The 56,103-nt window shown below is 64.7% G+C and carries 54 protein-coding genes, 1 tRNA gene, 1 other RNA gene and 2 pseudogenes (2 of these 58 only partly in view); 29 read left to right on the top strand and 29 right to left on the bottom strand.

The features are described 5' to 3' along the window. The 4 genes from P6U28_RS34480 to P6U28_RS34495 form a co-directional block, all read left to right on the top strand. Positions 1-454, top strand: the 3' end of a protein-coding gene (locus P6U28_RS34480; RefSeq protein ID WP_407120646.1) for a UDP-glucose dehydrogenase family protein. It extends 863 nt beyond the left edge of the window; 454 of the gene's 1,317 nt are visible here — the last part of the coding sequence; its start codon lies beyond the left edge, outside the window; it ends in the stop codon at positions 452-454. 129 nt (positions 455-583) lie between these two features. Continuing rightward, positions 584-3,058 carry an ATP-dependent helicase HrpB gene (hrpB, locus tag P6U28_RS34485; RefSeq protein ID WP_407120647.1) on the top strand — a complete coding sequence of 825 codons (2,475 nt, stop codon included), beginning with the start codon at positions 584-586 and terminating at the stop codon, positions 3,056-3,058. Between the two features lie 119 nt (positions 3,059-3,177). Then, a complete protein-coding gene (locus P6U28_RS34490) occupies positions 3,178-3,690 on the top strand; it encodes a TIGR02281 family clan AA aspartic protease (protein ID WP_164937256.1) in 513 nt (170 codons plus the stop codon). 190 nt (positions 3,691-3,880) lie between these two features. Further along, positions 3,881-5,380 carry a phosphomannomutase/phosphoglucomutase gene (locus P6U28_RS34495; protein ID WP_122406026.1) on the top strand — a complete coding sequence of 500 codons (1,500 nt, stop codon included), beginning with the start codon at positions 3,881-3,883 and terminating at the stop codon, positions 5,378-5,380. Between the two features lie 163 nt (positions 5,381-5,543). On the opposite strand, the gene P6U28_RS34500 is transcribed toward P6U28_RS34495, so the two are convergent. The 9 genes from P6U28_RS34500 to P6U28_RS34540 all read right to left on the bottom strand — a co-directional run bounded on the left by P6U28_RS34500 (position 5,544) and on the right by P6U28_RS34540 (position 13,112). After that, positions 5,544-6,053 (bottom strand): Lrp/AsnC family transcriptional regulator, encoded by a 510-nt coding sequence (locus P6U28_RS34500; RefSeq protein WP_122406025.1) that lies wholly within the window; start codon positions 6,051-6,053, stop codon positions 5,544-5,546. A gap of 67 nt (positions 6,054-6,120) precedes the next feature. Beyond that, positions 6,121-7,074 (bottom strand): sugar kinase, encoded by a 954-nt coding sequence (locus P6U28_RS34505; protein ID WP_407120648.1) that lies wholly within the window; start codon positions 7,072-7,074, stop codon positions 6,121-6,123. A 6-nt stretch (positions 7,075-7,080) separates the two neighbouring features. Further along, the gene (nudC, locus tag P6U28_RS34510) at positions 7,081-8,019 is read right to left on the bottom strand and encodes an NAD(+) diphosphatase (protein WP_129146176.1); all 939 of its coding nucleotides are present in this window, start codon (positions 8,017-8,019) and stop codon (positions 7,081-7,083) included. An 11-nt stretch (positions 8,020-8,030) separates the two neighbouring features. After that, complete coding sequence (locus P6U28_RS34515; RefSeq protein WP_162500491.1) at positions 8,031-8,450, bottom strand: HIT domain-containing protein; 420 nt, start codon at positions 8,448-8,450, stop codon at positions 8,031-8,033. Between the two features lie 288 nt (positions 8,451-8,738). Then, complete coding sequence (locus P6U28_RS34520) at positions 8,739-9,866, bottom strand: muconate cycloisomerase family protein (protein WP_122406021.1); 1,128 nt, start codon at positions 9,864-9,866, stop codon at positions 8,739-8,741. Then, positions 9,863-10,618, bottom strand: coding sequence for an SDR family NAD(P)-dependent oxidoreductase (locus P6U28_RS34525; protein ID WP_129146175.1), 756 nt, complete (start codon positions 10,616-10,618; stop codon positions 9,863-9,865). The genes P6U28_RS34520 and P6U28_RS34525 overlap by 4 nt, the downstream gene beginning before the upstream one ends. Then, a complete protein-coding gene (locus P6U28_RS34530) occupies positions 10,618-11,412 on the bottom strand; it encodes an amino acid ABC transporter ATP-binding protein (RefSeq protein WP_407120649.1) in 795 nt (264 codons plus the stop codon). Before P6U28_RS34530 ends, P6U28_RS34525 begins: the two co-directional genes overlap by 1 nt. After that, positions 11,409-12,071 (bottom strand): amino acid ABC transporter permease, encoded by a 663-nt coding sequence (locus P6U28_RS34535; RefSeq protein WP_122406018.1) that lies wholly within the window; start codon positions 12,069-12,071, stop codon positions 11,409-11,411. Before P6U28_RS34535 ends, P6U28_RS34530 begins: the two co-directional genes overlap by 4 nt. Before the next feature lie 195 nt (positions 12,072-12,266). Then, the gene (locus tag P6U28_RS34540) at positions 12,267-13,112 is read right to left on the bottom strand and encodes a transporter substrate-binding domain-containing protein (RefSeq protein WP_407120650.1); all 846 of its coding nucleotides are present in this window, start codon (positions 13,110-13,112) and stop codon (positions 12,267-12,269) included. 183 nt (positions 13,113-13,295) lie between these two features. Here P6U28_RS34540 and ffs point away from each other — a divergent pair. From ffs to P6U28_RS34565, 5 genes are all read left to right on the top strand, one after another. Continuing rightward, an RNA gene (gene ffs / locus P6U28_RS34545) (signal recognition particle sRNA small type) lies at positions 13,296-13,392 on the top strand. 92 nt (positions 13,393-13,484) lie between these two features. Next, positions 13,485-15,305, top strand: a complete 1,821-nt coding sequence (locus P6U28_RS34550) for a DNA polymerase III subunit gamma/tau (protein ID WP_129146172.1) — start codon at positions 13,485-13,487, stop codon at positions 15,303-15,305. Between the two features lie 25 nt (positions 15,306-15,330). Further along, positions 15,331-15,651, top strand: coding sequence for a YbaB/EbfC family nucleoid-associated protein (locus tag P6U28_RS34555; RefSeq protein WP_122406015.1), 321 nt, complete (start codon positions 15,331-15,333; stop codon positions 15,649-15,651). Position 15,652: 1 nt separating this feature from the next. Then, positions 15,653-16,255, top strand: a complete 603-nt coding sequence (gene recR, locus P6U28_RS34560) for a recombination mediator RecR (protein WP_129146171.1) — start codon at positions 15,653-15,655, stop codon at positions 16,253-16,255. Positions 16,256-16,343: 88 nt separating this feature from the next. Beyond that, positions 16,344-16,778: a hypothetical protein gene (locus tag P6U28_RS34565; protein WP_122406013.1), complete on the top strand. Its 435-nt coding sequence runs from the start codon at positions 16,344-16,346 to the stop codon at positions 16,776-16,778. Positions 16,779-16,908: 130 nt separating this feature from the next. On the opposite strand, the gene P6U28_RS34570 is transcribed toward P6U28_RS34565, so the two are convergent. Together P6U28_RS34570 and P6U28_RS34575 are read right to left on the bottom strand one after the other, a co-directional pair. Next, positions 16,909-18,273, bottom strand: a complete 1,365-nt coding sequence (locus P6U28_RS34570) for an AmpG family muropeptide MFS transporter (protein ID WP_129144546.1) — start codon at positions 18,271-18,273, stop codon at positions 16,909-16,911. Positions 18,274-18,461: 188 nt separating this feature from the next. Further along, positions 18,462-19,664: a DNA recombination protein RmuC gene (locus P6U28_RS34575; protein ID WP_122406010.1), complete on the bottom strand. Its 1,203-nt coding sequence runs from the start codon at positions 19,662-19,664 to the stop codon at positions 18,462-18,464. A gap of 170 nt (positions 19,665-19,834) precedes the next feature. Between P6U28_RS34575 and def the strand changes: the two genes are divergently transcribed. From def to P6U28_RS34595, 4 genes and pseudogenes are all read left to right on the top strand, one after another. Next, on the top strand, positions 19,835-20,362 hold the full coding sequence (gene def, locus P6U28_RS34580) for a peptide deformylase (RefSeq protein ID WP_122406009.1): 528 nt from the start codon (positions 19,835-19,837) through the stop codon (positions 20,360-20,362). Between the two features lie 132 nt (positions 20,363-20,494). Continuing rightward, positions 20,495-21,418, top strand: coding sequence for a methionyl-tRNA formyltransferase (gene fmt / locus P6U28_RS34585; protein WP_407120651.1), 924 nt, complete (start codon positions 20,495-20,497; stop codon positions 21,416-21,418). After that, the gene (gene truA / locus P6U28_RS34590; RefSeq protein WP_407120652.1) at positions 21,418-22,155 is read left to right on the top strand and encodes a tRNA pseudouridine(38-40) synthase TruA; all 738 of its coding nucleotides are present in this window, start codon (positions 21,418-21,420) and stop codon (positions 22,153-22,155) included. The genes fmt and truA overlap by 1 nt, the downstream gene beginning before the upstream one ends. A 221-nt stretch (positions 22,156-22,376) precedes the next feature. After that, positions 22,377-23,545, top strand: a pseudogene (locus tag P6U28_RS34595) (IS481 family transposase). A 46-nt stretch (positions 23,546-23,591) separates the two neighbouring features. On the opposite strand, the gene dapE reads toward P6U28_RS34595, so the two are convergent. The 11 genes and pseudogenes from dapE to rpmH form a co-directional block, all read right to left on the bottom strand. Beyond that, a complete protein-coding gene (gene dapE, locus P6U28_RS34600; RefSeq protein ID WP_129144549.1) occupies positions 23,592-24,758 on the bottom strand; it encodes a succinyl-diaminopimelate desuccinylase in 1,167 nt (388 codons plus the stop codon). Continuing rightward, positions 24,755-24,844 (bottom strand): annotated as a pseudogene (locus P6U28_RS34605) (DUF805 domain-containing protein); the annotation flags it as partial. The pseudogene P6U28_RS34605 and the gene dapE, both read right to left, overlap by 4 nt. Next, positions 24,845-25,690, bottom strand: a complete 846-nt coding sequence (gene dapD, locus P6U28_RS34610; RefSeq protein WP_129144550.1) for a 2,3,4,5-tetrahydropyridine-2,6-dicarboxylate N-succinyltransferase — start codon at positions 25,688-25,690, stop codon at positions 24,845-24,847. Between the two features lie 237 nt (positions 25,691-25,927). Beyond that, entirely contained in the window at positions 25,928-26,620 is a 693-nt protein-coding gene (locus P6U28_RS34615) for a pyrimidine 5'-nucleotidase (protein WP_129144551.1), read from the bottom strand. A 14-nt stretch (positions 26,621-26,634) separates the two neighbouring features. Further along, positions 26,635-27,621, bottom strand: coding sequence for a DUF1036 domain-containing protein (locus tag P6U28_RS34620; RefSeq protein ID WP_122406975.1), 987 nt, complete (start codon positions 27,619-27,621; stop codon positions 26,635-26,637). Positions 27,622-27,779: 158 nt separating this feature from the next. Continuing rightward, entirely contained in the window at positions 27,780-28,667 is an 888-nt protein-coding gene (gene argB / locus P6U28_RS34625; protein ID WP_122406003.1) for an acetylglutamate kinase, read from the bottom strand. A gap of 226 nt (positions 28,668-28,893) precedes the next feature. Continuing rightward, the gene (locus tag P6U28_RS34630; RefSeq protein WP_162500660.1) at positions 28,894-29,259 is read right to left on the bottom strand and encodes a DUF423 domain-containing protein; all 366 of its coding nucleotides are present in this window, start codon (positions 29,257-29,259) and stop codon (positions 28,894-28,896) included. Continuing rightward, on the bottom strand, positions 29,259-29,912 hold the full coding sequence (gene yihA, locus P6U28_RS34635) for a ribosome biogenesis GTP-binding protein YihA/YsxC (protein ID WP_122406001.1): 654 nt from the start codon (positions 29,910-29,912) through the stop codon (positions 29,259-29,261). The genes P6U28_RS34630 and yihA overlap by 1 nt, the downstream gene beginning before the upstream one ends. 166 nt (positions 29,913-30,078) lie before the next feature. Next, a complete protein-coding gene (yidC, locus tag P6U28_RS34640) occupies positions 30,079-31,935 on the bottom strand; it encodes a membrane protein insertase YidC (RefSeq protein ID WP_129144553.1) in 1,857 nt (618 codons plus the stop codon). A 16-nt stretch (positions 31,936-31,951) separates the two neighbouring features. Continuing rightward, a complete protein-coding gene (gene rnpA / locus P6U28_RS34645; RefSeq protein WP_407120653.1) occupies positions 31,952-32,368 on the bottom strand; it encodes a ribonuclease P protein component in 417 nt (138 codons plus the stop codon). A gap of 26 nt (positions 32,369-32,394) precedes the next feature. Further along, positions 32,395-32,529, bottom strand: a complete 135-nt coding sequence (gene rpmH, locus P6U28_RS34650; RefSeq protein WP_008542748.1) for a 50S ribosomal protein L34 — start codon at positions 32,527-32,529, stop codon at positions 32,395-32,397. A gap of 349 nt (positions 32,530-32,878) precedes the next feature. Here rpmH and P6U28_RS34655 point away from each other — a divergent pair, with 349 nt between their 5' ends. The 3 genes from P6U28_RS34655 (at position 32,879) to queD (ending at position 35,258) form a co-directional block, all read left to right on the top strand. Further along, entirely contained in the window at positions 32,879-34,378 is a 1,500-nt protein-coding gene (locus P6U28_RS34655) for a HAMP domain-containing sensor histidine kinase (RefSeq protein WP_122405998.1), read from the top strand. A gap of 362 nt (positions 34,379-34,740) precedes the next feature. Further along, positions 34,741-34,817 (top strand) — tRNA-Arg (locus P6U28_RS34660). An 84-nt stretch (positions 34,818-34,901) separates the two neighbouring features. Beyond that, positions 34,902-35,258, top strand: a complete 357-nt coding sequence (gene queD, locus P6U28_RS34665; RefSeq protein ID WP_407120654.1) for a 6-carboxytetrahydropterin synthase QueD — start codon at positions 34,902-34,904, stop codon at positions 35,256-35,258. A gap of 224 nt (positions 35,259-35,482) precedes the next feature. Here the strand turns inward: queD and rnk are convergent, their stop codons facing one another. The 3 genes from rnk to P6U28_RS34680 form a co-directional block, all read right to left on the bottom strand. Next, positions 35,483-35,896, bottom strand: coding sequence for a nucleoside diphosphate kinase regulator (rnk, locus tag P6U28_RS34670; RefSeq protein WP_122405996.1), 414 nt, complete (start codon positions 35,894-35,896; stop codon positions 35,483-35,485). 9 nt (positions 35,897-35,905) lie between these two features. Continuing rightward, positions 35,906-36,391: a GreA/GreB family elongation factor gene (locus tag P6U28_RS34675; protein ID WP_209295464.1), complete on the bottom strand. Its 486-nt coding sequence runs from the start codon at positions 36,389-36,391 to the stop codon at positions 35,906-35,908. A 254-nt stretch (positions 36,392-36,645) separates the two neighbouring features. Then, positions 36,646-37,422, bottom strand: coding sequence for an IclR family transcriptional regulator (locus P6U28_RS34680; RefSeq protein ID WP_129144556.1), 777 nt, complete (start codon positions 37,420-37,422; stop codon positions 36,646-36,648). 101 nt (positions 37,423-37,523) lie between these two features. Here P6U28_RS34680 and P6U28_RS34685 point away from each other — a divergent pair, with 101 nt between their 5' ends. Next, positions 37,524-38,057 (top strand): tripartite tricarboxylate transporter substrate-binding protein, encoded by a 534-nt coding sequence (locus P6U28_RS34685; protein WP_407120655.1) that lies wholly within the window; start codon positions 37,524-37,526, stop codon positions 38,055-38,057. Positions 38,058-38,320: 263 nt separating this feature from the next. On the opposite strand, the gene P6U28_RS34690 is transcribed toward P6U28_RS34685, so the two are convergent. Next, a complete protein-coding gene (locus tag P6U28_RS34690) occupies positions 38,321-38,863 on the bottom strand; it encodes a VOC family protein (RefSeq protein WP_407123138.1) in 543 nt (180 codons plus the stop codon). Positions 38,864-39,066: 203 nt separating this feature from the next. Between P6U28_RS34690 and P6U28_RS34695 the strand changes: the two genes are divergently transcribed. Beyond that, positions 39,067-39,948 (top strand): LysR family transcriptional regulator, encoded by an 882-nt coding sequence (locus P6U28_RS34695; RefSeq protein ID WP_129144558.1) that lies wholly within the window; start codon positions 39,067-39,069, stop codon positions 39,946-39,948. Positions 39,949-40,022: 74 nt separating this feature from the next. On the opposite strand, the gene P6U28_RS34700 is transcribed toward P6U28_RS34695, so the two are convergent. Then, entirely contained in the window at positions 40,023-40,349 is a 327-nt protein-coding gene (locus P6U28_RS34700) for a hypothetical protein (protein WP_122406974.1), read from the bottom strand. A gap of 129 nt (positions 40,350-40,478) precedes the next feature. Here P6U28_RS34700 and P6U28_RS34705 point away from each other — a divergent pair, with 129 nt between their 5' ends. The 7 genes from P6U28_RS34705 to P6U28_RS34735 all read left to right on the top strand — a co-directional run bounded on the left by P6U28_RS34705 (position 40,479) and on the right by P6U28_RS34735 (position 49,004). After that, on the top strand, positions 40,479-40,799 hold the full coding sequence (locus P6U28_RS34705; RefSeq protein ID WP_244607835.1) for a hypothetical protein: 321 nt from the start codon (positions 40,479-40,481) through the stop codon (positions 40,797-40,799). A gap of 35 nt (positions 40,800-40,834) precedes the next feature. Further along, positions 40,835-42,976 (top strand): GumC family protein, encoded by a 2,142-nt coding sequence (locus P6U28_RS34710; RefSeq protein ID WP_407120656.1) that lies wholly within the window; start codon positions 40,835-40,837, stop codon positions 42,974-42,976. After that, a complete protein-coding gene (locus P6U28_RS34715; RefSeq protein ID WP_244607834.1) occupies positions 42,973-44,127 on the top strand; it encodes a glycoside hydrolase family 5 protein in 1,155 nt (384 codons plus the stop codon). The genes P6U28_RS34710 and P6U28_RS34715 overlap by 4 nt, the downstream gene beginning before the upstream one ends. A gap of 57 nt (positions 44,128-44,184) precedes the next feature. Continuing rightward, positions 44,185-45,744, top strand: a complete 1,560-nt coding sequence (locus tag P6U28_RS34720; protein WP_209295466.1) for a hypothetical protein — start codon at positions 44,185-44,187, stop codon at positions 45,742-45,744. Positions 45,745-46,067: 323 nt separating this feature from the next. Continuing rightward, on the top strand, positions 46,068-46,745 hold the full coding sequence (locus tag P6U28_RS34725; RefSeq protein ID WP_407120657.1) for an aminotransferase class V-fold PLP-dependent enzyme: 678 nt from the start codon (positions 46,068-46,070) through the stop codon (positions 46,743-46,745). A gap of 32 nt (positions 46,746-46,777) precedes the next feature. Further along, positions 46,778-48,199, top strand: a complete 1,422-nt coding sequence (locus P6U28_RS34730) for an IS1182 family transposase (protein WP_122400721.1) — start codon at positions 46,778-46,780, stop codon at positions 48,197-48,199. A gap of 91 nt (positions 48,200-48,290) precedes the next feature. Beyond that, positions 48,291-49,004: an aminotransferase class V-fold PLP-dependent enzyme gene (locus P6U28_RS34735; RefSeq protein WP_407120658.1), complete on the top strand. Its 714-nt coding sequence runs from the start codon at positions 48,291-48,293 to the stop codon at positions 49,002-49,004. Positions 49,005-49,033: 29 nt separating this feature from the next. On the opposite strand, the gene P6U28_RS34740 is transcribed toward P6U28_RS34735, so the two are convergent. Both P6U28_RS34740 and P6U28_RS34745 read right to left on the bottom strand, forming a co-directional pair. Then, positions 49,034-50,056, bottom strand: coding sequence for an LLM class flavin-dependent oxidoreductase (locus P6U28_RS34740; protein WP_122405989.1), 1,023 nt, complete (start codon positions 50,054-50,056; stop codon positions 49,034-49,036). A 341-nt stretch (positions 50,057-50,397) separates the two neighbouring features. Then, positions 50,398-51,915, bottom strand: coding sequence for a PAS domain S-box protein (locus tag P6U28_RS34745; RefSeq protein WP_407120659.1), 1,518 nt, complete (start codon positions 51,913-51,915; stop codon positions 50,398-50,400). 403 nt (positions 51,916-52,318) lie between these two features. On the opposite strand from P6U28_RS34745, the gene P6U28_RS34750 reads away from it, so the two are divergent. The 4 genes from P6U28_RS34750 to P6U28_RS34765 all read left to right on the top strand — a co-directional run. After that, positions 52,319-53,593 (top strand): SDR family oxidoreductase, encoded by a 1,275-nt coding sequence (locus tag P6U28_RS34750; RefSeq protein WP_407120660.1) that lies wholly within the window; start codon positions 52,319-52,321, stop codon positions 53,591-53,593. Then, positions 53,593-54,072 carry a DUF2269 domain-containing protein gene (locus tag P6U28_RS34755; protein WP_122405987.1) on the top strand — a complete coding sequence of 160 codons (480 nt, stop codon included), beginning with the start codon at positions 53,593-53,595 and terminating at the stop codon, positions 54,070-54,072. The genes P6U28_RS34750 and P6U28_RS34755 overlap by 1 nt, the downstream gene beginning before the upstream one ends. Before the next feature lie 277 nt (positions 54,073-54,349). After that, positions 54,350-55,663 (top strand): adenylate/guanylate cyclase domain-containing protein, encoded by a 1,314-nt coding sequence (locus P6U28_RS34760; RefSeq protein WP_407120661.1) that lies wholly within the window; start codon positions 54,350-54,352, stop codon positions 55,661-55,663. A 365-nt stretch (positions 55,664-56,028) separates the two neighbouring features. Then, positions 56,029-56,103, top strand: partial view of a dodecin family protein gene (locus P6U28_RS34765; protein ID WP_122405984.1) — the 5' end (the start) only. 141 nt of this gene lie beyond the right edge of the window; 75 of the gene's 216 nt are visible here — the first part of the coding sequence; the start codon lies at positions 56,029-56,031; its stop codon lies beyond the right edge, outside the window.

Here is a 56,103-nt window from a genome sequence, read left to right on the forward strand (position 1 = left end):
GCTGGCCGTGAACGAGAACCGCAAGCGCGCGATGGCGCGGAAAGTGAGCCAAGCGCTCGGCGGAGGCTTGCGCGGCAAGACCATCGCCGTGCTGGGCCTCACCTTCAAGCCCGATACCGACGACATGCGTGACGCGCCGTCGATCCCGCTGGTAACGGGCTTGATCGACATGGGTGCGAAGGTGAAGGCGTTCGATCCCGTCGGCATGGAGCAGGCCAAGGGCGAACTGCCCGATATCACCTATTGCGAGGACGCTTATTCCTGCGCGCAAGGCGCCGACGCGCTCGTCATCGTGACCGAATGGGTGCAGTTCCGCGCGCTCGATCTCGACCGGTTGAAAGCAACCATGGCGCAGCCGGTCGTCGTCGACCTCCGCAACATCTACCGCCCCGAAGACATGCAGGCCGCCGGCTTCACCTATGAGAGCGTCGGCCGGCCGTCGGTACAGGGCTGATCGCTGCACATTCTTGTTGAACGAAACCGTCATGGCCGGGCTTGTCCCGGCCATCCACGTCTTGTTCACTCTCGCCTGAAAGAACGTGGATGCCCGGCACAAGGCCGGGCATGACGACCGGATGCTTCCTTGCCCCGCAGCTTCGACACGCCCCTCCCGATCGATGCCGTGCTCGACGATTTGTCGTGCACGCTGGAGGCCAATAACGCCGCCGTGCTGGTGGCGCCGCCTGGCGCCGGCAAGACCACACGCGTGCCGCTAGCCTTGCTCGATGCGCCCTGGGCCAAGGACAAGAAGATCATCGTGCTGGAGCCGCGCCGCATCGCCGCGCGCGCCAGCGCCGATCGCATGGCCAAATCGCTCGGCGAGCGCGCTGGCGAGACCGTCGGCTATCGCGTCCGCTTCGGCTCGAAGATCTCGCGCGCCACGCGCATCGAGGTGGTGACCGAGGGCATCTTCACGCGCCAGATCCTCGACGACCCCGAACTCTCCGGCGTCGCCGCCATCCTGTTCGACGAATTCCACGAGCGCTCGCTCGATGCCGATCTTGGCCTCGCACTGGCGCGTGATGCGCAAACCGGCCTGCGCGAAGACTTGCGCATCCTGGTGATGTCGGCAACGCTCGACGGTGCGCGGGTCGCCAAGCTGCTGGGAGATGCCCCCGTCGTCGAGAGCGAGGGACGCGCCTTTCCGGTCGAGACGCGCTATCTCGGCCGCAAGGCGGACGCGCCGATCGAGCGCCAGATGGCGGATGCGATCGCCTCCGCGCTCCGGGCCGATAGCGGCTCGGTGCTGGCGTTCCTGCCGGGTGCCGCCGAGATCCGCCGCACCCAGACCTTTCTCGGCGAGGGCGTGCAGGATGCGAGCATCGAGATCGTGCCGCTTTTCGGCGCGCTCGATGCCGCCGTGCAGGACCGCGCCATCGCGCCGGCGCCGAAGGGCACACGCAAAGTGGTGCTGGCGACCTCGATCGCGGAGACCTCGCTCACCATCGAAGGCGTGCGCATCGTGGTCGATTGCGGTCTTGCTCGCGTGCCGCGCTATGAGCCCGATATCGGCCTGACGCGGCTCGAGACCGTGCGCGCCTCGCGCGCGGCGGTGGACCAGCGCCGCGGCCGCGCCGGCCGCACCGAACCCGGTGTCTGCTACCGGCTCTGGGACGAGCCGCAGACCGCCTCGCTGGCGCCTTACACGCAGCCGGAAATCCTCAGCGCGGACCTGTCCTCGCTCGTGCTCGATCTCGCGCAATGGGGCGTCAGCGATCCTGCGGCCCTGGCGTTCCTCGATCCGCCGCCGCAGCCGGCCTGGAAGGAAGCAAAGAGCCTGCTGACCGAGCTCAACGCACTCGACGGCGACGGCCGCATTACCGCGGAAGGCAAGAGCCTGCGTTCGCTGGCGCTGCCGCCTCGGCTGGCGCGCATGATCGTGGATTCGCACCGTGTAGGCAGCGGCGAGGCTGCCGCCGAGATCGCCGCCATCATCACCGAGCGCGGCCTTGGCGGCGACAGCGTCGATCTCGAGCACCGCCGCGACCAGTTCCGCCGTGACCGCTCGCCGCGCGCTGCGAGCGCGCGCGATCTGGCGCGCCGCTGGGCCTCGCAGGTCGCGGCGTCGGAAAAAGTGGCGCAGCAGGAGGATCTCTCGACCGGCCTCATGCTCGCTTATGCATTCCCGGATCGCGTCGCGCGCAACCGCGGCAACGGCAGCTTCGTGCTGGCCAACGGCCGTGGCGCTGCCGTCGAGCAGACCTCCTCGCTCGCCCGCGCGCCCTACATCGCGATCGGCGAGATGACGGGGACGGCGGCGAGCGGACGCATCCTGCTCGCGGCGCAAATCACCCAGGACGAGATCGAGCGGCATTTCGCCGAGCATATCGAGACCGCCGATGAGATCTCCTTCGACCGCGGCGCAATGGCGCTACGCGCGCGGCGCAAGCGCGTGCTGCACGCGATGACGCTGTCCGAAGCCACCCTCGCACTGTCGCCTTCCGAGGAAACCGCGCGCATTCTCGCCGATGGATTGATCGCCGCCGGTCTCGACCGGCTGCCCTGGTCGGAGGCCGCCAGGCAGTGGCGTGACCGTGTGATGTTCCTGCGCAAGGCCGAGGGCGACAGCTGGCCCGATCTGTCCGACGGCGGGTTGATCGCGCGACGTGAGGATTGGCTGGTGCCGGCGCTCTACGACAAGGTCGCACTCAAGGATATCTCCGCGGGCGATCTCTCGGACGCGCTGATGGCGCTCTTGCCATGGGAGATGCGCGCGCGGCTCGACCGCGAGGCGCCGACGCATTTCGAAGCGCCGACCGGAAGCATGCTTGCGATCGACTACGAGGCCGAGCAGGGGCCGACCATCGCGGTGCGGCTCCAGGAATTGTTCGGCCTCAACACCCATCCGTCGATCGCCGCCGGCAAGGTGCCGCTGGTGCTGGAATTGCTGTCGCCGGCGCAGCGCCCGGTCCAGGTGACGCGCGATCTGCCCGGCTTCTGGCGCGGCAGCTACGCCGCCGTCCGCTCCGATCTGCGCGGCCGCTATCCGCGCCACCCCTGGCCCGACGATCCCGCGAGCGCAGTGCCGACAAGGCGGGCGAAGCCGCGCGGGACGTGAAATCGAATTAACCCTCCGCTCATCCTTTTCGTCAAAATGACAGGAGCCCCGGCGTGCCTTCGCTCGCGGGCAGACGTGCGGCGTGGTGAAATCGAGCTTTCCGGCTCGGAAGTGGTGTGATGCGTAACATTATGATCATCGCGGCCGTCATGATCGGCCTCGGCACCTTCATGGCCCAGATGGCGGACAAGATGAGCTCCGCCTCAGCAACCTCGGTGCCGCGCACCACGGTCGCGGTTGCGGCGACCGCGCCAGCTGGAGGCCGCAGCCTCGCCATTTCCCGCGACGCCCGCGGACACTTCCAGACCGAGGGCCGGATCGACGGCCAGCGCATCGGCTTCATGATCGATACCGGCGCCTCCGTGGTTGCGCTGAATGAGACTTCGGCGGCCCGCTTTGGTCTGCGTCCCTCGCGCAGCGAGTACAGCGCCACCGTCTCCACCGCCAACGGCACCATCAAGGCCGCGCGCACCCGCATTGCGATGCTCGAGGTCGGCGGCCTGATCGTGCGCGACGTCGATGCCATGGTGCTGCCGGACGAGGCGCTGTCGGAGAACCTGCTCGGCCTCTCCTTCCTGTCTCGCCTCAAGCGCTTCGAATACGCCAACGGCCAGATGGTGCTGGAGCAATAGGCAGAGCCTGTTGCGATCAGGGCGGCTCATTTCAGAAAGATTTCCTGCTCTGCCTGCCCTCGCGGTAACGTTGCTTCGTTACCAAACTGCCGCAATTATCGGCCATAAGCCTTCATTCCCGTCTTTCGTTGCGGCCTTGCATTCGCTAAGGCTGCAGCAAATCCTGCCCCCTTCTTACGAGACCGTCTCAATGTTCCCGAAGCCGAAATCCGTATTGTTGCCCAACACCTACGCCTTCGAATCCGAGCCGATGGTGAAGCCGACGGGCTTTCGCGAATACGACGCGCGCTGGTTGTTCCAGAAGGAAATCAACCTGATGGGTGTGCAGGCGCTCGGCATGGGCTTGGGCGCGCTGATCGCCGAGCTCGGCGTCAGGCAGGAGATCGTCACCGGCCATGATTTTCGCGGCTATTCGGCCTCGATCAAATATGCACTGATCACCGGCCTGATGGCGGCGGGATGCAAGGTGCACGACATCGGCCTTGCGGTGACGCCGATGGCCTATTTCGCGCAGTTCGATCTCGACGTGCCCTGCGTCGCCATGGTGACCGCCTCGCACAACGACAATGGCTGGACCGGCGTGAAGATGGGCGCCAATCGCCCGCTGACCTTCGGTCCCGACGAGATGACGCGGCTGAAGGAGATCGTGCTCAACGCCGAGTTCAAGAACAAGGCGGGCGGGTCCTATCAATTCCACGAGAACTATCCGGCGCGCTACATCGCCGACCTCACCAATCGCCCGAAGCTTAAGCGCAAGCTCAAGGTCGTCGCCGCCTGCGGCAACGGCACCGCCGGCGCCTTCGCGCCGCAGGTGCTGGAGGCGATCGGCTGCGAGGTGATTCCGCTCGACACCGAGCTCGACCACACCTTCCCGAAATACAATCCGAATCCGGAAGACATGGAGATGCTGCACGCGATCCGCGATGCGGTGCTGCATCACCAGGCCGATGTCGGCCTCGGCTTCGACGGTGACGGCGACCGCTGCGGTGTCGTCGACAATACCGGCGAGGAGATCTTTGCCGACAAGGTCGGCGTGATGCTGGCGCGCGACATGTCGGCGATCCACAAGGAGGCCCAGTTCGTCGTCGACGTGAAGTCGACCGGCCTGTTCGTCACCGATCCCGTGCTGCAGAAGCAGGGCGCCAGGACCGCCTATTGGAAGACCGGCCACTCCTACATGAAGCGCCGCACCAACGAGATGGGCGCGCTCGCGGGCTTCGAGAAGTCCGGCCACTTCTTCTTCAACAAGCCGTTCGGCCGCGGCTATGACGACGGCCTCGTGTCGGCGATCGCGATCTGCGACATGCTCGACCGCGCGCCCGGCAAGTCGATGGCCGACCTGAAGAACGCGCTGCCGAAGACCTGGTCGTCGCCGACCATGTCGCCGCACTGCGCCGACGAGGTCAAATACGGCGTCATCGACAAGGTGGTGAAGCACTTCGAGGGCTTGCAGGCCGAGGGTGCGAAGATCGGCGGCCAGGCGATCCGCGATCTCGTCACCGTCAATGGCGTGCGTGTCACCGTCGAGGACGGCAGCTGGGGCCTGGTGCGCGCCTCCTCCAACAAGCCCGAGCTCGTCGTCGTGGTCGAGAGCCCGGTCTCGGAGCAGCGCATGCACGACATGTTCGAGATGGTGAACAGCGTGCTGCGCACGCATCCGGAAGTCGGCGAGTACAATCAGAAGATCTGAGGTGGGCTTGAGGGGAGCGATCCACGCTTCTCTCTCCGCTGTCATGCCCCGGCTTGATCGGGGCATCGAGTACGCCGCGGCCTCTCGCTTCAACAACGACCGTCTCTGGGATAGTGGATCGCCCGGTCTTCGCCGGGCGATGACAGCGTCTGTGTGGTGCGACCTACGCCGCCACCACTGCCGGGATCGGCAGCGCGGTGACCGACTTGATCTTCTCCATCGCGAAGCGCGAGGTGACGTTCTTCAGCGGCACGGCGCTGATCAGCTTCTTGTAGAACACGTCATAGGCCTGCATGTCCGCGACCACGACGCGCAGCATGTAATCGACGTCGCCGGCCATGCGGTAGAACTCCATCACCTCGGGCATGGCGCTGACGGCTTCGGCGAACCGCTTCAGCCACGCGTCGGAATGGTCGGAGCTTTCGACCGACACGAACACGGAGATGCCGAGCCCGATCTTGTTCTGATCGACGAGGGCGACCCGCTTCAGGATGACCCCGTCGGCTTCCAGCCGCTGGATTCGCTTCCAGCAGGGGGTCGAGGACAGGCCAACGCGGTCGCCGATCTCGGCGACGGAGAGGGACGCATCTTCCTGGAGGACCATCAGAATCTTGCGGTCGATGGCATCGAGGCGGCGGCTGGTCTCGGGGATCTGGACGGCGACATCAGTCATTTGAAGAACTTTGTTCCATTTCAGGGGCAGATTCCCGTGATATAGAGAAAATCCTTCCACGGCAAGCCTATAATCTGCGCGTGGCAGTGGAATTGCTCCAGGGGTGCTCACGTAAAAACTCTTCAACTTCAAGGCGTTGTGGGGCGGCGAGGCCGCCGCCATGGCGGGTGCATTTCAGCGCTGCGGCGGCCGCGGCGAATCGCAGCGCTTCCCGCACTCCCTTACCCTCGGCGAGGCAAAGCGCGAATGCGCCATGGAAGACGTCGCCGGCGCCCAGCGTATCGACGGCCTGGACCGGGAAGGCCGGAGTCTCCTCAAGGGCGCCCGCCTCGTCCAGCCAGATCGTGCCATGTGGGCCGCGGGTGGCGGCGAGGAAGGCCGGCGTCAGGGCGGAGAGGCGCTTCAACGCCTCGCCGTCGCCGGTGATGCCGGCCGTCTCCTGCACCTGTTCGCTGGCGAACAGCAGGTGCGATGCGGCGGCGAGCAGCTCGTCCTGCAACGACATCGCGCGGTCGACGCCAACGATGATGGGAATGCCGCGCCGCTGTGCCTCGGTGCAGAGATCGATGCTGAAGGTGCCGCAGCGACTCTCGATCAGCACCGCCTGGCAATCGCCCAGCAACTCGTCAGCGTCGGGAAGCTTCACGCGCCACAGGCCGGGATCGCGATAGATCGTGAGCGTGCGCTCCCCCGAGGGCTCGATCATGATCGCGGAGACCGGCGTCGCCAGGCCCGGCATGCGCACGATGTGCGTGGTGTCGATGCCCTCCTGCGCCATCTGCGCGAGAATGAAGTCGCTCGACGTCTCCCGCGCATCGCCCATGGGACCTGCAAAGGCGACGCGGCTGCCAAGTCGTGCCATCGCGATGGCGGCGTTGAGGGCATTGCCGCCGCAGATCTCCGCGAGATGCGTGGCGTTCGCCTTGCTGCCGCGCGCCGGCACGGCCTCGACGCGAAAGGTGAGATCGCGCACGGGAATGCCGATGCAGACGACGCGCGGCGCGCTCCCGGATAGCGCCATCGCCGGTCAGCTCTTGTCGTGTACCCAGCGGCCGAGCAAATGATGGGCGATGGCGAAGGGATGCGGACCGGCGAGCCCGTCCGGATGCGTCCGCGTCAGCATCTTCGCCGCCTCCTCGCGCGTGAACCAGCGCGCGTCCTCCAGCTCCATGCGGTCGACCACGACGTCCTCGTTCAGCGCCCGCGCGCTGCAGCCGATCATCAGCGACGACGGATACGGCCAGGGCTGCGTCATGTAATACTGCACGTCGGTGCAGCGAATGCCGGACTCTTCCAGGATCTCGCGACGTACCGCGTCCTCGATCGTCTCGGCGGCCTCGACGAAGCCGGCGAGGCAGGAATACATGCCGGGCGGAAAATGCTTCTGGCGGCCGAGCAGGCATTTGTCGCCGGAGGCGACCAGCATGATCACGACCGGGTCGGTGCGCGGAAAATGCTCGGCCTTGCAGGCCGGGCAGTCGCGTTTCCAGCCGCCTTCCTTCATCGCGGTACGCGTGCCGCAATTGGCACAATAGCCGTGGCGCTGATGCCAGCTCACCATCGATTTCGCCATCGCGATCGCCGACAGCTCCTGCGGCGGAAGCGCGCCTTGCATCGCCATGCCGCGCAGCTCGGTCACGGTGTAGTCCTCGCGGCCGATCAGCTTCTCGGCGGCGGCCTGCGACAGGCCCATGCCGAACACGGCCGCGGCGTCGCGCAGGCCCAAAAAGATCGTGCCGGGATTGGCGCCGCATTTCAGCGCCTCGTCGATCGAGAGCAGTGCGCGCACCTTGTCGCCCTCGCGCTTCACCAGCAGCGAGTCGCGATAGACCACATAGGCGCGCGAGGATGGCTTCTGTTCCAGCGCGAACAGCTTCTCGTCATCGCGGCGCAGATGCGCGGCGCGGTCGAGAATGTTGGTGACGAAGGCCGGCTGCCCCAGCGGAAACGCGTCGAATGCTGACATTTCTTGTTCTTTCAACCCAACCAGATCTTGCGGCGAAGCGCGCTGATGAAATTCTGAACCTCGGCGGCGTCGTGGGCCAGCGGCGGCATCACGCCCCATACCGGTCGCGGCCAGGCCGCGTCACTGGTCCGCCGCGCGATGATGTGGACGTGCAGCTGTGGCACGAGATTGCCGAGCGCGGCGATGTTGAGCTTGTCGCATTTGGTGATCTCCTTCAGCGCGCGCGAGACGCGGGAGATCTCCGTCATCAGCTGCGCCTGCTGCACCTCGTCGAGATCGATGATCTCGACCGCGTCGGCGCGCCGCGGCACCAGCAGCAGCCATGGATAATGCGCGTCCTTGATGACCAGCACCTTCGACAGCGGCAGATCGCCGATGTCGATGGTGTCCTCTTTCAGGCGGGAGTGCAGCGACCAGGCGGGTTCGGGCATATGCGTTTCCGGATGGCCCGATGGGATCGGGCTTATCGGGTCCGACCATACGATAGCGATTCCGATAGGGGAAGGATCCGGGCTCCGCTCTAGCCGCATACTCGGTCGTCGCCCCGGACAAGCGCGCCTCAGGCGCGCGCAGATCCGGAGCCCATAACCACAGGGAGTGGTTGTTATGCGCGCTGCCAGCTCCGAGCCTTCGCCAAATTCGATTCTGTGGCTATGGGTTCCGGGTCTGCGCTGGCGCTTGCCCGGGACGATGGCGGAGATTGTAGCGCGAGCGGCGACCTACACCTCCGCCAGCACCCGCGCATTGGCGCGAATCGAGGCTTCGCTGACGCGGATGCCGAGACCCGGTCCATCCGGCACCACGACATGGCCGTTGCGATTCGCGACGCGCTCCTCCAGCACGTCGTCGGTCAGCACGTGATGCGGCATGTAGAATTCGCAGCCGAGCGAGATGCCCGGCGTTGCCGCAATCAGCTGCGTGCCGGCGGCGAGCCCAATGCCGCCCTCCCACAGCGTGCCGCCATAGCCGGGCAGGCCCGCGATGTCGGCGATCGCCATGATCGCCTGGGCCTCGAACAGGCCGCCGGCCTTCATCAGCTTGATCGAGACCGCGTCGGCCGCCTCGCGGCGCACCACCTCCATCATGTCGCGGCGGTCGAAGCAGCTCTCGTCGGCGAGCACGGGCGTCTCCAGTGCCGCGGTGAGCTGCGCCATCACGTCGAGAAATTTGCGCGGCACCGGCTGCTCGATGAAGGTCGGCGCGAACTCCTCGACATCGCGCAGGGTCTTGATGGCGCCGAACGGCGCCAACGCCTGATTGTAGTCGACGCGCAGATCGACCTTGTCGCCGAACTCCTTCCGGATCGCTTCGAGATGCGCGAGATCCTCGCGATGCGGCTTCACGCCGGTCTTGACCTTGTAGATGACATTGCCGTCCGGAACCATCTTTCGCATGCGCTCGAGGTCGGCGACGAAATCCGGATCAGCGATCGAGAAGGAGAGGGGAATGGTGTCACGCACGCGGCCGCCGAGGAGATCGGCAACGGAGAGTCCCGACGACTTGCCGACGATGTCGAGCAGCGCCATCTCGATGCCGACTTTTGCTTCGGCATGTCCGACCAGTGCGCGGTCGAGCTCCGCCATCAGCGCGCGGATCCGGCGCACCGGCTTGCCGAGCACGATGGGGCGTAGATAGATATCGAGCGCGGAGAACGCAGCTTCCGGCGTTCCCGTGAACACCTCCCACGGCGCCGCCTCGCCCCAGCCAACCACGCCGTCGCTCGACGTCAGCTCGATCAAGACGCGCTTCACCGTGCCCTTGACGTTGCCGACGCCCTGCAGGCGCGCCATCTTGATCGGGCTCTCGATCAGGAACAGCCTGAGACGTTCGATGCTCGCTTCGGTCATGTCAGGCCTCCATTGACGTGCCAGACCTGGCCGGTGACGTAGGATGCTTTCGGGGATGCCAGGAAGGCGATGATCTCGGCGACCTCCTCTGGCCGCCCGCGCCGGCGCATCGGGATCAGCGCCTCGGTCGCCGCGATCTGCTCGGGCGACAGCCGGCTCTCGCTCGGCTTGTCCTTGACGATGAGGCCCGGCGCCACCGCATTGACGGTGATGCCGTCGCTAGCGAGCTCGACCGCGGTCAGCCGCACCAGCGCTTCCAGCGCGGAGCGGCTCGCGGCGGTCGCGGCAAAGGGCGCGAATTCGGGGCGGATCGCGTGCGCAACGAAGGAAGACACGGCGACGATCCGCGCATCGCGCCCAGCACGGAGTTGCGGAATCGCAAGCTTCACGAAACGCGTGAAGGCGAGAGCGGATTCGTCCATCGCCTGCATGAACTGATCGGCCGGCGTGCCGATCGCGCTGCCGCGGCGGGCGTGGCCTCCAATCAGGATCAATCCGTCGAGCCGGCCGAAATCGAGATGCGCAGTCGCGCATGCCCGCGTCAGGGCGACTTCATTGGCGAGATCACCGAGGCATGTTGCAACGGCCGCACCGCAGGCTTGCGCCGCCGCCGCGGTAGCCTTGAGTCCGTCCTCGTTCGATCGCGTGTGCAGCACGAGCCCGATGCCGGGCGCTGCGAGCAGCTTTGCGGTGGCGCGGCCGATGCCGCTGGCAGCGCCGGTGACGAGATAGACGCGTTCAATATCGGACATCACGATGCTGCATTTGCCGGCGGCAAGGCGCCGGTGCGGTGGAAATGGCCGAGGAAGGCGCGTGTCGCGGCCTCCTGCGGATTGTCGATCACCTGCCGCGCCGGGCCTTCCTCGATCACGATTCCGTCGCGCATGAAGATCAGGCGGTCAGCGACCTCGCGGGCAAACGCGATCTCGTGGGTCACGATGACCATCGTCATGCCCTCGGACGCCAGTCGCTGCATCACGCTCAAGACCTCGCCGACCAATTCAGGGTCGAGCGCCGAGGTGGCCTCGTCGAACAGCATCACGTCAGGCTCCATCGCGAGCGCGCGCGCGATCGCAACGCGCTGCTTCTGGCCGCCGGAGAGTGTCGCCGGATATTGGTCGGCCTTCTCGGCCAGGCCCACCTTTGCAAGCTGTGCACGCGCGAGCGTCTCCGCGTCCGCCCTGGCCATGCGTCGCACAGTGACCGGTCCCTCCATCACGTTCTGCAGCGTCGTCATGTGCGGGAACAGGTTGAAGTGCTGGAACACCATGCCGGTGGTCGCGCGGAACTTTGCGAGCGTCTTCACATCGGGGAGTTTTGTGCCATCACCGAATGAAAATCGGGTGTCGCCGACGCGGACGCTGCCGCCGTCGGGCACGACCAGGAGATTGATGCAGCGGAGCAGTGTCGACTTGCCGGAGCCCGACGGCCCGATCAGCGCGACGACACCGCACTTGGCGACATCGAGATTGATGTTCTTGAGAACCTCGTTGCTGCCGAAGCTCTTGCGCAAGGACCGGATCTCGATTTTCGGCGTCTCGCTCATTCGCTCACCGCCAGTCGCTTCTCGCCGCGCCGGACGATGATGGTCAGCGGAATCAGGATCGCCGCATAGGCGACCGCAACCGCAGTGTAGGTTTCCAGCGGCCGGTAGCTGTCATGCGCCGCGACCTGGCTCTGATAGACGAGGTCGGGCACCGCCAGCACCGACACCAGCGAAGTGTTCTTGAACTGAATGATCGACTGGTTCATCAGCGCGGGGATCATGCGCTTGATCGCCTGCGGCAGCACGATGCGCCGCATGGTCTGGCTCGGCGTCATGCCGAGCGCGGCGCCTGCCTCCGACTGGCCGCGGTCGATCGAGACGATGCCGCCGCGAATGATCTCGGAATAGAACGAGCCGCCATACAGCGACAGCGCCAGCGCCGAGGCCGTGATCGGCGTCATCTCGACGCCGGCGAGGATCGGCAGCGCGTAATAGAACCATATCAGCTGTACCAGGATCGGCGTGCAGCGGAACGCCTCGATGAAGGCGAGCGCGGCAAGGCGCAGCACCCGAAGGCGCGACAGGCTGCCGAATGCGCCGAGCAGGCCGAATAGCAGCCCGCAAACGACGATGACCACGGTAAAGCCGACGGTGACGCCGAGCCCGTTGAGAAAGAGCCAGCGATAGCTCCAGAGGATGCCGAAGTCCCACTGATACATGCGTGCTTTCTTGCTTCACCTCTCCCGCTTGCGGGAGAGGTCGTGCCGCATCGCAGATGCGGCACGGGTGAGGGTTCTTTCCTCTGGGGGAGTCTTGCCAGCTGAGCCACCCTCTCCCCAACCCTCTCCCGCAAGCGACGTAGGCGGGAGAGGGGGCGCAGCGAGATTACCGATGCAGCGGCGCCCAATCATGCGCTACAGCGACACGCCCGGCGGAATGTCCGCCTCCGTCACACCCACCAGCTCCATGTTGGTGATGATCGCGTTGCGGATGAAGCCGAGGCCCTTGTTGAAGTCGATCCAGGTGTTGACGTAGTCGCGCCAGGTCTTGTCAGTCTCGCGGCGGAAGCCGGCATTCGACGTCGTCGCGAAGATCGGCGTCGGCAGCACAAGCTGGCCGAGCGAGGGGTTCTTCTTCAGCACGGTGAGCGACAGCATGGTGATCAGGCACTGCGCGTCGACGCGGCCGATCTGCAGCGCGGCGGTGGCATCGTCCGCGGTTTTCAGCCGCGTGATCTGCGCCTTCGGCGTCAGGCGGCTGACGACCTGGTCGTGCGAGGAGCCCTGGTCGACCGCGATCCTGATGTCGGGCGAGTTCAATTCGGCCCAGCTCTTCGGCTTGAAGTCTTTCTTGCAGAGGATGGCGAAGGCGTTGTTGAACACCGGCACCGAGAAGTCGACCACGAGCGCGCGTTTCGGGGTCGGGTTGAGGCCGAAGAAGATGTCAATCTTGTTGGCCTGCAGGTCGAGCACCGAATTGCCCCAGGTGGTCTCGGTGATCTCGAGCTCGGCCTCCATATCGTCGGCGAGGCCCTTGGCGATATCGATGTAAAAGCCCTTCCACTGGCCGGACGCGAGGTCCTTCATGTAATACGGCGCGCCGCCGCCGACCGCGCCGATCCGCATCTTCTTGGTCCGGCGGATGCGGGCGAAGGTCGATTCGTTCGGATCAGCGGTCTGGGCCACGGCCGGCGCAGCCAGCGCGGCGGCGGTCACCGCACCAAGCCCGACAATCGATGCAACATCACGACGTGTAACCATTGGGATCAATCGCTCTTCTGGTTGGATGGAGTTCCGGCAGCGTTCTTAGCAAGGTGGTCCCGGCGGCGAAAGCACAGCCTATCAGCTGGGCAGGCCGGGAATTGCCCGGAGGCTGGGCAAACTCACGCCGTTCGACCGGATACCCGCTTGCTTTCCGATCCCTTTGGCCCCAAATAGGGACCGGGAGATTGGCGGTGGACGAGCCACTCGCCAACCGGGTCAGGTCCGGAAGGAAGCAGCCCTAACGAGGTCCGGATCGGGTCGCTCGTCAGTCTCCTACCTTTTTCCGAGCGAATTGCGCCGGCGGGTCCCCTGCCAGCGCGCTCCTTTCCGCAAAAGCCGGCCGAGAGAGATTTCATTGCGGATCGACCGATGACCGACGCTGGCGCCCCTCCCAATCCTGATAGCGCCGGCCCGGCTGGCAACGCGCCCTACCGGGTGCTGGCGCGCAAATACCGCCCTTCTTCATTCGACGACCTGATCGGCCAGGAGGCCGTGGTCCGCACCGTCTCCAATGCGTTCGAGACCGGCCGCATCCCGCAGGCCTGGATTCTCACCGGCGTCCGCGGCGTCGGCAAGACCACCACCGCGCGCATCCTCGCCCGCGCGCTCAACTACGAGATGTCGGATGGTTCGGTGCAGGGGCCGACCATCCACATGCCGACGCTGGGTGTGCATTGCCAGGCGATCATGGAAAGCCGGCACATGGACGTGCTGGAGATGGACGCCGCCTCGCACACCGGCGTCGACGACGTCCGCCAGATCAATGACAGCGTGCGCTATGCCCCCGCCAGCGCCCGCTACAAGGTCTACATCATCGACGAAGTCCACATGCTGTCGACGGCAGCGTTCAACGCCTTCCTGAAGACGCTGGAGGAGCCGCCGGAGCACGCCAAGTTCGTGTTCGCGACCACCGAGATCCGCAAGGTTCCGGTCACGGTGCTGTCGCGCTGCCAGCGCTTCGACCTGCGCCGCGTCGAGGCCGACGTGCTGATGAAGCACCTTGCCAACATTGCGGCCAGGGAGAGCGTCGAGATCGAGCCCGAGGCGCTCGGCATCATCGCGCGCGCCGCCGAAGGCTCGGTGCGCGATTCGCTATCGCTGCTGGATCAGGCGATCGCCCATGCGGCTGGCGCCGTGAAGGCCGATGCGGTCAGGCAGATGCTGGGCCTCGCCGACCGCACCCGTGTCATCGACCTGTTCGATTCGCTGGTGCGCGGCGACATCGCGGCCGCGTTCAGGGAGTTCCGTGACCAGTACGATGTCGGCGCCGACCCGATCGTCGTGCTCTCCGACCTCGCCGAATTCGTCAATTTCGTCACCCGTGTGAAGATCGTGCCGGCGACGGCCGACAATGTCGCCTATGGCGAGACCGAGCGGGTTCGCGCGCGGGACTTCGCATCCAAGGTTTCCATGCGCGTGCTGTCGCGGATGTGGCAGATGCTGCTCAAGGGCATCGCCGAGGTCCAGGCCGCAACGCGCCCCGCTGCGGCGGCGGAAATGGTTCTGGTGCGCATCGCCTATGTGGCCGACCTGCCGACGCCCGACGAAGCGATCAGGATGCTGGAGCAGAACGGCGGCGGCTCTCAGGTCGTGAGCGGCGGCAGTGCGGCGCGCAGCGCGCCTTCCGCGCCGGTTGCGTCCGCGGCCCCCGTGCGCATGCCGACATCCTCGCCGTCCTCGTTCGGCGGCGGCGCTGCCCGGCCGCAGATGGCGGCGCCGGCGCCGGATCCGCAAGGTGCAGCGCCGCAGCTGCGCATCACCAGCTTCACCCAGCTCGTCGCGCTGGCGGGCCAGAAGCGCGACCTCCTCACCAAGGGCGCACTCGAGGGCGACATGCGCCTCGTCCGTTTCGAGGAGGGGCGGCTGGAAGTCGCGCTCGAGCCCAACGCCTCCAAGACCATGATCTCGGAGCTCGCGAAAAAATTCGAGCTTTGGACCGGCCGGCGCTGGACCGTGATCGTTTCCAACGAGCAGGGCCAGCCGACGCTGCGCTCGGTGAACCAGGCCGCGAAGCAGGAGCATGCCCGTACCGCGGAAGCCGATCCGCGTGTGCAGGAGGTGCTGTCGCGTTTCCCCGGCGCCAAGGTCGTAGAGGTCCGGAGGCTTGCCCCCGAGACGCCGGAATCCAATATTAACGCGGACTATGGCAGTGACGATCCGCTCGACGGTTCCGACGGCGACGATCTCTGAGCCAATCTTTCAAGGACAGGCACCGATGGCTGATTTTCTCGGCATGATGAAGCAGGCGGCGCAGCTGCAATCCAAGATGCAGGAGATGCAGGACCAGCTCGCCAACGTCGAGGTCGAGGGCATCTCCGGCGGTGGCCTCGTCGCCGTGCGCATGACCGCCAAGATGGACGTGAAGGGCATCAAGATCGATCCCTCGCTGATGAAGGCGGAGGAACGCGAGGTGCTGGAAGACCTGCTCGTCACAGCCTTTGGTGATGCGCGCCGCAAGGCGGAGGCCGCCATGCAGGAGAAGATGCAGGCCCTCACCGGCGGGCTCGGCCTGCCGCCGGGGCTGTTCGGCCAGTAAGATGGGCGCCGTTGCAGGTCCTGAGATCGAGCGGCTGGTCCAGCTGCTCGCACGGCTGCCGGGCCTTGGTCCGCGCTCGGCCCGGCGCGCGGCGCTGCACCTGATCAAGAAGCGCGAAGCGCTGATGATGCCGTTGTCCTCGGCCCTTCAGGTCGCGCTCGACAAGGTCGAGGTGTGCAAGACCTGCGGCAACATCGACACGCAAAACCCCTGCACCGTCTGCACCGATCCGAAGCGCGATCCCTCCATCATCGTCGTCGTCGCCGACGTCGCCGACCTCTGGGCCCTGGAGCGGGCCAATGCGACCCAGGGACGCTATCATGTACTCGGCGCGACATTGTCGCCGCTCGACGGCGTCGGCCCGCAGGATCTCAGCATCGACGCGCTGGTGGCGCGCGCGCATGACCCGCAGGTGCACGAGATCATCCTGGCGCTGAATGCGACGGTGGACGGCCAGACCACGGCGCATTACATCACCGACCTGCTTCAGGACGCCAATGTGAAGGTGACGCGGCTTGCCCATGGCGTGCCTGTCGGTGGCGAGCTTGATTATCTCGATGAAGGTACGCTATCGGCTGCGATGCGGCAGCGTACCCTGTTCTAAAGCGTTTTCGAGCGAAGTGGATACCGGTTCGCGTGAAGAAAACGCGTCAAAACAAGAATCTCCATCCAGACTTTACGGAACGGACGACATGACGAAACTTTTCGCCACACGCTTGGCTTTGGTCGCGATGATGACGATGCTGGTGAGCCCGGCCATCTCCGCGCAGCAGGGCGACGAGGCGCCGCCGCCGTCCAAGCCCGGCAAGCCGATCAACACCGGCGACGTGCTCTCCGGCGAGCTCAACGCGATGAAGGTGCGCGACGCCAAGAACGGCAAGCGCGTTGCGACCTACCAGATCACCTCCGAGCCGCGCCGCCTGCCGCCGCCGAACGGGCTCTGCAATCTCGAGACCGGACCCGAAACCTTCCAGCTCGTCACCTCCAGCGACGCGCAGGCCGCGCAGTTGAAGTCGTTCGTCGGCAAGGAGATCTCGGTCAAGGTCGACGAGATCGCCTGCGCCAGCGATGCCGGCCAGATGAGCGAGGCCGTGATCACGAAGTGGAGCCTGATCAAGAAGCAGTAGGGGGCGGGCGACGCATACCGCTCTCTCCGCCGTCATTGTGAGGAGCCCTTGCGACGAAGCAAATCCAGACTGCTTCCGACCGCGGCAGTCTGGATTGCTTCGCTTCGCTCGCAAGACGGCGGGTAGAGCGTCAAACCCGCACCGGCCCCAGCGCCTCGAAATGCCCGCGCTTCTGCAGGTACGCCAGCAGGATCAGGCTCGGGATCGCCACCAGCACGCAGATCACGAAGAACAGCGCCCAGCCCGTGGTATCGGCCACGAAGCCGGCGCCGGATGACAGATAGGTCCGTCCCACCGCCGCGAGCGCGGTGAGCAGCGCATATTGCGTCGCCGTGTGCAGCGGGTTCTGGCACAGCGCCGAAAGATAGGCGACGAAGATCACGGTGCCGATCGCGCTGGTGAAGTTCTCGGCGCAGATGGCGAGCGCCAGCGCCCATTGATTGGTGCCGACCACGGCGAGCCAGGAGAAGGACAAATTGGCGAGCGCCTGCACCACGCCGCCGATCCAGAGCGAGGTCGCCAGGGAGTAGCGGCGCGCGACGAAGCCGCCGGCAAAGCCGCCGATCAGCGTCGCAGCGAGCCCGACGCCCTTTACGATCGCCGCATAGTCGTTGCGCGAGAAGCCGAGGTCGATCACGAACGGCGCCGTCATCGTGCCCGAGAAGGCGTCGGTGAACTTGAACAGCACCACGAAGGCGAGCGCAGCGAGCGCATCCTTGCGCGAGAGGAATTCCGAGAAGGCGCCGATCGCCGCGTGCAGCACGCGCGCGAACGCAGTCTCGGCCTTGGTCGCGGCTTCGGCGCGCACCGATTGCTCGGGCTCGGTCGCGATCAGCGCCGTGATCGTCCCGATCAGCACCATTGCCGCCATCACCACATAGCCCCACATCCACGCCGAGGTGCGGGTGATGCCGGTGCCCTCGAAGCCGGAGACGATGAACAGCGCGCCCGCGGTCGACACCAGCATGCCGATGCGGTAGGCAGCGACGTATGATGCCATGCCGGCGGCCTGCTCGCTCTCGGGCAGGCTCTCGACGCGGAAGGCATCGACCACGATGTCCTGCGTCGACGATGTCGTCGCCACCAGCAGCGCGCCGAGCGCGACGTAGAACGGCGACCGTGCCGGATCGGTGATCGCCAGCAGCAGGATCGCGACGATCAGCAGCAACTGCGAGAATACAAGCCAGCCGCGCCGCCGCCCGAAGACGCGGGTGAACAATGGCACATGCATCGCGTCCACCAGCGGCGCCCACAGGAATTTCAGCGTATAGGGCGTGCCGACCAGCGCGAACAGCCCGATGGTCTTGAGATCGACCCCGGCCTCCCGCATCCACACCAGCAGCGTCGAGCCTGACAATGCCAGCGGCAGCCCCGAGGAGAAGCCGAGGAACAGCACGATCAGCACCCGCGGCTGCAGGTAAACGGCAAGGCTGTCGCGCCAGGAGATGGCGGGTGCGGAAGTCGCGGCAGGGGAAGTCGCGTCGGGTGCGGTCATGGGGTGGTGTTAGCAGATTCTGGGGACGGGTGTCGTTCCTGTCGCCACAAAGGAGCTGTCGTCGCCCTCTCGGTGTCATCGTCCGCGAAGGCAAACGATCCAGTAATCACCAGCGTCTCGGTTCAATCACAGCCGCCGCGGCGTACTGGATGCCCCGCCTTCGCGGGGCATGACAGTGTGCCCTAATCTCACTCCCCCGCCTGGAGCTTCCGCGGAAACAGTTCCGGCGCAGCCGTCGCGACCAGCCGCGGGCCCTCCGCCGCCGCATCGCTCTTGCTGAAATCGAGCTCCTCGATTCTCCCCGCGCGCTTTTCGATCTTGTCGGCGGAGATCAGCACCTGGCGGACGTCCTCGTTCACATCGGCAAAATGTTTTTGCAGCTTCAGCACGCGGTCGCGCAGGCGGCCCAGGTCGTCGCCGAGCTTGATTACCTCGGTGCGGATCTGGTCGGCGGCGTCGCGCATGCGCGCATCCTTCATGATCTGCTGCATCACCTGGATCGCGAGCATCAAGAGCGAGGGCGACACCAGCACGATTCGGGCGCGATAGGCCTTCTGGATCACGTCGTCGAAGCCGTCATGGATCTCGGCATAGACCGATTCCGACGGCACGAACATCAGCGCCATCTCCTGGGTCTCGCCGGTGACGAGATATTTTTCGGCGATATCGCTGACATGCTTCATCACGTCGGCGCGCAACCGTTGCGTAGCAACGCGCCGCTCTTCGTCGGTGCGGGCGTCGTGCAGCGCCGTCATCGCCTCCAGCGGAAACTTCGCGTCGATGCAGAGCGGGCGCTGGTCGGGCAGGAACACGACGCAGTCCGGGCGCTTGCCGGTCGAGAGCGTGAACTGGAACTCGTAGGAGCCCTTGGGGAGACCGTCCTGGACGATCGCCTCCATCCGCGCCTGGCCGAAGGCGCCGCGCGACTGCTTGTTGGCGAGCACGTCGCGCAGGGTGGTCACCTGGGTGGTGAGGTCGGTGAGGTTCTTATGCGCGCTGTCGATGATGCCGAGCCGCTCATGCAGCGCGCGCAGGCTCTCCATGGTGTTGCGGGTCGAATGTTCCATGGATTGGCCGACGCGGTGGGTGACCGAATCCAGCCGCTCGTTGACCGCGCGCGCCATCTCGGCCTGCCGGCCGGCCAGCGCCTGGGTCATGGCGTCGACCCGGCCCGAGGCTTCGCTCTGGGCGCGCAGCACCTCGCTGAGGCGCTCCTCGAGCTCGTCGGCCCGGATCGCGTGCGCCATCGCGAGTTCCGCGCCGCGCCGCCCCGAGCGCGCGATCACCACCGCAATCACAACCAGCAGGATGAGGACCAGGGCGCCGAAGCCGATCAGCGCATCGACGGTGCGCACCGGCCAGTCGCCGAGCATGACAATGATCTCGTTCATGCCAGCCCTTCTAGCCGATTCGCGGTCGGGCACGAACGAAGAGGGAACGTCGGCGGTTAACAACTCCCTACCTTTTATGGTCAACGAAACCTGAAGCTTTTGGTCAGCGGAGGGTTAACGGGGTTCCTGGCCGCATTGACCGCACCCGGCGCGCAGCTTAAATCGCCGCCATGGCCCTACGAGAAATCATCATCCTGCCCGACAAGCAGCTGCGCCTGGTCTCCAAGCCGATCGAGAAGGTCACGGCCGAGATCCGCAAGCTTGCCGACGACATGTTCGAGACCATGTACGACGCGCCCGGCATTGGCCTCGCTGCGATCCAGGTCGCGCAGCCTTTGCGTCTGATCACCATGGACCTCGCCAAGCGCGACGAGAGCGGCGAGACCAAGCACGAGCCGCGCGTCTTCATCAATCCCGAGATCCTCGCTTCCTCCGCGGAACTCTCCACTTACGAGGAGGGCTGCCTGTCGATCCCCGAATATTACGAGGAGGTCGAGCGCCCCGCGAAGGTGCGCGTGCGCTTCACCGATCTCGACGGCAAGGTGCATGAGGAGGACGCCGAAGGCCTCTACGCAACCTGCATCCAGCACGAGATCGACCATCTCAACGGCGTGCTGTTCGTCGACTATCTGTCGAAGCTGAAGCGCGACCGCGTCATGAAGAAGTTCGAGAAAGCCGCCAAACGCGCGGCGGAATAGGCCTCTCTCACGTCGTCATGGCCGGGCTTGACCCTGCCATCCACGCCTTGCTTGCTTTGTCGCCGAGACCGTGGATGCCCGGGACAAGCCCGGACATGACGGAGAACCAGAGCTCTCACCGAACGCAGCCACATGCCCCTCCGCCTCATCTTCATGGGCACGCCCGACTTCTCCGTGCCGACGCTGCTCGAACTCGTCGCGCATGGCCATGAGATCGCGGCGGTCTACACCCGCGCGCCGAAGCCGGGCGGGCGGCGCGGCCTGCAATTGCAGCCGACGCCGGTCGAGGAAGCTGCACGAAAGCTCGGCGTTCCCGTGCTGACGCCGAAAACGCTGAAGACGCCGGAGGCGCTGGAAGAGTTCCGCGCCTTCGATGCCGACGCGGCCGTCGTCGTCGCCTACGGCATGATCCTGCCGCAGGCGATCCTCAATGCGCCCGAGCTCGGTTGCTACAATCTGCATGCTTCGCTGCTGCCGCGCTGGCGCGGCGCCGCGCCCATCAACCGTGCGATCATGGCGGGTGATGCCGAGAGCGGTGTGATGGTGATGAAGATGGATGTCGGCCTCGACACCGGCGACGTCGCCATGGCCGAGCGCATCGCAATCACCGACAGTATGACCGCGCAGGACCTGCACGATCGCCTGTCCCGGTTGGGAGCCGACCTGATGGTGCGCGCGATGGCCGCGCTCGACCGCGGCAGCCTCCAGCTCAAGAAGCAGAGCAAGGACGGCGTCACCTATGCCGCCAAGATCGACAAGGCCGAGGCCCGGATCGATTGGACCAAGCCGGCGCGCGCGGTGCTTCGGCACATCCATGGCCTCTCGCCGTTCCCCGGCGCCTGGGCCGAGCTCGAGAATGCGCGCGTTAAAATCCTGCGCTGCGAATTGGCAAAGGGCTCCGGCGTCCCTGGCGAGGTGCTCGACGATCTCCTCACCGTCGCCTGCGGCGACGGCGCCATCCGCATCATCGAGCTGCAGCGCGAGGGCAAGGCGCGCATGCAGGCCGCGGAGTTCCTGCGCGGCGTGCCGGTCAAGCCGCCGATGCGGTTTTCTTGATGCCCCGCTACAAGCTCACCATCGAATATGACGGCGCGCCGTTCTTCGGCTGGCAGGTGCAGGAGACGCTGCCCTCGGTGCAGGGCGCGCTGCAGGCGGCCGTGAAGGCGATGACCGGCGCGGATTTGCGGGTGCATGGTGCCGGCCGCACCGATGCCGGCGTGCATGCCCGTGGCCAGGTCGCGCATGTCGACGTCGACAAGCAGTTTCCGCCGGGCCGTTTTCGCGACGGCCTCAATGCGCATCTGCGCCCGCATCCGATTGCGGTGCTCGAGGCCGAGATCGTGCCTGATACGTTCGAGGCGCGTTTTTCGGCCGTCAAGCGCCACTATCGCTACCGCATCATCAACACCCGCGGCAATCTCGCGCTCGACGTCGGCCACGCCTGGCGCGTGCCGCGCAAGCTCGATGCCGACGCGATGCATGCGGCGGCACAGCGCCTGCTCGGCAAGCACGATTTCACCACGTTCCGCGACACCGAGTGCCAGGCCAAATCGCCGGAGAAGACGCTCGACCAGCTCGACGTGATCCGCGACGGCCGCGAGATCACGGTCATCACCTCGGCGCGCTCGTTCCTGCACAGCCAGGTGCGCTCGATGGTGGGCTCGCTGGTCTGGGTCGGCGAAGGCCGCTGGACCGCCGACGATCTCTCCGCCGCACTCGCAGCCCGCAACCGCGCCGCCTGCGGCATCGTCGCCCCGCCCGAGGGGCTGTATCTGATGAAGGTGGACTATTAGGCGAGCGGCGCACAGGGCACGCTCTTGCCAAACCCTCGGTGTCATGCCCCGGCTTGACCGGGGCATCCAGTACGCCGCGGCCTCTCGGCTCAATCGCTGCCGTCTCTGGAATACTGGATCGCCCGGTCAAGTGTTCAGCCCGGGGACATGACCGACGGGTGTTCGGGGACATAGCCGACACATCATAGTGCAGGGATTTGGCAGTAAAGGAGGCCAAGTCCATGCCCTGGCGAGAGGTGTCGGTGATGGATCAGCGGCGGGAGTTCGTGCGGCTTGCGATGCAGGAGGGAGCGAACCGGCGGGAGCTCTGCCGGCGGTTCAATATCCATCCCGACACGGGCTACAAATGGCTTGCACGATGGCAAGCGGATCAGAATGTCGACGACCGCTCGCGCCGACCGCATGCGAGCCCGGGACAGACCGATTGCGAGCTTGAGGCACGTATTCTCGCGGTACGCGATGCCCATCCGGCATGGGGAGCTCGCAAGATAGCTCACTGCCTGGAGCGCAATGGCTTGCGTTCGCCAGCAGTCTCAACAGTTCATCAGATCTTGCGTCGGTCTGGCCGCATCAAGCCTCCGATCGGCGGGCCGACGGCAAGCCAGCGTTTCGAGATGCCGGCTCCCAATCTGTTGTGGCAGATGGACTTCAAAGGCTGGGTTCGGCTCGGCAATGATACCCAGTGCCATCCTCTGACGGTGGTGGATGACCACTCCCGCTATGATCTGTGCCTGCAGGCCTGTGCCGATCAACGCACAGATACCGTGCGCAGCCGCTTGGAGAAGACCTTTCGCCACTACGGGCTCCCGGAGCTTTCTTCGTCGACAATGGTTCGCCCTGGGGTGATCCTTCCGGCGAGCGATGGACACGGTTCTCGGTGTGGCTGCTCAAGCTTGGCGTCGCCGTCATCCATAGCCGCCCATATCACCCGCAAAGCCGCGGCAAGAATGAACGATTCCACCGCACCCTCGCGGCTGAGGTGTTCGCACTGCGACAGTTCCGCGATCTCGCAGAGACGCAGCGTGCCTTCGACGCCTGGCGGGAAGTCTACAACTTCGAACGGCCACACGAGGCGCTCGGACAACAGGTCCCGGCCAGTCGATATCGGCCCAGCCAGCGACCAATGCCCGATCGATTGCCACAGGTCGAATACGACAGCCATGAGATCGTGCGCCGCGTCTCCACGACCAAAGCCTATGTCAGCTTCAAGGGACGTCTTTGGAAAGTGCCACAGGCCTTCCGTGGCGAGCGCCTCGCCATCCGCCCCTCGGCAAACGATGCGCAATACGGGATCTTCTTTGCCGCCCACCAAGTCGCTATCATCGACTTGGCGAGCGGAGAATGTGTCGGCTATGTCCCCGAACACCCGTCGGTCATGTCCCCGGGCTGAACATCAAGCCGGGCGATGACGGCGGAATGTTCGGCGATATCGTGCCTCAAGCAAAATACCTCGCCAAAATCCCGCGATACACCTTCGTCAGCTTTTCCAGATCCGCCACCGGCACGCGCTCGTCGACCTGATGCATGGTCTGCCCGACCAGGCCGAACTCGATCACCGGGCAATAGCTGGAGATGAAGCGCGCATCCGACGTGCCGCCCGAGGTCGACAGCTCGGGCTTGCGACCGGTGACCTCCTCGATCGCGGACACCGCAAGATCGGTGAACGGCCCCGGCTTGGTCACGAACACATTGGAGTTCGAGGGCTCCCAGACGATGCGGGCCTTGATGCGGTTGCCGCAGGCTTTGGCGAGACGCGTCTCGACCAATTCGCGCAAGGACGCCTGGGTGTGGTTGTCGTTGTAGCGGATGTTGAATTTCGCGCGGGCCTCGCCCGGGATGACGTTGAAGGCCTTGTTGCCGACATCGACGGAGACGAATTCCAGATTGGAGGCCTGGAATTGCGCGCTGCCGTGGTCGAGCGGCTCGTCGGAGATCGCAACGATCAGCCGTGAGATATCCGGCACCGGATTGGAGGCGCGGTGCGGATAGGCGACATGGCCCTGCACGCCGTCGACGTAAAGTGTGCCCGATTGCGAGCCGCGCCGGCCGACCTTGATGGTGTCGCCGAGCGTCTCGACATTGGAGGGCTCGCCGAGCACGCAATGATCGAATTTTTCGCCGCGCTCGGCGACCCATTTGAGCAGCTTGATGGTGCCGTTGATGGAGACGTCTTCCTCATCGCCCGTGATCAGGAACGAGATCGAACCCTTGCCGTCGCTGCGCGGCTTGCCGCCATTGGCGGCGAGATGCTCCAGCGCTGCAGCGACCGAGCAGGCAATACCGCCCTTCATGTCGACCGCGCCGCGGCCGTGCAGGACGCCGTCCTTCACCTCGCCCGAGAACGCGCCGACACTCCAGGCGCTCTCGTCGCCCGGCGGCACCACGTCGGTGTGGCCGGCAAAGGTGATGTGCGGTCCTTCCGTGCCGATCCGCGCATAGAGATTGTCGACGTCGGCGGTGCCTTCCTCGCTGAAGGTCACGCGGTGGCAGGTGAAGCCGGCGGCGCCGAGGGCTTTTTCGAGCACCCCCAGCGCACCGGCATCGGCCGGTGTCACCGAGGGGCAGCGGATGAGGTCACGGGCAATGGAGAGAGCATCGGTCATGCGCCCCGCTTAACATGCATGCCGCCGGGTGGGCTAGCGCTGGGCGGGACAATTTCGATCTCGCGGCTCTGGTCCCAGCCCTCCGATCAATCCCGCAGCAGCTCGTTGATGCTCGTCTTCGACCGCGTCCGCTCGTCGACGCGCTTGACGATCACGGCGCAGGCGGTGCTCGGGCCGATCTGACCGTTCTTCATCGGCTTGCCGGGCAGCGCGCCGGGCACCACCACCGAATATTCGGGCACTTCGCCCATGAAGACCTCGCCGGTCTCGCGATCGACGATCTTGGTCGAGGCGCCCAGGAACACGCCCATCGCCAGCACCGCGCCCTTGCGCACGATCACGCCTTCGGCGACTTCGGAGCGCGCGCCGATGAAGCAGTCGTCCTCGATGATGACAGGTTCGGCCTGCAGCGGCTCGAGCACGCCGCCGATGCCGGCGCCGCCGGAGATGTGGACGCGCTTGCCGATCTGCGCGCAGGAGCCGACGGTGGCCCAGGTGTCGACCATCGTGCTCTCATCGACATAAGCGCCGAGATTGACGAAGGACGGCATCAAGACGACGTTCTTGGCGATGAAGGCCGAGCGGCGCACCACTGCCCCCGGCACCGCGCGAAATCCGGCATCGCGAAAACGGTTCTCGCCCCAGCCCTCGAACTTCGAGGGCACCTTGTCCCACCAGGTCGCCTTGCCCGGGCCGCCGGGAATGACGCCCATGTCGTTGAGGCGGAACGACAGCAGCACGGCCTTCTTCAGCCACTGATTGACCTTCCACTTGCCGTCAGCGCCGCGCTCGGCAACGCGCGCCTCGCCCTTGTCCAGGGTCTCCAGCGCCTGGTCCACGGCCTCGCGCACCTCGCCCTTGGTCGTGGTCGAGATGCCGTCACGCGCCTCGAAGGCGCTGTTGATGGTGGATTCGAGGGCTGCAAGGGACATCGGGATTTCCTCTGGGGACGCGGGAATTTTGACGAGATTGGAGCGCTTTTTCGGGATTTGGAAGGGTGGAGTCAAGCATACTCTCCCGTCATCCCGCACAAGCGCGCCCTCAGGCGCGCGCAGTAACCACAGGGAGCGCTTTTGGCGAAGACTCGGAAGTTGCGACCTCGCGCTGCGACCAAATCCCGTAGTCATGGGGCCCGGGTCTGCGCTTATGCTCGCTCGGGACGGCGGCGGCTATTGTGGTGACAGCCTGCCCAAAAACCCCGCCAGATCATCCGTGACGTGATCGACATGGGCCGCGTCCCGACCCTCCAGCTCCCAGTCCTCGCGCACCACTTCTTTCGTCCCGTCCGGCACCACCAGCACCGTGGTCATGCCGAGCTGGTGCGGGACGGTGAGGTTGCGGGCGAGGTCTTCGAACATGGCGGCGCGGGTCGGCTCGACCGCATGCTGGCTGAGGAATTTCTGGTAGGTCTGCGGCGCCGGTTTCGGTTCGAACTCGGCGGCGATGATGTCGAACACGCCGTCGAAATGTCTGGCGAAGCCAAGCCGCGCCAGCACCGCATCGACATGGTCGACCGAGCCATTGGTGAGGATAAGCTTCCGGCCCGGCAGCTTTGCGATGGCTGCGCCGAGAGCCGGGTTCGGCTCGAGCGGCGAGTGGTCGATCTTGTGGACGTAAGCGAGATAGTCGTCGGCGCGGACGCCATGCAGCGTCATCATGCCGCGCATCGTGGTGCCGAAGCGAAGGTAATAATCCTTCTGGATCTTGCGCGCTTGCTCCGGGCCGACGTTCAGCCAGTTGCAGACGAACTCCCCGATCCGCGCATCGACCTGCTGCCACAGATTGACGTGATGCGGATAGAGCGTGTTGTCGAGATCGAACACCCAGGTGTCGACATGCGCGAAGCTGCGGGGAGTTTTCATGACAACCATCTCGATCACGGCACCGCGAACCGCAGCGTCTTGCCGCCGCTCGACATGTCGACGGTGCCAAAGCCCGTCGGCGTAAAACCGCGCGCGCCGCAATCGGTCTGCTCGCTGGTCTCGAACTTGGTCTCGCGCGTGCAGAGCTGCCTGTCGCCGCCCCAGTTCAGCGGCCGGTCCTTGAGCTTGACGACGCGGTTGTCGGCATCGACCGCTTCCGCGAAGCTGAAGATCTGCTTCGGCTGACCGGTCACGTCGGGGTGCAGGCAGGTCTTGGGATCGATGCGATACCAGCCGCGGCTCGTCACGGACTTGCCGTCATCGGTCGCGATCGCCGCCATCACCTTGTGCGGCGTGTCGTTGCACCAGGTCAGCCCGGTCGCGGAGGGCGTCTGCACCGCATCGACCATGGTCTTGAAGAAGGTTTGTGAGCCCACGATGTCCGACGACAGGCCGCGGCTCTTCAGGAAGGCGGCGAGCGCGGCTTGCGTCTTCGGCCCGTCGACTCCGTCGATCGGCGCTGCGTCGTAGCCGGCGATCACCAGCAGTCGCTGGATGCCGGCGAGGCGCGCCTGCTCGTCGTCATATTCGGAATCCTCGGCGAGGTAGGCAACGAGGTTGCCGTCCGCGCCTTGCGTCGGCGTCACTTGCGTGAACGGGACTTGCGTCTGCCCGCTGCGGCACTGTCGTGCCGCGGCGATGACGAAATTGTCCTGCGCCACGCAGAGCATGTCGCTGCCGCTTTGCGGGATCGGGGAGGCGCCGTAGACGCCGAGCGCGCGGGCGTTGAGCAGGATGCGGTCGGCGGTCAGCGTGCCCTGCACCACCACGCGGCAGGCGGCGGGATCGATCCTGAACCAGCCGCGCGTCGCGGTCGCCGCCTTGTCGTCGATGCCGATCGCGGCTTCGACGACATAGGACATGCGGTTGCAGATTTTGAGATCGGCCAAAGCCGGCGCGGAGGAGAAGAGGAACGACACGACCGCGGCCGGCACCGTCATCATGAAGCGGGTGAGGGACGAGCGGTGGTGTTGTCTCTGCTCTCTCCGCTCGTCACGCCCGGGCTTGTCCCGGGCATCCACGTTGTTGACGCGGGACGAAAGATCGTGGATGGCCGGGACGAGCCCGGCCATGACGGCTTTCCTTTTCCGCTCCCGCATCACTTGTGGATCAGCGTGCCCGTGCCCTGGTTGGTGAAGAGCTCGAGCAGCACCGCGTGCTGCATCTTGCCGTCGATGATGACGACGCCCTGCACGCCCTGTTCGAGCGCGTAGATGCAGGTCTCGACCTTCGGGATCATGCCGCCCGAAATGGTGCCGTCGGCGATCAGCTTTCGCGCGTCCTTGATCGACAGCTCCGGAATGAGCTTCTTGGACTTGTCGAGCACACCAGGCACGTCGGTGAGCAGCAACAGGCGCTTGGCCTTCAGCGCGCCCGCGACCGCGCCGGCAAAGGTGTCGGCGTTGATGTTCAGCGTCTGGCCGTCGTGCGACGTCGCGAGCGGCGCCAGCACCGGGATCAGCTCGTAACCGATCAGCTGGTTGAGCAGCGTGAGGTCGACCTTCTCGGGGTCCCCGACGAAGCCGAGATCGACCGCCTTCTCGATATGCGAGTCCGGATCCATGATGGTGCGCGTCGTCTTCGACGCCTTCACCATGTTGCCGTCCTTGCCGCAGAGGCCGACGGCCTTGCCGCCGGCCTCGTTGATGTAGCCGACGAGCTGCTTGTTGATCGAGCCCGCCAGCACCATCTCGACGATCTCGATGGTCGCGGCATCGGTGATGCGCAGACCCGCGGCGAATTCCGAGACGATGCCGAGGCGCTTGAGCATGGTCGCGATCTGCGGCCCGCCGCCATGCACCACGACAGGATTGATCGCGGTCTGCTCGAGCAGCACGATGTCGCGGGCAAAGTTCTTCGCAGTCTCCTCATCGCCCATGGCATGGCCGCCATATTTGATGACGATGGTTTCCTCGTCATACTGCTGCATGTGCGGCAGCGCTTCGGACAGGATGCGGGCCTGGTCGAGCGGGGAGATGTCGGTCATATCGCGGTCTCGCTGGCGGGTCGGTCGGTGCGCGTTCTATCCGATTGGCGGGGGCAGCGCAAAGCGATGTTCTTCCCCTCTCCCCTCGTGGGTCTCCTCGTGGGAGAGGGTGCCTTGCGAAGCGAGGCGGGTGAGGGGCCTCTCTCCGCGAGCACTCCTGTGGAGAGACACCCCTCATCCGGCGCTTCGCGCCACCTTCTCCCACAAGGGGAGAAGGAAGAAAGCATCACTTGCTAGGCACCAGCGCCGCCAATGTCACCGTCAGCCAGCTCAAGATCATCACCGTTCCCCCGGTCGGCGCCGCGTACGGAAACAGCGAGTGTCCGGCATATTGCCGCAAGGTGAGATCGCCCGCGAACAGCGCGGCCCCGATCACGAAGCCGAACGCCGCCACGAGTCCAATTCCGCCGTGCAGAAGGCCGCGCGCGAGCAAGGCGACGGTCGCGAGTATGGCCGTTGCATGAAACAGCAGCATGGCGCTCGCCGAGGCAAGCCGGCCGGCATCGGCGCCATGAGCGGAGGCGGCGGCCAGCGCAACGCCGGCGGCGCCCGTCAAACCGGCAAGCCCAAGCAACAGGCGGTGCGCGAGCATCACGGGGCCCGCTCTTCCAACAGCTTCGCCATCGCGGCGCGCAAGCTCTCCATGCCGGTCGAGCTGCGTGACGAGGTCGCGAGCACGGTCGGGAACGCGGCCGGGTGTTTGGCCAGCGCGGCCTCGGTCTCGGCGATGCGCGTTTGAAGCTCGGCGGCTTTCACCTGGTCGGCCTTGGTCAGCACGATCTGGTAGCTGACGGCGGAGCGATCGAGCGTCTTGAGGACTTCGAGATCGACGTCCTTGAGGCCGTGCCGTGCGTCGATCAGCACGTAGACGCGCGCCAGCGACGCGCGTCCCAGCAGGAATTTGTGGATCAGCTCGGTCCAGGACGCGACCTGGCTCTTGGGCGCCTTGGCGTAGCCGTAGCCGGGCATGTCGACGAGCCGCAGGTCGGTCTTGCCGGGGACCTCGAAGAAGATCAGCTCCTGGGTGCGGCCCGGCGTATGCGAGGTGCGCGCGAGGTTGTTGCGGCCGGTGAGCGCGTTGATCAGGCTGGACTTGCCGACATTGGAGCGGCCGGCAAAGGCGATCTCCAGCCCCGCCATCGGCGGCAGCGTTTCGATCGAGGGCGAGGCCCAGATGAACTGCCAGTCGCGGGCGAATAGTTTTCGCCCGGCTTCGATCAGTCGCTCATCGGTCTTGTCGTTCATCCGCTCGGTCTACCCTCTCGTCGTGGCCGGGCAAAAGCGCGAAGCGCGTCTTCCCGTTCAGATGTCCCGGCCATCCACGTCTGGCTGTCGAGCACCCTCCTAAACGTGGATGCCCGGGACAAGCCCGGGCACGACGACGTGGAGGCATTTGCGCCCGCAATGACGATTACGTCGCCTTCCTCGCGAACGTCGCCTTGAGATTGTCGAGCAGCTCCACCTTCACGCCGTTGCGGCGCATGATGTAGCTCTGCTGGATCACCGAGAGCAGGTTGTTCCAGGCCCAGTAGATCACGAGGCCTGCCGGGAAACCGGCCAGCATGAAGGTGAAGATCAGCGGCATCCAGTTGAAGATGATCTGCTGCGTCGGATCCGGCGGCGTCGGGTTCAGCTTCATCTGGAACCACATCGTGATGCCCATGATGATCGGCCAGATGCCGAGCGCGAGGTAATGGCCGAACACCGGAATCGTGGTCGGATCGAACGGGATCAGTCCGAACAGGTTGAACAAATTGGTCGGATCCGGCGCGGAGAGGTCCTTGATCCAGCCGATGAACGGCGCGTGCCGCATCTCGATGGTGACGAACAGCACCTTGTACAGTGAGAAGAACACCGGGATCTGGATCACCACGGGAAGACAGCCGGCGACCGGGTTGATCTTCTCCTTGCGGTAGATTTCCATCATCTCCTGCTGCTGCTTCACCTTGTCATCAGGGTAGCGCTCCTTGAGCGCCTGAAGCTGCGGCTGGATCGACTTCATCTTCGCCATCGAGGCGTAGGACTTGTTCGCCAGCGGGAAGAACAGCAGCTTCACGATCACGGTGACGAGCAGGATCGAGATGCCGAAATTGCCGAAGAAGCGGTAGAAGAAGTCGAGGCCGAGGAACATCGGCTTGGTGATGAAGTAGAACCAGCCCCAGTCGATCAACAGATCGAAATGGTTCAGCCCCAGCGCCTTGTTGTAGCCGCCGAGACCCGCAAACGGGAACACGCCGACGACGCCGGCTTCCTTGGCGCCGGCGAACAGCCGCGCATTGGCGGTCCCGGTGCCGCCGATCGCGATGGTGACGGGATCGAGCAGATAGTCGGTCTGGTAGGTGTGGAGATTGCCCGATGGGTTCGACGAGAATCGCGCCTGCAGCTTGGCGTTGGTGTCGGGCAGCAGCGCCGAGGCCCAGTACTTGTCGGTGATGCCGAGCCAGCCGTTGATGACGTTGTTGAAGTTCACCTGCTTGGCTTCGTCCACCTTCTTGTAAGCGTATTCCTGCAAGCCCTGGTCGCCGAGATAGCCGATCAGGCCTTCATGCAGGATGTAATAGCCCGAAACTTGCGGCGCGCCGTGGCGCGAGATCAGCGCGAACGGATAGAGCGTGACAGGCGCATTGCCGACATTGCTCACCTCGTCCTTGACCGTGAAGAGATAATGGTCGTCGACCGCAATGGTGCGGCGGAAGGTGAGGCCGTCGCCATTGTCCCATTTCAGCACCACCGGGCTCGTCGGCGTCAGGCTGCCGCTGCCCTCCTGCTGCCAGACGGTCTGGGCATCGGGCATCTTCGCCGTGACGCCCGTCGCCGCCACCCAGCCGAATTCGGCGTAATAAGGCTCGGCGGTGCCCGAGGGCGAATAGAGGACGATCGGCGGCGATTTCGGGTCGACGGTTTCGCGGAATTGCACCAGCGCGATGTCGTCGATGCGGCCGCCCTTCAGCGAGATGCTGCCGGCGATGCGCGGCGTGTCGATCTTCACGCGCGGGCTGGCGGCGATCGCGGCGTCGCGGCTGACGACCGGCTGCGCCTGCTGGTTCGCGGCCGGAGTGGACGGCTGTGCCGTGCTGCCGGGCTGCGGCGCGGCGCCGGGCGTTGCGGAGGCCGTCGGCTGCGGCGTGCTGCCCTTCTGGAGCTCGGACTGCGCCTGCTGCTGGGCGCGCTGCTTCTCCATCTGGGGCACATTGTAGAAATATTGCCAGGCGATCAGGACGAGGCCCGACAGAATGACGGCGAGAATGGTATTGCGATTGTCGGTCATCTCTAATGTCTCGTCATCAATCCGGTTTGCGGCTGGCGGGGGCGCCTGGCCTCTGGCCACGTGCTTTCGCGGGACCTTTGCTCGGGCCCTTGTCTGTCCCCTTGGCCGTATGCCGCGCGGGCTTAGAGAGGGCTATGCGCAGATCGTCGAGCATGGTGGCGAAGTCGCGCGAGAGCGCGTCCCTTCGGCCGACCAGGACATAATCATGATGGGGCTGCATCGACACCGGATCGAGCCGCTTCACCAATTCGCGAAGCCGGCGCCGGATGCGATTGCGCTCGGGGGCGTTGCCGTTCTTTTTGGTGACGGTGAAGCCGATCCGGATCGGACCGAGATCATCGCGGCGGCGGCTCTGCAGGACGAACGCGGGACTATTCACCCGCGCGCCATTGGCAACGGCGAGGAAATCCGGCCGCTGCCTCAGCCGATCCATGATGAAATCCCAAAAGGGGGTCCGGCTCAGGCGCTCAGACGCTTGCGGCCGCGGGCGCGGCGGGCGGCGAGAACCTTGCGGCCGCCGGCAGTGGCGAGGCGGGCGCGGAAGCCGTGACGGCGCTTGCGCACCAGTTTGCTGGGTTGATAAGTCCGCTTCACGGGTTTTTCTCCGCTGACCGGGCAATTTGCCTGTAGAATTGATGGTAGAGTCCGGAAGATGCGGCCCAAAACGGGCCCTTTTCGGCCCCAAGAGAGCCGCTCCCGGTGTCGCACCGGGTCATCGCGGACAATTCGCGCGGCTTATAAGGGAGCGCCTTCTTTTCGTCAACGCCGCACAAGCGCGCGATTCTCGTCAATATCGCTGTTTGCGCGGGGTTTTTAACTCTTGAGGTGGCGACTCGCGATATCAGCGCCTACATCCTACCTCGGTAGATTAGCGATCCGTAATTTGACCGCACTGCGGACGGGTCGCATCCTCGATCAGCCAAGGCCAACAGGGGCGAATTTCGTGGCATCCACAGATCGCCAGCCGATCCAGGATCTGGATCAGCCGGACCAGCCGGCGATGCGGCCCCGCGGCTCGCGCGGGCTCGGGCTATCTGGCAAGCTGCTGCTGCTCACCATTCCCCTGGTGATGATCGCCGCCGTGCTGCTCTACGTGCCCGCCATCGCCAATTTCTGGGTCAACCGGCTGAATGACCGCGTTGCGGCGGCCAACACGGCGGCGCTGGTGCTGGATGCGGCACCGCTCGGCATGGTGCCTGATTCGCTGTCGCGTCAGATCCTGAAAAGCATCAATGCCCGCGCCGTCGCCATCAAGATGGGCCAGCAGCGCCGGTTGCTCGCCAGCGACAACATTCCCTCCGCCATCGAGCATGACATCGACCTGCGCGACATGACCGCCTGGGAGGCGATCACCGGCTCGTTCCGGATGATGCTGGAGACCGGCAACCAGGCCATCCGCGTCGTCGGTCCCGGGGTCGGCAATGCCCAGTTCATCGAGATCGTCACCGACGAGCTGCCGCTGCGGCGGCAGATGTACCGCTTCTCCCGCAACGTCGTGGTGGTCGCGCTGATCATCGCGGTCTTGACCGCGGGCCTCGTCTATCTCGCTCTCCATTATCTCTTCGTGCGGCCGATGCGGCGGCTGACCGCGAGCCTGGTCGGCTTCCACGAGAACCCCGAGAGTTCGGCCGGGATCATCGTGCCGAGCCAGCGCAGCGATGAGATCGGGGTGGCCGAGCGCGAATTGTCGGACATGCAGCGCGATCTGATGTCGATGCTGAACCAGAAGAGCCGGCTCGCGGCGCTCGGCCTTGCTGTCTCCAAGATCAATCACGACCTGCGCAATCTGCTCGCCTCGGCCCAGCTGCTGTCGGACCAGCTCGCCAGCGTGCCGGATCCGCGGGTGCAGCGCTTTGCGCCCAAGCTCGTGCGCTCGCTCGAGCGCGCCATCGCCTTCTGCCAATCGACATTGTCTTATGGCCGCGCCCAGGAGGCCGCGCCCGACCGCCGCATGATCCTGATCGAGCCCGTGGTGATGGAGGTGCGCGAGACCGCAGGCCTCACCAACGACGCCTCGATCGCCTGGGTCGCTGCGATCGAGCGCGGGCTCGCGGTCGATGCCGATCCCGACCAGCTGTTCCGCGTATTGCTCAACCTCGTCCGCAACGCCGCCCAGGCGCTCGAAAGCCATGCCTCGGGTGAGGGCCGGGTGCAGCAGATCCGGATCACCGGAAAGCGCGAAGGCGCCGTCGCCATTATCGAGGTCTCCGACACCGGTCCCGGCGTTCCCCAGAAGACTCGGGAGCACCTGTTCGAGGCCTTCCAGACCTCCGGCCGCCCCGGCGGCAGCGGCCTTGGCCTTGCCATCGCCGCCGAGCTGGTCCGCGCCCATGGCGGCGACATCCACCTGGTCGAAGGCACCATCGGCGCCACCTTCCGCATCGTCATCCCCGACCGTCCCGTGGAACTGCTCTCCATCCGCAACGAGCGGCAGAGGGCCTAAAGCATGATCCGGAAAAGTGCGAAGCGGTTTTCCGGAAAGATCATGCGTAAACAACAAGCTAAAGCGCGATGACGATTCATCCAAATCTCATCGCGCTTTAGGTCGGCCAGAGGCCTACAGCCTCGCGTCATTCCGGGGCGCGCGTAGCGAGAACCCGGAATCCGAGGTTTTGCGCGACATTCCGGGTTCGATGCTGCGCATCGCCCCGGAATGACATTCAAACCGTTATCGCCCTGCAAAATCTCCCCATCCCGGACCTTGCCAACGCCGGCAAGAGCGGTTAGTCAGAGCGCTCTTTCGCACCCCCTCCGGCTCCGCCCGGGGGGCTGCTTGCGGGTCATGCCCGCGCTGTTTGCGAAAACGCGCCCGTAGCTCAGCTGGATAGAGCATCAGACTACGAATCTGAGGGTCGGACGTTCGAATCGTTCCGGGCGCGCCATTCTTCGGCGGAAGGTCAGGACAAGGCAGCATCTGGTCGCCAGACCGGCTCGAGACCGGATGGCCGCGCCGTGTGAGGAGCTGGATGAGGATATCGCAGGCGTTCAAGTTCGAAGCGGCGCATCGGCTGCCAAACGTGCCCGAGACTCACCGGTGCAGCCGGCTGCATGGTCATTCCTATCGGGTCGAGGTCCGGTTGGACGGTCCGGTGGACCCGCACACCGGCTTCGTCGCGGACTTCTTCGATATCGAGAAAAGCTTCGCCGACATCATGGCCGCGCTGGACCACCACTGCCTGAACGAGGTCGATGGGCTCGCGAACCCGACCGCCGAGAATATCGCGGTCTGGATCTGGGATCGGTTGCAGCCGAGCCTACGGCAGCTGTGGGCGGTCCGCGTCTACGAGACGGCGGACTGCTGGGCCGAATATCAGGGGCGGTGACGGCGGCCCTGCCCGGGCCTCACTATGGTGTCGTGCCCATCTTCGCCGGTTATGGCGCGGTTGCACTTCTTGCGCTGCTGCACCCTGGCGATCCGCGGCCCGTTGGCCTTCCCTGCGGAGCGACCACTCTATTCAGGGCTCTCGTCGGGGGCCGATGGGACGTGCCGTCGAAAATCCATTCTGTCATGGAAGCAAGACGGCGCCATCGGGTCGGACGAAGCCCCTCACTCGTGGACGGCGAGAACGGTCAGGCCTCTGGTGCGTTTGTCGGGCGTCTCGAATTCGATCCGCTGTCCGGCCGAGAGGCCGATCAGCGCCGCTCCGACGGGCGTCAGGATCGAGATCCGGTTGAGCTCGATATTCGCCTCGTGCGGATAGACGAGCACGATCTCCCGCCTCGCGCCGGTCTCGTCATCGCGATAGGTCACTTTCGACCCCATCCTGATCACGCCTTGCAAGTCGTTCTCTTCCGTGACCGTCGCACGTTCCAGCTCCCGCGCCAGGAATTGGGCGACACGGGGAAACAGATCCATCGTTGAATTCGCCAGCGCGCTGAGGCGTCGCGATTCGGCTTCTGCGATCTTGATCGGCGGCAACGCCGGCTGTTCTCGCCGAGTCCCGGCGTCGAAGTTGCGCATTGAACTCTCCTATGCTGCAGTTGGTCCAGGATCGTCATCGAACGGCTCGCCTCGCCGAGCCCTCCGGAAGAGGGGCACGACGTTCGGGCCTGATCGGGTCACGTTCTGAACCCTGACGACGTTCAGGCAGCCGGCAACGACGTACGGCATTTGATCGCCTGCCTTCAGTCCGATCAAAGCCGCCCCCAGGGGTGTCAGGACTGAAATGCGGGCGGGATCCGACGAGCACTCCTCGGGCCACATTAATTGCACCGTGCCGGGCGGAGCGCCCCGGTTCGTGCAATAGGTGACCCACGATCCCACGGTCACCAGCGAGCGGAGATCGTCCGACTCGTCCGGCACGATCTCGGCCCGGTTGATCTCACCCATGAGGAAGATGCCGTCCAAGTCCCCTTTTTCGGCGGCACGGCGCGCAAGCTGTTCGAGCCGCGGATAGTCAGATGCGATGAGCGCGATTCTTGGAAGAGGGAGCACGGCACACTCCTTCGGCTTCAATACGACCTCTCGGGTGGAGGCCACGAAAGCTGGAAAAGAGCCCGGACGGCGCGAACACCGTCCGGCTAACCGCCTGCTTGGAGGCGGCCGGCGTGAAGACCAAAACGCGCGGTGCGCGCATCTATGTCGACGACATATGCCATGACATGCGCACTATAGTGATTCATTCCGCTGGAAACATTGCGGCGAAACCGCACAGCCGCAAGCGATTGCAGGTTCCAGTCGCGGCATGCGCCCACCGATGCCGATGTACTTCATCCGCTTCGCAGCACCTCCATGCACTTGGCCGCGAACGCGTTGAGGTACGCGCCAAGCTCGCTCGCCAGCGCGTCGGAGCGCTCGACGTTCTGCAGGCTCATGTTGAGTGCGTAGACCGGAAGCCCGTCCAGCACGATGGGCGTTGCGACGGCAAGAACGGCGGGCTGCCACGACACCGCACAATAGCCGTCGCGTTGGACGGAGCTGATCGATCTCCTGATGTCCGCAAGCAGCGCCTTGGTCGCGGCAGCGCTGCGCCGTCTGAACAGTTTCAGCAATCGCTCGCGCTCGGGCTCTGGAATGCCGGCGAGATAGGCGCGGCCGAGCGAGGTCAGCTCCATCGGGACCTGCTGGCCGGCGACGACGTTGCGCAGCGCCGCGCGCGGGCTGTAGCGGATCGACTCCAGATAAACCATCATGGTTCTATCAGCCGTCGCGAGCCCGACGTTCAGCCGGCGCTTGGCCGATTCCGCCCGCATCATCGGGCCGATCGCATTGAGCACGGGTGATCCCGTGCGCATGGCATGGCCGATGCTGATGACGGACGCCGCAAGGCGGTAGGTCCGCTGGCTGCGGACCTCGTCGAGCATTCCGGAATTGACCAGCGTTCGTGTCAACCGGCTGACCGTCGATCGCGGCAATCCGGTTCGCTCCGCAATCTCGCCGTTGCCCAGCGTGTCGACGCCGGGCCGGAAAGCCCTGATGATCTCGATGCCCCTTTCGAGCGACCGGTTGCCATCAACCCCGCCCGCATATCTGCGCATCTGTGCCACATCCATCCTCCCCGCCATTTCCACTCAGTGGAATTAAGGGGATGTCCGGGGGGTGCAAGCCGCTATCGGTGATCGATCCGACGCCAGCCACGGAGCTTGCCATGTCCTATCAGCTCATGTCCTATCAGCTCATCGAATTTTCCGTCGAGGCCGGTGTTGCGACGATCGCCTTCAACCGGCCGGAACGGCGCAATGCCATGAGCGACGACATGCGCGCAGGCGCGGCGCCTGCGATCAGCGATCTCCTGGGCGGGCAGATCGACGTGATGTTCACAACCGTGGCCAGCGCGGCCTCGCTGGTGGCTGCGGGGCAGCTCCGGGCGCTGGCCGTCACATCGGCTGAACGTTCAGCCGCGTTCCCGCAATTGCCGACCGTTGCTGAGGCGGGAGTGCCCGGCTACGCCGCCGAGTCCTGGTATGGACTGTACGCGCCGGCCAAGACACCCGCGCCGGTGATTGCGCGCCTGAACCAGGCGGTCGCGAAGGCCGTTCAGTCCGGCGCCTTCAAGCAGCTGGAGGCCAACGAAGGTCTCATCATGGTCGGCAGCGCTCCCGAACAGCTCGATCGCTATGTTGGGCAGGAGGAGGACCGCTGGCGCAAGCTGGTCAAGGACGCGAACATCGAGGTGCAATAGTCCAGGGGATTCCGTCGCCGGGAAGCGGATCGGAAAGGTTCCGGGGCCTTTGGGCGCAAGCCACCGCCCTTCGCCGACGAGCTGATCGTAAGCCTTGTGCAGGGGCGCCGCGTTCGCGCACTGCGGCGGACCGCCAGTTCAAGATGCGCTCGACACGACATCCCGAACGAGGGACCTCGCGACGTCCGGGTCCGCGTGGGCGATTGTGGCCATGACGAAAGCGACCGTCACGTCGACGATCAGCCGATATGACGAGGCTCAATCTATCCTTGCTGGATCGGGGATTCGGACGATCCCTCCGCCGCCAATTTTTCGACATCGAGCGGCTTGCTGACAATCTTCAACGAGCCGTCGGGATTGCGCGGCCACTCTTCCTCAGGTCGATCCCAGTAGAGCTCGACGCCATTGCCGTCCGGGTCGCGGAGATAGATCGCCTCCGAACCACCGTGGTCGCTCGCACCGGTGAGCTGGACGGCCGCTGCTCGGAGGCGGCGGAGTGCGTCGCCGAGCGCGGCTCGCGTCGGATAGACAAAGGCAACGTGGTGGAGGCCCGTCGATCCTTCAGGTGGCGGCGAACCGCCCCGGCTCTCCCAGGTGTTGATCGCGACGTGGTGATGATAGCCGCCGGCGGCGAGGAACGCTGCTTCGTTGCCAATCAGTCCGTGCAGGCCGAAGCCGAGCACCCCGCAATAGAACGCAAGTGATCGCTCGAGGTCCGCTACCTTCAGATGAACATGCCCGACGCGACGCGCGGGTCGATCGGTTCGCTGTCGGCCACCGGCGTGATCAGTCCCGTCATCCTTCAGCTCCTTAAAGCATGATCCGGAAAAGTGTGCAGCGGTTTTCCGAAAGGATCATGCTCAAACAACAACCTGAAGCGCGATGGTGATTCATCCTGATCCCATCGCGGTTTAGGGCCTTCCCCGATCGAAGCAGATCGCAGAAGCCGTTTCGCGGCAAGTCAGGATAATCTGGAATTACTGTCCATAATTCTGCATAATGAACGGCAATGCGCATCGATGAGATCAGTGTCTTCGTCCAGGTGCTGGAGGCAGGCAGCTTTGCCGGCGCTGCCCGAAGGCTCCGCATGCCCGCCAGCACGGTGAGCGCAAAGGTGGCGGCGCTCGAACAGCGCCTCGGTGTCAGCCTGATCCGGCGTACGACCCGCAAGCTCCGCGTCACGCCGGCGGGCCAGGCTTATTTTGAACGGTGCCGCGCCGGGCTTCGTGAGATCGAGGCAGCCGAAGCTGCAATTACGTCGGAGGCGGGAAGCCTCAGTGGCCTCCTTCGGCTCACAGCGGCCGTCGACATCGCGCAAAGTCTACTGCCGCCCATCATCAGCACGTTTCGCGAAACGTTCCCGATGGTGAAAATCGAGCTGATTGTAACGGACCGGATCGTCGACATGATCGCCGAAGGCGTCGATCTCGCCATCCGGGTCGGCCCGCTGCGCGATTCCAGCCTGGTGACCAGGTCTTTTGTGACGGGCCCGTCGGGACTGTTTGCAAGCCAACACTATCTCGACCGACGCGGCGTCCCCAGTCATGTGGATGATCTCAAACACCACGACCTGATTGGATTCGGCAAGCCTTGGGCCCGTCCTCTGCCCATGCTGATGGGAAAGCGGAAGGTCAGCATCGATCTATCGGGCGACCTGACCTGCGATGACCTGTTGACGGTAAGAACCTTCGTCGCGATGGGACTGGGGATCGGATTCCTGCCGGCCTTTTTCGCAGACCAACAACGGCTAGTGCGCGTGCTGCCAGCTCTTCGCTCGCCCCTGACCGGACTCTATTTCGCCTACCCTGCGCAGAAATACGTGGCAGCGCGGGTCAAAAGGTTCATCACCTTTGCAGTCACGAGTGTGAGCCGCCTGCGCCTGCATCCGTAGTCTCGGCGGCGCGTTGATCGCTTCGATCGGAATGCCGGTGCTTGCCCAGAGCCTTCGCCGCGGGTGATCGGCCTTCACCGCAGGCCCTGTTCGTCGATCAGAATGCGGTGGATCTCGATGCGTTCGGGCAGCTCGATCAGGAATTCCGCGTCGCGTGCGAGATGATGGACCTTGGTCGGCTCGCCCTTGGTGAAAGCCGTCATGGCTGCGATGTCCGGCCAGTAGGAGATGGTCGTGAACCATGTCTCCTCACCGCGGTCCTCGCGCAATTGCTGCACACCGAGCGCGGTCTTCAGCAGCGGCGGAATGCCCTCCGCTTGCAGATAGGCCTGGTAGGCGTCGGCGGCGTCGCGGCGGGTGCGGCCGCGCCAGATGCGGGCGATGGTCGGTTTGGTCGGCATGATCGACTCCCTTGCGGGCGAACGCCGTGCTGCGCGCTCCCGTTCCAGCGTCTCCATGTCGCGGCCGCCGCCAGCCGCTCGGCATGTGGTGCCCGGTTGCCGCGGCGTATACCGGCGTCTTCACGCTCGGTGGCCGGTTCTTGGCGGCGCCGCCGCGAATATGCCGTGGTGTCGGAGAATTGCGTCACGCCCGTTCCCGCCTCGATCGATCGCACCAGCGCGCCGCTGCTCGGCTGCGCGGTGACGACCGCGCTCGGTGTCGTCAACAACGATGCGCAGATCGCCATTGGCGAAGCCGTCGTCGTTTTCGGGGCCGGCGGCGTCGGATTGAACATCGTGCAATTTGCCGCGATGGCCGGCGCCGGCATGGCCGAGCCGCGTGCCATGATGGCTTCGCGCGGCCGTAACCGGCGGTTAACCATGGATATTTACGGTGTGACAAGCCTCTGAGCTTTGACAGTCAAGTTGATTTCGAGTCCAACCCCATGGCGTTCGGTAGCCGCGCATCTCCGCGAAGCATCGCCCCGACGGAGCAAGCGGCTTCGTGGGAAGCACCGCGGGCTGCGAAGGCGAAGCCTGACGGCACCGGGCCGGCACTGATCAAGGGATCGCTGACGGTCTCCGGCACGCTCGCCTTTCTGCGCGAGAACGGCCGGCGCATCCTGACGCTGGCCCTCGCGCTGTTCGCCCTCGGCGTCGTCGTTCTGATGGTCCTTCCGGTCCGCTACGCCGCGACGGCTCTGGTCGTGCTCGATCCGCGCGAGCTGCGCGTGACCTCGGATCAGGACGTGCTGCCCGGCATCGGCCAGGATGCCGCGGCGCTTCAGAGCCAGATCGAGATCGCCAAATCCGACGGATTTCTCCGCCCCTTGATCGAGCAGCTCAAGATCGCGGACGACGAGGACGTCGCGGGCGGCTATAGCGACATGACGCGCCTGCTCGAGAAATTCCGCAACCGCCTCGAGATCACCCGGCGCGGGCTCACCTACGTCATTGCGATTTCCTTCACCTCGAACCGCCCGGACCGGGCCGCCTATTACGCCAATGCCATCGCCGAGGCGTTCGTTGCCAGCCAGGGCCGCGTCCGCACCGAGGCGACGGACGAGGCCGCCGACTGGCTGAAGGACCGGCTGAAGACGCTGAGCGAGCGCCTGCGCGCGTCGGAAGACGCCGTCGCTGCCTTCCGTCTCGAGCACAACATCGTCAATGCCGGCAAGGAATCCACCACGCAGCAATTGCGGGTGACCGACCTCACGCAGCAGGTCTCCGCCGCCCGCGCGCGCACCGAGGAGGCCAGGGCGCGCTACGAGCAGGCGCAGCGCGACGTCAAGGCCAATGTCGAAGGGCCGGTGAAGCAGGACCTCCTGAGCATGCTGCGCGCGCAGCGCTCGGCCCTGAACGATCAGATCGCGCAGAAGAAGGCGGTGTATGGCGACCGCCATCCCGATCTCGCGATCTCCTACAGCCAGCTGGCGGACATCAACCGGCAGATCGAGATCGAGCGGAAGAAGAACATCGACACGGCCAGATCCGAATACGAGGCGCAGCTGGAGCAGCAGAACGCGCTGGAAAAGCAGCTCAAGGCGGTCGAGACCAAGATGCTGGTCGACGGCCAGGCGCTGGTGAAGCTGCAGGAGCTGCAGCGCGACGCCGATGCCAACAGGAACATCTACGAGCAGTTCCTGTCGCGGTTCAAGACCACCAATGAGCAGCGTCAGTTGCAGGCGTCCCAGACCAAGATCGCTTCGATCGCCATTCCGCCGCTGCGTTCGACGCGTCCGCCGCTCGCCTTGCTGCTCGCGGCACTGGCGATCGGCTCGCTGTTGACCTCCACCGCCGCCGTCGCAGTGACGACGAGCTTGTCGGCCGAAAAGCCCGAATCCGTTCAGGCGCCTGGATCTGTGGAAGCGGAGGAGGCGCTCGTCCGGGAAGTCCAGCGTCCGGCCGCCGCGCACCGGGCCGAGGCGCTGCCAAGCCTTCCTGTCTGGGCCCGCATTCCCGAGCTGGCGCCAGGGGCCGGGACCAACACTGTCTGGCAAAGACCGATCACCACGGCCGCCGAACTCGATCTCAGCCTCCATCTGCGGCCGCTGCTCGAACGCATCGACCGTGTGCCGGTGCGCGGCTGCAAGGTCGCGCTGGTGTTGTCGGTCGGCAAGAGCGCAGGCGGCAACACGGTTGCGTGCTCCCTCAATCGCGCCGCCGTGAATCGGGGCATGATGAGCGTGCTGATCCGGCTCCAGCCGGAATTCGCAGGCCACCAGCCGCCGGTGACCGAATGGCACGACGGCTCGACCACGGCGGGGTTGCAGTCGATCGACGAGCTCCTGAGCGCCGGCCGCAAACCCGATGCGAGGCCCGAGGACGATATTCGTTCGGAGTTCGACCTGATCATCGTCCACGCCAGCAATCTCGCCTTGCAGCCCGACGCCATCGCCCTGGCCGCGCACGCGGACCTGATCGTCCTGGTGGCGCGCGCCGGCGAGCTCGGCTCGTCCGCGATGCGCAGGGTGACCGCAGCGCTGTCGAAATATGCGGCCGTGCCGACCGGCCTCGTCGTCAATCATGTGCCCGCCGGTGCGGTGGCGCCTCACCCCGAGGGGGGCGCATTGGGTCTTGCGGTTTGACGACAGCATCGCGCCGCCGTCTGCTGATCGCGGCCATGCTGCTGTCGATCTCATTCGGCCCGCCGGTCTTCGCCGACAATTGCGTGTCCTTGCCGTCGACGGTCGCGCCGGAGAGGCTTGCTGCGCTGTCGCGTGGCTTCAATGCCGACGGCTGGATCAACGGTGCGCCGCCAAGCCGCGCGTTGCTGCAGCAGCTGCGCAGGGCGGGCATGAGTCATGTTCGCTTACCGGTGCCGGCGGAACGGGTGATGCCGCGCTTTGCCGCGAAGGCCGAGCGCGAGGCGAGCTTGCGCGTGCTCGACAGCGCGTTGAAGCAGCTCGCCTCGCTCGGCTACTCCACGTCCGTCGATCTTCATCCCGGCGAGCGCTTCAACCGTCTGCACAAGGATGATCCGGCTGCGGCGATGGGCGAGATGCAGGAGGCCTGGCGCGCTCTTGCAGAGGTCATTCGATTCCATCCTGCCGATCGCGTCTTCGCCGAGCTGCTCAACGAGCCCGATGTCGAAGCCGAGAGGTGGCAAAGGGAGGTCGAGGCGCTGGCCGCCTTCGTCCGCCGGCTGCTCCCCGCCACCACCCTGATCGTCGGTCCGGTCAACTGGCAGCGCGCGGATTCGCTGGCGGGGTTTCGTCCGCTGGCAGACCCCGACGTCGTCTACGCCATCCACTTCTACGATCCGATGGTGTTCACCCACCAGGGCCATTGGGATGAGCGGGATCCGCTGCACGACATCCGCGACCTGCCGTACCCGATCAGTGCCGCAGATCCCGCCGTGCGGGCGCTTCGCCGGGACTTGCAGGACAGAAGCGCGACCAAGGCGCTCGGCATACTCGACACCGCGATTGTGGCCGCCAAGGACAAGCCGGGCGCCGATCGCTGGCTCGCGCCTGCCTTCGCCTGGCAGCAGCAATTCTCACGGCCGATCATCGTCAACGAATTCGGCGTGCTGAAAGCCGCTGCGCCCAGGGAGAGCCGGTTGCGCTGGCTGGCGGAGGTCACGGCCTATGCCCGCGAGCATTGCTGGGGCTGGGCGCATTGGGAGCTGGCGCAGGGTTTTGGTCTGGTCGACGCCGCTACCGGCAAGGCCGATCCCGACGTGATGCGGGCGCTGCTCGGCGCGTCCCGAGCTCCCGCCGCGCGCCGCGATCGTTAACGAAACTTTACGCATCGCCCGGCTACCGTGCTCCTGCGCGATGATGAGGGACGATTGATGAGCGCCGGGTACTCACCGCAAGGTCGGAGTATGCAGGCCGGACCATCGCCGCCGGCCTGGCGCGAGCTGGTCCCGACCTTCTGCATCGCCACGGCAACGATCGGCTTTGCGCCGGTTCTGCACCTCGCCAATCCGGCGCTGGCCATCACCGTCGAGGTCCTCATCGGCATCGCCATCGTCGTTGCGGTCCCGACCTATGCGCCGGCCGTCGCGATCTTCGTCCTGTTCTTCCAGAATCTGTTCGTCTCGATCCTGTCGCCGCTGGTCCCGCTCCCGTCCGATCTCGACTTCATCAAGGGATACAATTTCCTCGTCTGCTCCGTCATGTGGCTGGCGACGTTCGCTCTGTACGTGCTGGGCCGGAGGAAGCAGTCGAGCGACGTGAACAGGATCATGCGCTGGGGTGTCGCCACGCTCGCCGTGGTGTCGCTGTATTTCGCGATCGGCTTCGGCCAGAACGGACAGGCCGCCGCGGTCTATCTGCGCAACATCGTGCTTCCTTTATTTCTGTTTCAGGTCTCGCTGCTGACGGCGGCGACCTATGAAGTGCGCATCACGCCGTTCCTGGTGACGCTCGCGGTCATCCTCATTCTGTGCGGCTACGTCGAGCTCGCGTTCCGGGACGTCTGGCTGGCCATCACCAACGGTCATGCCTTCTGGGGCTTTGACGAGCTCAAGGCGACCCATTCGGGCGTCTGGGAGGCCCAGATGCGCGCCACCGGAAACGTGCCCGTCGACCTGAAGGACCGTTTCAGCTTCGACTTCCTGAACACGCCTCTGCTCGAAGGATTCGGCCTGTCGAAGATGCTGCGTATCCACGGCCCGAACATGCATCCGATCAGCTTCGCCTACGGGATCGGCTTTCTCGCCCTGTTCCTGTTCTCGGTGGGACGTCCATTCCTCGCCCTCGCGGCCTTGCCGCTCCTGGTCTTTTGCAGCGTGAAGGGAGCGCTCATCGTGGTGATCTTCGTGGCCGCGGCCTGGATGTCGACCCGCCTGCTCGGCGCCGTGGTGACGCTGTTGCTCGGCATCCTGGGCCTCATCGCGTTCGCGATTCTCGCGATTCGCGTCGGCCTGCAGATCGGCGACTATCACATCATCGGTCTCATGGGCGGCTTGAACGGATTTGTGGAGAGACCGCTCGGCCGGGGTCTCGGCGTCGGCGGCAATTTGTCGGAGAGCTATTTTTCGATCGATTGGGGCGCCGCGCAGGCGGCCGGGACGATTGACGGCGCGGTCGAAAGCGCGATCGGCGTCCTCCTGTACCAGATGGGCATCGCGGCCTTCGTGCCACTGGCCTTCTATTCCGCGATGGCCCTCAAGGCCTGGCGCCTCTACGCATCGTCAGGCTATCTCACACAGGGCCTCGCCGGCTTCGGCGTCATGGTCGTGCTGCTCAATGGATTGTTTCAGGAAGAGGCCTTGTTCGCGCCTCTCGCGCTGGGCCTGATGCTCTCGCTCGCTGGCCTCGTCATCGGCAGCCATGTGAGGATGCAGACGGTCGCCGGCGAGGAAGCCGGGCTCGAGCAGATCACGCGCTACCAGCCCGTGACATAGCTCGGCGCTCCCAAAGCATGATCCGGAAAAGTGTGCAGCGGTTTTCCGAACAGATCATGCTCAAACAATAACCTGAAGCGCGATGGTGATTCATCCTGATTCCATCGCGCTTTAGTGAAGCCCGACATTGGCCGAGCCGTCCCGATCATCGCATTGTCATGCTCCGGTCATCCTAGCTGCATCGTCCGTTGCTCTTTTCGCCGCGCGCCAGGGCCTCTTCCATTTCGTTGACATCGAAACGGGGCCCTGGATGATCGTTTGACGCGTTTTCTTGATGCGAGCCGGACGCCACGTCGCTCGAAAACGCTCTGGGGAGAGCTGACATGCAACTGATCAAGACGATTTCGGCTGACCGCCGCTCGATGCTCAAGGGCCTCGCGGCAGCAGCGGTGGCGCCGCTTGCGGCACCGGCTTTTGCCGCCGAGGGCCTTCCGGCGCAGCCGGCCGGTCCGGCGGCCGCTGTCGCCACCGACAAGGCCTATTGGGCGGCCGTGAAGGGGCTCTATTCCGTCACGCCCGATGTCGTCAATTTGGAGAACGGCTATTGGGGCATCATGGCCGAGCCGGTGAGGCGCGAGTTCATCCGCCAGTCCGACATGGTCAACTATCAGAACACCTATTATGCGCGGCTGCGTGCGGGTACGGATTTCGAGGCCGTGCGCGCCAAGGTGGCGGAAGCGGTCGATGCCGCGCCCGATGAGATCGCGCTCACCCGCGGCGCGACCGAAGCGCTGCAGCTCCTCATCGGCGGCTACAACAGGCTGAAGCGCGGCGATTCCGTGCTCTACGCCGACCTCGACTATGATTCGATGCAATATGCCATGAACGCGCTGAAGGCGCGCCGCGGCGTCGACGTGGTCAAGTTCGACGTGCCGGAGCCCGCGACGCGCCAGGCGGTGCTCGACGCCTATGCCCGCGCCATCGAGGCGAACCCGAAGACGAGACTTCTGCTGCTGACCGATACTGTCGAAAAAGGGCTTGAGGAGCCGAGCGAACAATGATTCCTGCTCAGGAGGCGGCAGGAGAGTCGGCGATGATGGGGCGGCAGGACCGAGATCAGGGGCAACTCTTTTATGAGTTTAGCCTCGACGAGATGATCCCGACTGACCACCTGTTGCGACGGATGAACCTGTTTGCGACGGCGGTTCTGGCCGATTTGCACCACCAGCTAAAGCCCTTTTACAGCGACATCGGCCGGCCCTCGGTTGATCCCGAGCTGATGATCCGGATGCTCCTGGTCGGTTACTGTTATGGCATTCGTCATGAGCGCCGGCTCTGTCAGGAAGTGGCGCTGCACCTTGCGTATCGCTGGTTCTGCAAGCTCGATCTCGACGACAGGGTTCCGCACCATTCGACGTTCTCGGTAAACAGGCTGGGCCGCTTCCGCGAGAGCGAGATCCTGCGCCACATTTTCGAGCGCGTGGTTGTGGCATGCATGGCCGCGGGCCTTGTCAAGGGCGAAGGGTTCGCGGTGGATGCGAGCGTGATGGAGGCCAATGCCAGCCGCTATCACGGCAAAGCGCCGGGCGAGCTGGACTGGACCGATGCGCAACGTCAGAAGCGTGCCGTGGCCGAATATCTTGCCGGACTTGAGGCCGAAGCGCAGGTCCAGGAAGGCGGGGACAGGGGCGCTGGCGGTTCTGATGGGACGCCGACCGCATCGTCCGATCGCAAGCCACCGAAGGTGATCTCGCCTTCTGATCCGTCGTCGGCATGGACGGCGAAAGCCAACAAGCGGGTGCAGTTCGGATACGGGCTCAACTATCTGATCGATGTTGAGCACGCGATCATTGTCGATGTCGAGGCGACGCCGGCACGCACCTATGATGAAGTCGCGTCTACCAGGACGATGATCGATCGCACCGAACAACGGCTTGATCTAAAGCCTGATTGGCTCACGGCTGATACCGCCTACGGCACCGGCAAACTGCTTGCATGGTTACTGGGCAAAAGCATCACGCCGCACATTCCCGTGTGGGAAAGATATCCGTCGTCTGACGGCATGTTCTCCCGTGGCGAATTCACCTACGACGCTGAGCGAGACGTCTATGTCTGTCCGAATGGCAAGCTCTTGCGAACCTCGGGAACGGTCCATGATGGCCGCGCCAGGAACTACCTGTCACAACCTCAAGAGTGCCGTGCTTGCACGCTCAAGCAACGATGCACGCGCGCACCGTTCAAGAAGATCGCTCGCGACATTAATGAGGATGCGCGCAACCATGCCCGGTCACTGAAGGGCACGCCGGAGTTCGAACGATCGAGCAACGCGCGCAAAAAGGTGGAGATGCGTTTTGCACACCTGAAGGTCCAGCATGGCTTTGAGCGTATGCGCCTTCGCGGTCTCACCGGCGCCCGTGACGAGTTTCATCTCGCTGCCATTGTGCAGAACCTCAAGACAATGGCGATGTGTTTGGTCGGCCCGCCAACAAAGGGAGCCTGTGCGGCGATCACCTAAGAGGCTCGCCAGCTGGTCGCGGGGCCTGCCGATCCGGCTCTGACGTCCAGCCAGGAACACGCCGAAAACGCCCCCGAGAGCAAAACCAACTATGCCACGGCGTTTTTCGACAGCATCGACCCATGTCAGCCATCGCACCGGCTTCGTCATGCCGGTCGCCGAGATCGCACGCATGGCGAAGGCCAAGGGCATCGACGCCATCGTCGACGCCGCCCATTCCTGGGGCCAGATCGACTTCCGGGTGAGTGAGCTCGAGGCCGATTTCGTCGGCTTCAATCTGCACAAATGGATCGGCGCGCCGCTCGGCGTCGGCTTCCTCTACATCAGGAAGGATCGCCTCGCGGCCATCGATCGCGACATGGGCGACGAGGATTTTCCGCAAGAGGACATCCGCTCGCGGGTGCATACCGGCACGGTCAATTTCGCCACGGTGCTGACGGTGCCCACGGCCGTGGCGCTGCATCAGCAGATCGGCGCGGCGGCGAAGCAAGCCCGCCTGCGCCATTTGCGCGACCATTGGGTGAGCCGCGTCCGCGGATTCAAGGACATCGAGATCCTGACGCCGGATGAAGCCGGCTCATATGGCGCGATCACGTCCTTCCGTCTTGCCGGCAAGACTGGCAAGGCCGACAACGAGGCCATCGTTGCGAAGCTCCGGGACAGCCACAAGATCATGACGGTGCGCCGGGCGGGCGTCGCCAGGGGCCAGTGCATCCGTGTGACGCCGGCTCTCTTCACCGACGAGACCGATCTCGACCGCCTCGTCGAGGCGCTGGCCGTCATCACGGGGACGAAGACGGGGTGAGAGCGGGGAAGGGCATCCTTCCCGTTATTTCACCGCCACCCCAGCGCCGGGGCCACATGCGTCAGGATCGCCTCGATCGCATGCGCGCAATAATCGACCCCGAGCTGGTTCGGAATCGTCAGCAGCAGCGTATCTGCTTCCGCGATCGCCTCGTCCTGCCGCAACTGCTCGATCAGCACATCCGGCTCCGCCGCATAGCTTCGGCCGAAGATCGCGCGCGTGCGCGGGTCGATGAAGCCGATCTGGTCTTCGCTTCCGCGCTCGCCGCCGAAATAGCCGCGGTCGCGATCGTCGATCAGCGCGAAGATGCTGCGGCTGACGGACACGCGCGGCTCGCGGGCGTGGCCCGCCTCCTTCCACGCGGCACGATAGGCGCGGATCTGCGCGGCCTGCTGCACGTGAAAAGCTTCGCCGGTTTCGTCGTTCTTCAGCGTCGAGCTCTGCAGGTTCATGCCGAGCTTGGCCGCCCATACGGCGGTCGCGTTCGAGCCGGCGCCCCACCAGATCCGTTCGCGCAAGCCCTGCGCATGCGGCTCCAGGCGCAGCAGCCCCGGCGGATTGGGGAACATCGGCTGCGGATTGGGCTCGGCAAAACCTTCGCCACGCAGGAGGTCGAGGAAGACCTCGGCGTGGCGCCGGCCCATGTCGGCATCGCTCTGGCCCTCTGCCGGGCGATAACCAAAGTAGCGCCAGCCGTCGATCACCTGCTCGGGCGAGCCGCGGCTGATGCCGAGCTGCAGCCGGCCACCGGCGATGAGGTCGGCGCTTCCCGCGTCCTCGACCATGTAGAGCGGGTTCTCATAGCGCATGTCGATCACGGCCGTGCCGATCTCGATCCTGCTGGTCTTGGCGCCGACGGCCGCGAGCAGCGGAAAGGGCGAGGCGAGCTGGCGCGCGAAGTGATGCACGCGGAAATAGGCGCCGTCCGCCCCTAACTGTTCCGCGGCGACGGCCAGCTCGATCGATTGCAGCAGCGTATCGCTGGCCGAGCGCGTCTGGGATTGCGGCGAGGGCGTCCAGTGCCCGAAGGAGAGGAATCCGATCTTTTTCATCGCGCCAAGGTAAGCATGATCACGGGAGTTTGCGATACCTCGCCCGGAGGAAAGTTGGGCAGACTGGAAAGGCGTGGACTCGCGAGGGCGGCTTCTTGGGGGGAAGCGGACCTAAGCAGACAGCGCCATCATTTCGCACCTTTCTGAGACGTGCGTGACGAACGGAACGTCCGCTTCGCGCCGACGGCGGACGCTCCCCGCTCTGACACGCGAACGAACTCGCCGATCCCGTTGCGCTGCTCCGGCAGGTGTGATCGAAGGACCACGCGTCCGTGGCGTGGATGGATTTGAGGTCGTGGGCTCCGGCCTGCGCAGCGCTCGCTCATGAAAAGCGACGTGGATCACCCCTGTTCCGAAGGCAGACTAAACAGAAACGCGGCCCCCCGCGGTTCATTCGCACGCGTCCAAAGTCGTCCTCCGTGCGCCTCGATGATCGATTGGCAGATCGACAAGCCCATGCCGGTGCCATCCGGCTTGGTGGTGTAGAAGGGCTCGAACAGGCGGTCAACCAATGCCCCGTCAAGTCCGGGACCGTTATCCCGCACGGCGACGACGACGCGACCCGAGGCATCTTCAGCCGTGCTGATCCGCAGCTCCCGTCCGCCAACGTCGAGGCAGTTCATTGCCTCGATCGCGTTGAGGATCAAATTCAGAACGACCTGCTGCAGCTGGACGCGATAGCCTTTCACGAGCGGCAAGCCCGGAGCGAGGTCGGTCTGGATCGAGACATCATGCTTGAGCAGCTCGCTCCGGGCTATGGTGATCACGTCCAGGATTGCACCATTGATATCGACGCTCTCCTTCGGTGCCGGAGTTTTCTTGATCAGGGAACGGATCCAGCCGATGATCTCGCCGCCTCGGTTGGCTTCCGCGACGATGGATGCGAGCGCCTGCCGTGCCTTTTCGAAATCCGGAGGTTGCGTTTCCAGCCAGCTGAGTGCGGCTTCTGCGTTGCAGAGCGTCGCGGTGATTGGTTGGCTTAGTTCGTGTGTCACCGAAGCCGTGACCTGGCCCATTGCCGCCGCGCGGTTGGCGCGGGTTAGTTCAGCCTGCATCTCGCGTAACGTCTCGGCGGTTCGCTTGCGTTCGGTTATGTCGCGGCTCAGACAAATGATCTGTGACCGGCCGCCTTCGCAGAATTCCCGCATACGGATTTCGACGGGAAACACAGTGCCGTCCTTTCGGCAATAGCGACTCTCGAGCGTAGCGATGCCGCCGGCCTTGAGGCGGTCGCGGTTGATCCGCCAGGCCGCTTGATCCATCTGCAGATCGAAGAAGGAGGCAGTTGCCCCGACCAGTTCGCCCCGGCCGTAGCCGAGGCTTTCGCAGGCATTTCGATTCACGTCGAGAACGCGACCGTCTTCGCTGTGGAGCATGAACATGTCGGTCGCGTGGTCCACGAAGGTACGGAAACGGGCCTCGCTCTCGATCAGCGCCTGTTCGGCGCGCTTGCGCTCCGTGATGTGGCGCCCGACACCGCGGTAGCCCATGAAGTGCCCGGTGTCGTCGAAGATGGGCAGCCCGGAGACGGACACATAACGCTTGCCGCCGTCGGGCGTCGGCCGCGCGAGCTCGAAATCGCGAAACGGAAGGTGGGCATCGAGTATCTCCCGGTGCTTGCGCCAGCCCTCTGCGTCAGGTTCCAGATAAGGGACCTCCCATCGTGTCCTGCCGATTTCGGAGACGGGCGGCTCGGCAAGTGTCTCAGCGAACTCCTGGCGGATGAAGCGATGCTGCGCGTCAGTTTCCCAGTACACATCGAAGGAGAATTGCACCAGCGTGCGAAAGCGCTCCTCGCTCTCGCGCAGCGCCTCCTCGGGGCGCTTGCGCTCATTCGAATCGAGCGCGACCGACGGCACTTGAATCGGATGTTGCATGATCACCTCTTGCTCACGAGCGATGGATCAGTCGAGGCACTTCTTCTACCGGAGTGCGGGCCCGTCTCTTGCCCGGAGTGGCAAACAGCGCTGGCGATCGCTACCGATGCACGGCGGGCCGAACCTGGCCTCGCAGCGCCCAATGATCGGCCAGGAATATGCCTCGTGACGATTATACTGACGTATACGGGCCGTCCCTGGCCGCCGCGACGGCCCACCCCGCGCGCTGAACTCCGGTTCCATCAAATGCCAAATGAGCAGCCGCTCTCCTCAATTCACCAGTTCCACTGCGAGGAACGATCGCACCAGCCCCGCTTTATTCGTCTGCATCTTCAGAGTTTGATCGGCGGTTCGCGCTACCCCGCTGCCGGTCAAGGACGAGTCAATGCGCATCCTTCTCGTTGGCGGTACAGGACTTGTTGGATCGGCAATCTACGCGCGGCTGTCCTCCGAAGGGCATGAATGCACATTGGTGTCGCGCCATCCGGCGGCTGCGCCCGCCACGCGCCATATCACCCTGGACGTCGCTCGGACCACCGATCCGTCGAGATGGAAGAGACTTCTTGCAGGCATCGATGCCGTCATCAACGCGGCGGGAGCCTTGCAGGGACAGGACATTCAAGGCGTTCACGTCGCCGGCAGCGCGGCGCTTTATGCGGCATGTGAAGGCGTGGGCGTGCGCCGCATCATCCTTTTCTCGGCAATCGGCAGCAATCGCGGTGCCCTGACCGATTTTTCCCGCAGCAAGCAGGAAGGCGAAGCCGCCTTGATGGCAAGGGATCTCGATTGGGTCATACTGCGGCCTTCCGTCGTCGTGGGCCGGCCCGCCTATGGTGGCAGCGCGCTGTTGCGAGGTCTGGCGTCGCTCCCGATCCTGCCCGTCATGCCCGACACCGCAGCTGTTCAACCCGTGCATCTCGACGACGTGGTTGAGACGGTGGTGTTCTTCCTGCGACCGGGCGCGCCCTCCCGCCTCGCACTTGATCTGGCGGGTCCAGCGCGGATGGCCTTCAGTGACGCGGTGGCGCTGTTTCGCGGCTGGCTGCGCTGGAGGCCCGCTTACCGCCTGCACCTGCCGGCTTGGGCGGCCTCGGCCGCCTATCGCGCGGGTGACGTCGCGCAGATGCTGGGTTGGGCAACACCCATCAACACGACCGCGCAGGCAGAAATGCGACGCGGCGCGACCGGCGATCCCGAGCCCTGGCGTCAGCTTACCGGCATCAGACCGCGCGATCTCGAAGTCGCGCTCGCACGCGAACCCGCCTCGGTGCAGGAACGCTGGTTTGCCCGGCTATATGCGCTCAAGCCGGCAATATTCGCCGTCTTCAGCCTGTTCTGGATCGTCACCGGTATCATTTCGCTCGGCCCGGGCTGGGAAATCGGAATCTCGTTGCTGCGGGAAGGCGGGCTCCCAGAAAAGGGCGCGGCCCTCACCGTCCTCGCAGGCGCGCTCGCCGACATCGTCATTGGCCTTGCTATTCTTTGGCGGCCTCTGTGCCGCTATGGGCTGTGGGCAGCACTGATCATCTCGCTGACCTACGTCGTGATCGGCTCGGCGCTGGTGCCGCGGCTGTGGGCCGAGCCGCTTGGGCCAATGCTGAAGATCTGGCCGGTGCTGATGCTCAATCTGGTCGCCATGGCGATCCGGGAAGATCGCTGATGCTCTATCTCCTTGTTAAGATGGTGCACATCATCGGTGCTGCAGTCTTGCTCGGCACGGGTGCCGGCATCGCCTTCTTCATGCTGGTGGCACATCTGCGCGGAGACCCGCGCGAGATCGCCGGGGTTGCGCGGACCGTCGTGCTGGCCGACTTTCTGTTTACGGCGAGTGCCGTGATCCTGCAGCCCATCACTGGCACATGGCTCGCATGGTCGAGCGGGTATTCGCTTCGGGATGGCTGGATCGCGGCGTCCATCGCGTTGTATCTGGTGACCGGCGCCTTCTGGCTGCCGGTGGTGTGGATGCAGATGCAAATGCGCGATCTTGCCGTCGGTGCGGTCGCGACCAGCACCAAGCTGCCAGCCGGTTATCATCAGCTCTTCCGTTGGTGGTTCGTCTTCGGATTCCCGGCGTTCGCAGCCGTTCTGGTGATCTTCTGGCTGATGATCGCCCGCCCAGCTATTCCGTACTGGGATTAAATCGACTGCCATTCTAGGATTGAAGGCGTTCCACCAGCCGGAGGAACGAAGATGAGGTCCGGCGGCCCGGGCAATGAGTCATGTCCGAGATGGGGCACAAGCGCCGTTCGGAGGTTGGCCGGTCATTTCCGGTCTAACTCCCTGAGCCGACAACGCGGAATGCCGCGCGAACTTTGCATTCGGGCCAACAGGCGACACTGCGGACTTGCTGCTTTTCAATCGTCGGGTCAGGCTTCAGAATAGGCAGGGTAAATCCGGTCAAGCAGTGAGGACACCAATGCAACCGGCTACGCAATACGCCAAAAGCGGTGACGTTCACATCGCCTACCAGTTGTTTGGCAGCGGCCCGGTAAATCTGATTATGGTTCCGGGGTTCGTGTCGAACGTCGAGAATTATTGGGACGAGCCCGATCTCGCTCGCTTTTTGACCCGTTTGGCTAGCTACGCCCGAGTGGTAACTTTCGACAAGCGCGGGACCGGCATGTCGGATCGCGGCGGAGAGCTCCCCGGCTTGGACCAGCGTATGGATGATCTTCGAGCCGTCATGGACGCCGCCGGCATGGAGCAAGCGGCACTCTTTGGGATATCTGAAGGCGCGCCGCTGTCGGTCCTGTTTGCCGCAACCTATCCCGACCGGTGTCGCGCGCTGATACTTTACGGCAGCTTTTCACGATTTTCCTACTGGTTTCCGACCAAAGAGGCACTCGAAGCGTTCTTCGGCTACGTTGAGCAGGCATGGGGTACGGGCGGAAGCGTGCAGAAATTCGCGCCTTCGCGCGCAAACGACGCCGCTTTTCAACGCTGGTGGGGCCGCAACGAGCGTCTTGGTGCCAGCCCCGCCGCCGTGAAGGCTCTCATGAGCATGAACAGTCAAATTGAAATCAGCGGCATTCTTCCGGCCGTTCGAGTACCAACCCTCGTGATTCACCGGACTGGAGACAAAACTGTTAGTGTAGAAGGTGGGCGCGATGTGGCGGCGCACATTCCTGGAGCCCGTCTTTTTGAGCTGCCCGGAAGCGACCACATCTTCTACGTGGGAGAAAACGCAGACGAAATTTTCGATGCGATCGAAGAATTCTTAACTGGCTCAAGATCTCCGGTCTCGGTTGACCGCGTCCTCGCCACGGTTCTCTTCACCGATATTGTAGGCTCAACCGAGAAAGCCGCTGCACTTGGCGATCAACGCTGGCGCGACCTTCTCGACGGCCATCATGCGACGATCCGGCGCAACCTCGCGCGCTTTCGAGGCCATGAAGTGAAAACGACTGGAGACGGTTTTCTCGCCACCTTTGACGGCCCAGCCCGCGGTGTTCGCTGCGCTTGCGCTATTGTCGAGGAAATGAGACCGCTTGGGATCGAGGTCCGTGCTGGGCTTCATACAGGCGAGTGCGAAATGATCGGTAGTGATGTTGGCGGTATTGCTGTTCACATAGGCGCGCGGGTCGCCGCGCTTGCCGCCGGCAGCGAGGTTTTGGTTTCGAGCACAGTCAAAGATCTGGTGGCCGGCTCTGGTTTGCGCTTCAACGATCGGGGCACCCGCTCACTCAAGGGTATCCCCGGTGAGTGGCGCATCTATGCAGTGGAGCGATAGAGACGCCTATCGGCGTTACATGGTCTGCAATGGGTTCAAAAGCACCGCTTCGAGTTGGTAGTCCGTGAGGTCTCGGCACACGCCAGAGTCAGCCGTGCTGCTGATGCTTCCGCGGTGCCATCGCGTCATGGATCAGAACCTTAGCGGCAATGACGACGTTGGCGTGCAAAATTACACTCGGGATCCAGCCGCGTTGGTCCGGGCTGAAAATGTGAACGTAATCCACGACAGGACAACCCGAGTTCTTCTTTGGGTCGAACAGGAAAGTGACAGCCAATCGGACCCTTTCCGCGGCATCCCCGAGACGTATCAGAGTCGAGATCCTGGTGCTAGACTTCCTGCTCCTACCGATTAGGAGGACGAACATGCCCGATAGCGTCTACAAGGTCATAGAACTGGTCGGTACCAGCACCGACTCATGGGAGAAGGCGGCCGCTAAT

Origin of the sequence: Bradyrhizobium sp. STM 3561, assembly GCF_045571455.1 — a bacterium.
In the GTDB taxonomy this organism is placed as follows: domain Bacteria; phylum Pseudomonadota; class Alphaproteobacteria; order Rhizobiales; family Xanthobacteraceae; genus Bradyrhizobium; species Bradyrhizobium vignae.

Bases quoted from the DNA above. Each gene is read 5' to 3' on its own strand.
- P6U28_RS34490 (WP_164937256.1), top strand. From the start codon at position 3,178: ATGCGTAACATTATGATCATCGCGGCCGTCATGATCGGCCTCGGCACC.
- P6U28_RS34495 (WP_122406026.1), top strand. From the start codon at position 3,881: ATGTTCCCGAAGCCGAAATCCGTATTGTTGCCCAACACCTACGCCTTC.
- P6U28_RS34500 (WP_122406025.1), bottom strand. From the start codon at position 6,053: ATGACTGATGTCGCCGTCCAGATCCCCGAGACCAGCCGCCGCCTCGAT.
- P6U28_RS34505 (WP_407120648.1), bottom strand. From the start codon at position 7,074: ATGGCGCTATCCGGGAGCGCGCCGCGCGTCGTCTGCATCGGCATTCCC.
- nudC (WP_129146176.1), bottom strand. From the start codon at position 8,019: ATGTCAGCATTCGACGCGTTTCCGCTGGGGCAGCCGGCCTTCGTCACC.
- P6U28_RS34515 (WP_162500491.1), bottom strand. From the start codon at position 8,450: ATGCCCGAACCCGCCTGGTCGCTGCACTCCCGCCTGAAAGAGGACACC.
- P6U28_RS34520 (WP_122406021.1), bottom strand. From the start codon at position 9,866: ATGACCGAAGCGAGCATCGAACGTCTCAGGCTGTTCCTGATCGAGAGC.
- P6U28_RS34525 (WP_129146175.1), bottom strand. From the start codon at position 10,618: ATGTCCGATATTGAACGCGTCTATCTCGTCACCGGCGCTGCCAGCGGC.
- P6U28_RS34530 (WP_407120649.1), bottom strand. From the start codon at position 11,412: ATGAGCGAGACGCCGAAAATCGAGATCCGGTCCTTGCGCAAGAGCTTC.
- P6U28_RS34535 (WP_122406018.1), bottom strand. From the start codon at position 12,071: ATGTATCAGTGGGACTTCGGCATCCTCTGGAGCTATCGCTGGCTCTTT.
- P6U28_RS34540 (WP_407120650.1), bottom strand. From the start codon at position 13,112: ATGGTTACACGTCGTGATGTTGCATCGATTGTCGGGCTTGGTGCGGTG.
- P6U28_RS34550 (WP_129146172.1), top strand. From the start codon at position 13,485: ATGACCGACGCTGGCGCCCCTCCCAATCCTGATAGCGCCGGCCCGGCT.
- P6U28_RS34555 (WP_122406015.1), top strand. From the start codon at position 15,331: ATGGCTGATTTTCTCGGCATGATGAAGCAGGCGGCGCAGCTGCAATCC.
- recR (WP_129146171.1), top strand. From the start codon at position 15,653: ATGGGCGCCGTTGCAGGTCCTGAGATCGAGCGGCTGGTCCAGCTGCTC.
- P6U28_RS34565 (WP_122406013.1), top strand. From the start codon at position 16,344: ATGACGAAACTTTTCGCCACACGCTTGGCTTTGGTCGCGATGATGACG.
- P6U28_RS34570 (WP_129144546.1), bottom strand. From the start codon at position 18,273: ATGACCGCACCCGACGCGACTTCCCCTGCCGCGACTTCCGCACCCGCC.
- P6U28_RS34575 (WP_122406010.1), bottom strand. From the start codon at position 19,664: ATGAACGAGATCATTGTCATGCTCGGCGACTGGCCGGTGCGCACCGTC.
- def (WP_122406009.1), top strand. From the start codon at position 19,835: ATGGCCCTACGAGAAATCATCATCCTGCCCGACAAGCAGCTGCGCCTG.
- fmt (WP_407120651.1), top strand. From the start codon at position 20,495: ATGCCCCTCCGCCTCATCTTCATGGGCACGCCCGACTTCTCCGTGCCG.
- truA (WP_407120652.1), top strand. From the start codon at position 21,418: ATGCCCCGCTACAAGCTCACCATCGAATATGACGGCGCGCCGTTCTTC.
- dapE (WP_129144549.1), bottom strand. From the start codon at position 24,758: ATGACCGATGCTCTCTCCATTGCCCGTGACCTCATCCGCTGCCCCTCG.
- dapD (WP_129144550.1), bottom strand. From the start codon at position 25,690: ATGTCCCTTGCAGCCCTCGAATCCACCATCAACAGCGCCTTCGAGGCG.
- P6U28_RS34615 (WP_129144551.1), bottom strand. From the start codon at position 26,620: ATGAAAACTCCCCGCAGCTTCGCGCATGTCGACACCTGGGTGTTCGAT.
- P6U28_RS34620 (WP_122406975.1), bottom strand. From the start codon at position 27,621: ATGACGGTGCCGGCCGCGGTCGTGTCGTTCCTCTTCTCCTCCGCGCCG.
- argB (WP_122406003.1), bottom strand. From the start codon at position 28,667: ATGACCGACATCTCCCCGCTCGACCAGGCCCGCATCCTGTCCGAAGCG.
- P6U28_RS34630 (WP_162500660.1), bottom strand. From the start codon at position 29,259: ATGCTCGCGCACCGCCTGTTGCTTGGGCTTGCCGGTTTGACGGGCGCC.
- yihA (WP_122406001.1), bottom strand. From the start codon at position 29,912: ATGAACGACAAGACCGATGAGCGACTGATCGAAGCCGGGCGAAAACTA.
- yidC (WP_129144553.1), bottom strand. From the start codon at position 31,935: ATGACCGACAATCGCAATACCATTCTCGCCGTCATTCTGTCGGGCCTC.
- rnpA (WP_407120653.1), bottom strand. From the start codon at position 32,368: ATGGATCGGCTGAGGCAGCGGCCGGATTTCCTCGCCGTTGCCAATGGC.
- queD (WP_407120654.1), top strand. From the start codon at position 34,902: ATGAGGATATCGCAGGCGTTCAAGTTCGAAGCGGCGCATCGGCTGCCA.
- rnk (WP_122405996.1), bottom strand. From the start codon at position 35,896: ATGCGCAACTTCGACGCCGGGACTCGGCGAGAACAGCCGGCGTTGCCG.
- P6U28_RS34685 (WP_407120655.1), top strand. From the start codon at position 37,524: ATGTCCTATCAGCTCATGTCCTATCAGCTCATCGAATTTTCCGTCGAG.
- P6U28_RS34695 (WP_129144558.1), top strand. From the start codon at position 39,067: ATGCGCATCGATGAGATCAGTGTCTTCGTCCAGGTGCTGGAGGCAGGC.
- P6U28_RS34700 (WP_122406974.1), bottom strand. From the start codon at position 40,349: ATGCCGACCAAACCGACCATCGCCCGCATCTGGCGCGGCCGCACCCGC.
- P6U28_RS34710 (WP_407120656.1), top strand. From the start codon at position 40,835: ATGGCGTTCGGTAGCCGCGCATCTCCGCGAAGCATCGCCCCGACGGAG.
- P6U28_RS34720 (WP_209295466.1), top strand. From the start codon at position 44,185: ATGAGCGCCGGGTACTCACCGCAAGGTCGGAGTATGCAGGCCGGACCA.
- P6U28_RS34725 (WP_407120657.1), top strand. From the start codon at position 46,068: ATGCAACTGATCAAGACGATTTCGGCTGACCGCCGCTCGATGCTCAAG.
- P6U28_RS34730 (WP_122400721.1), top strand. From the start codon at position 46,778: ATGATGGGGCGGCAGGACCGAGATCAGGGGCAACTCTTTTATGAGTTT.
- P6U28_RS34735 (WP_407120658.1), top strand. From the start codon at position 48,291: ATGCCACGGCGTTTTTCGACAGCATCGACCCATGTCAGCCATCGCACC.
- P6U28_RS34740 (WP_122405989.1), bottom strand. From the start codon at position 50,056: ATGAAAAAGATCGGATTCCTCTCCTTCGGGCACTGGACGCCCTCGCCG.
- P6U28_RS34750 (WP_407120660.1), top strand. From the start codon at position 52,319: ATGCGCATCCTTCTCGTTGGCGGTACAGGACTTGTTGGATCGGCAATC.
- P6U28_RS34755 (WP_122405987.1), top strand. From the start codon at position 53,593: ATGCTCTATCTCCTTGTTAAGATGGTGCACATCATCGGTGCTGCAGTC.
- P6U28_RS34760 (WP_407120661.1), top strand. From the start codon at position 54,350: ATGCAACCGGCTACGCAATACGCCAAAAGCGGTGACGTTCACATCGCC.